Annotated in this window: 47 protein-coding genes and 1 tRNA gene (2 of these 48 cut by a window edge); 28 read left to right on the top strand and 20 right to left on the bottom strand. The window is 64.2% G+C overall.

What is annotated here, in order from left to right; genetic code table 11:
* The 5 genes from IGS58_RS17545 to IGS58_RS17525 form a co-directional block, all read right to left on the bottom strand.
* On the bottom strand, positions 1-218 hold the 5' portion of the coding sequence (locus tag IGS58_RS17545) for a TolC family protein (protein WP_230522171.1). Its footprint begins 1,006 nt before the window's first position; 218 of the gene's 1,224 nt are visible here — the first part of the coding sequence; the start codon lies at positions 216-218; its stop codon lies off the left edge, out of view.
* Positions 219-397: 179 nt separating this feature from the next.
* On the bottom strand, positions 398-7,462 hold the full coding sequence (locus tag IGS58_RS17540; RefSeq protein ID WP_230522170.1) for a hypothetical protein: 7,065 nt from the start codon (positions 7,460-7,462) through the stop codon (positions 398-400).
* A 758-nt stretch (positions 7,463-8,220) separates the two neighbouring features.
* Entirely contained in the window at positions 8,221-9,222 is a 1,002-nt protein-coding gene (locus tag IGS58_RS17535) for a hypothetical protein (RefSeq protein ID WP_230522169.1), read from the bottom strand.
* A complete protein-coding gene (locus tag IGS58_RS17530) occupies positions 9,219-10,091 on the bottom strand; it encodes an ABC transporter ATP-binding protein (RefSeq protein ID WP_070259262.1) in 873 nt (290 codons plus the stop codon). The genes IGS58_RS17535 and IGS58_RS17530 overlap by 4 nt, the downstream gene beginning before the upstream one ends.
* Positions 10,088-10,468: a GntR family transcriptional regulator gene (locus IGS58_RS17525; protein ID WP_034784016.1), complete on the bottom strand. Its 381-nt coding sequence runs from the start codon at positions 10,466-10,468 to the stop codon at positions 10,088-10,090. The genes IGS58_RS17530 and IGS58_RS17525 overlap by 4 nt, the downstream gene beginning before the upstream one ends.
* A gap of 213 nt (positions 10,469-10,681) precedes the next feature.
* On the opposite strand from IGS58_RS17525, the gene IGS58_RS17520 reads away from it, so the two are divergent.
* Positions 10,682-12,946: a hypothetical protein gene (locus IGS58_RS17520; protein ID WP_230522168.1), complete on the top strand. Its 2,265-nt coding sequence runs from the start codon at positions 10,682-10,684 to the stop codon at positions 12,944-12,946.
* On the opposite strand, the gene IGS58_RS17515 is transcribed toward IGS58_RS17520, so the two are convergent.
* The 4 genes from IGS58_RS17515 to IGS58_RS17500 all read right to left on the bottom strand — a co-directional run bounded on the left by IGS58_RS17515 (position 12,943) and on the right by IGS58_RS17500 (position 15,798).
* A complete protein-coding gene (locus IGS58_RS17515) occupies positions 12,943-13,692 on the bottom strand; it encodes a DUF72 domain-containing protein (protein WP_230522167.1) in 750 nt (249 codons plus the stop codon). The genes IGS58_RS17520 and IGS58_RS17515 overlap by 4 nt on opposite strands.
* A gap of 69 nt (positions 13,693-13,761) precedes the next feature.
* Positions 13,762-14,517: a UDP-2,3-diacylglucosamine diphosphatase gene (locus tag IGS58_RS17510; RefSeq protein ID WP_070259256.1), complete on the bottom strand. Its 756-nt coding sequence runs from the start codon at positions 14,515-14,517 to the stop codon at positions 13,762-13,764.
* An 86-nt stretch (positions 14,518-14,603) separates the two neighbouring features.
* Positions 14,604-15,095 (bottom strand): peptidylprolyl isomerase, encoded by a 492-nt coding sequence (locus IGS58_RS17505; protein WP_034756945.1) that lies wholly within the window; start codon positions 15,093-15,095, stop codon positions 14,604-14,606.
* A 73-nt stretch (positions 15,096-15,168) separates the two neighbouring features.
* On the bottom strand, positions 15,169-15,798 hold the full coding sequence (locus tag IGS58_RS17500; protein ID WP_174718096.1) for a peptidylprolyl isomerase: 630 nt from the start codon (positions 15,796-15,798) through the stop codon (positions 15,169-15,171).
* Between the two features lie 278 nt (positions 15,799-16,076).
* On the opposite strand from IGS58_RS17500, the gene cysS reads away from it, so the two are divergent.
* The 11 genes from cysS to IGS58_RS17445 all read left to right on the top strand — a co-directional run bounded on the left by cysS (position 16,077) and on the right by IGS58_RS17445 (position 30,364).
* Positions 16,077-17,474, top strand: a complete 1,398-nt coding sequence (cysS, locus tag IGS58_RS17495) for a cysteine--tRNA ligase (protein WP_070259255.1) — start codon at positions 16,077-16,079, stop codon at positions 17,472-17,474.
* Positions 17,474-18,193, top strand: coding sequence for a DNA-3-methyladenine glycosylase family protein (locus IGS58_RS17490; RefSeq protein WP_230522249.1), 720 nt, complete (start codon positions 17,474-17,476; stop codon positions 18,191-18,193). The genes cysS and IGS58_RS17490 overlap by 1 nt, the downstream gene beginning before the upstream one ends.
* Before the next feature lie 54 nt (positions 18,194-18,247).
* Positions 18,248-19,222, top strand: a complete 975-nt coding sequence (locus IGS58_RS17485; RefSeq protein ID WP_034756951.1) for an acetyl-CoA carboxylase carboxyltransferase subunit alpha — start codon at positions 18,248-18,250, stop codon at positions 19,220-19,222.
* A gap of 145 nt (positions 19,223-19,367) precedes the next feature.
* On the top strand, positions 19,368-20,786 hold the full coding sequence (tilS, locus tag IGS58_RS17480; RefSeq protein ID WP_230522166.1) for a tRNA lysidine(34) synthetase TilS: 1,419 nt from the start codon (positions 19,368-19,370) through the stop codon (positions 20,784-20,786).
* 196 nt (positions 20,787-20,982) lie between these two features.
* Positions 20,983-22,230 (top strand): aspartate kinase, encoded by a 1,248-nt coding sequence (locus IGS58_RS17475; protein ID WP_034784049.1) that lies wholly within the window; start codon positions 20,983-20,985, stop codon positions 22,228-22,230.
* 110 nt (positions 22,231-22,340) lie between these two features.
* Positions 22,341-22,433: transfer RNA gene (locus IGS58_RS17470), tRNA-Ser, on the top strand.
* 370 nt (positions 22,434-22,803) lie between these two features.
* Positions 22,804-24,855 (top strand): multicopper oxidase family protein, encoded by a 2,052-nt coding sequence (locus IGS58_RS17465; protein ID WP_230522165.1) that lies wholly within the window; start codon positions 22,804-22,806, stop codon positions 24,853-24,855.
* Between the two features lie 76 nt (positions 24,856-24,931).
* Positions 24,932-26,626 (top strand): tyrosinase family protein, encoded by a 1,695-nt coding sequence (locus tag IGS58_RS17460; RefSeq protein ID WP_230522164.1) that lies wholly within the window; start codon positions 24,932-24,934, stop codon positions 26,624-26,626.
* A complete protein-coding gene (locus tag IGS58_RS17455) occupies positions 26,623-26,982 on the top strand; it encodes a hypothetical protein (RefSeq protein ID WP_070259248.1) in 360 nt (119 codons plus the stop codon). Before IGS58_RS17460 ends, IGS58_RS17455 begins: the two co-directional genes overlap by 4 nt.
* A 47-nt stretch (positions 26,983-27,029) precedes the next feature.
* Positions 27,030-29,216, top strand: a complete 2,187-nt coding sequence (locus IGS58_RS17450) for a LodA/GoxA family CTQ-dependent oxidase (RefSeq protein WP_230522163.1) — start codon at positions 27,030-27,032, stop codon at positions 29,214-29,216.
* A complete protein-coding gene (locus tag IGS58_RS17445; RefSeq protein ID WP_230522162.1) occupies positions 29,216-30,364 on the top strand; it encodes an FAD-dependent oxidoreductase in 1,149 nt (382 codons plus the stop codon). Before IGS58_RS17450 ends, IGS58_RS17445 begins: the two co-directional genes overlap by 1 nt.
* A gap of 7 nt (positions 30,365-30,371) precedes the next feature.
* Here IGS58_RS17445 and IGS58_RS17440 read toward each other — a convergent pair whose 3' ends face one another.
* Both IGS58_RS17440 and IGS58_RS17435 read right to left on the bottom strand, forming a co-directional pair.
* The gene (locus IGS58_RS17440) at positions 30,372-30,683 is read right to left on the bottom strand and encodes a hypothetical protein (protein WP_230522161.1); all 312 of its coding nucleotides are present in this window, start codon (positions 30,681-30,683) and stop codon (positions 30,372-30,374) included.
* On the bottom strand, positions 30,680-31,510 hold the full coding sequence (locus IGS58_RS17435) for a PoNe immunity protein domain-containing protein (protein ID WP_230522160.1): 831 nt from the start codon (positions 31,508-31,510) through the stop codon (positions 30,680-30,682). The genes IGS58_RS17440 and IGS58_RS17435 overlap by 4 nt, the downstream gene beginning before the upstream one ends.
* A gap of 247 nt (positions 31,511-31,757) precedes the next feature.
* On the opposite strand from IGS58_RS17435, the gene IGS58_RS17430 reads away from it, so the two are divergent.
* The 7 genes from IGS58_RS17430 to IGS58_RS17400 all read left to right on the top strand — a co-directional run bounded on the left by IGS58_RS17430 (position 31,758) and on the right by IGS58_RS17400 (position 36,994).
* Positions 31,758-32,375, top strand: coding sequence for a hypothetical protein (locus IGS58_RS17430; protein ID WP_230522159.1), 618 nt, complete (start codon positions 31,758-31,760; stop codon positions 32,373-32,375).
* Positions 32,376-32,649: 274 nt separating this feature from the next.
* Entirely contained in the window at positions 32,650-33,189 is a 540-nt protein-coding gene (locus tag IGS58_RS17425; RefSeq protein WP_230522248.1) for a DUF2325 domain-containing protein, read from the top strand.
* Between the two features lie 58 nt (positions 33,190-33,247).
* A complete protein-coding gene (locus IGS58_RS17420; RefSeq protein ID WP_230522158.1) occupies positions 33,248-34,084 on the top strand; it encodes a TlpA disulfide reductase family protein in 837 nt (278 codons plus the stop codon).
* 123 nt (positions 34,085-34,207) lie between these two features.
* On the top strand, positions 34,208-34,483 hold the full coding sequence (locus tag IGS58_RS17415) for a metal/formaldehyde-sensitive transcriptional repressor (RefSeq protein WP_034784058.1): 276 nt from the start codon (positions 34,208-34,210) through the stop codon (positions 34,481-34,483).
* A 10-nt stretch (positions 34,484-34,493) separates the two neighbouring features.
* Positions 34,494-35,459, top strand: a complete 966-nt coding sequence (gene dmeF / locus IGS58_RS17410) for a CDF family Co(II)/Ni(II) efflux transporter DmeF (protein WP_070259236.1) — start codon at positions 34,494-34,496, stop codon at positions 35,457-35,459.
* A 91-nt stretch (positions 35,460-35,550) separates the two neighbouring features.
* Positions 35,551-35,892 carry a zinc ribbon domain-containing protein YjdM gene (locus IGS58_RS17405; protein WP_034784061.1) on the top strand — a complete coding sequence of 114 codons (342 nt, stop codon included), beginning with the start codon at positions 35,551-35,553 and terminating at the stop codon, positions 35,890-35,892.
* A 67-nt stretch (positions 35,893-35,959) separates the two neighbouring features.
* Complete coding sequence (locus IGS58_RS17400) at positions 35,960-36,994, top strand: RNA methyltransferase (protein ID WP_230522157.1); 1,035 nt, start codon at positions 35,960-35,962, stop codon at positions 36,992-36,994.
* A 39-nt stretch (positions 36,995-37,033) separates the two neighbouring features.
* Here the strand turns inward: IGS58_RS17400 and IGS58_RS17395 are convergent, their stop codons facing one another.
* The gene (locus IGS58_RS17395; RefSeq protein WP_230522247.1) at positions 37,034-37,438 is read right to left on the bottom strand and encodes a hypothetical protein; all 405 of its coding nucleotides are present in this window, start codon (positions 37,436-37,438) and stop codon (positions 37,034-37,036) included.
* A 286-nt stretch (positions 37,439-37,724) separates the two neighbouring features.
* On the opposite strand from IGS58_RS17395, the gene IGS58_RS17390 reads away from it, so the two are divergent.
* Positions 37,725-38,402 carry a phosphoribosylanthranilate isomerase gene (locus IGS58_RS17390; protein ID WP_230522156.1) on the top strand — a complete coding sequence of 226 codons (678 nt, stop codon included), beginning with the start codon at positions 37,725-37,727 and terminating at the stop codon, positions 38,400-38,402.
* Here the strand turns inward: IGS58_RS17390 and IGS58_RS17385 are convergent.
* The 7 genes from IGS58_RS17385 to IGS58_RS17360 form a co-directional block, all read right to left on the bottom strand.
* Positions 38,399-39,307 (bottom strand): LysR family transcriptional regulator, encoded by a 909-nt coding sequence (locus IGS58_RS17385; protein WP_070259230.1) that lies wholly within the window; start codon positions 39,305-39,307, stop codon positions 38,399-38,401. The genes IGS58_RS17390 and IGS58_RS17385 overlap by 4 nt on opposite strands.
* 198 nt (positions 39,308-39,505) lie before the next feature.
* Positions 39,506-40,021, bottom strand: a complete 516-nt coding sequence (locus IGS58_RS17380) for a 4'-phosphopantetheinyl transferase family protein (protein WP_230522155.1) — start codon at positions 40,019-40,021, stop codon at positions 39,506-39,508.
* Between the two features lie 11 nt (positions 40,022-40,032).
* Positions 40,033-44,088, bottom strand: a complete 4,056-nt coding sequence (locus tag IGS58_RS17375; protein WP_230522154.1) for a Pls/PosA family non-ribosomal peptide synthetase — start codon at positions 44,086-44,088, stop codon at positions 40,033-40,035.
* Positions 44,089-44,236: 148 nt separating this feature from the next.
* A complete protein-coding gene (locus tag IGS58_RS17370) occupies positions 44,237-44,944 on the bottom strand; it encodes an anaerobic ribonucleoside-triphosphate reductase activating protein (RefSeq protein ID WP_230522153.1) in 708 nt (235 codons plus the stop codon).
* Positions 44,934-45,134 carry an anaerobic ribonucleoside-triphosphate reductase gene (gene nrdD / locus IGS58_RS29085; protein ID WP_070259224.1) on the bottom strand — a complete coding sequence of 67 codons (201 nt, stop codon included), beginning with the start codon at positions 45,132-45,134 and terminating at the stop codon, positions 44,934-44,936. The genes IGS58_RS17370 and nrdD overlap by 11 nt, the downstream gene beginning before the upstream one ends.
* Complete coding sequence (locus IGS58_RS17365; protein ID WP_268989842.1) at positions 45,131-46,879, bottom strand: ribonucleoside triphosphate reductase; 1,749 nt, start codon at positions 46,877-46,879, stop codon at positions 45,131-45,133. Before IGS58_RS17365 ends, nrdD begins: the two co-directional genes overlap by 4 nt.
* A gap of 123 nt (positions 46,880-47,002) precedes the next feature.
* Positions 47,003-47,413 carry a hypothetical protein gene (locus IGS58_RS17360; protein WP_230522152.1) on the bottom strand — a complete coding sequence of 137 codons (411 nt, stop codon included), beginning with the start codon at positions 47,411-47,413 and terminating at the stop codon, positions 47,003-47,005.
* 162 nt (positions 47,414-47,575) lie between these two features.
* Here IGS58_RS17360 and ubiU point away from each other — a divergent pair, with 162 nt between their 5' ends.
* The 3 genes from ubiU to ubiT are packed head-to-tail and all read left to right on the top strand — an operon-like array spanning position 47,576 to position 50,067.
* On the top strand, positions 47,576-48,613 hold the full coding sequence (gene ubiU / locus IGS58_RS17355; RefSeq protein ID WP_412101868.1) for a ubiquinone anaerobic biosynthesis protein UbiU: 1,038 nt from the start codon (positions 47,576-47,578) through the stop codon (positions 48,611-48,613).
* A 9-nt stretch (positions 48,614-48,622) separates the two neighbouring features.
* Complete coding sequence (ubiV, locus tag IGS58_RS17350) at positions 48,623-49,519, top strand: ubiquinone anaerobic biosynthesis protein UbiV (RefSeq protein WP_070259303.1); 897 nt, start codon at positions 48,623-48,625, stop codon at positions 49,517-49,519.
* 20 nt (positions 49,520-49,539) lie between these two features.
* Positions 49,540-50,067 (top strand): ubiquinone anaerobic biosynthesis accessory factor UbiT, encoded by a 528-nt coding sequence (gene ubiT / locus IGS58_RS17345; RefSeq protein WP_081345836.1) that lies wholly within the window; start codon positions 49,540-49,542, stop codon positions 50,065-50,067.
* A 27-nt stretch (positions 50,068-50,094) separates the two neighbouring features.
* Here ubiT and IGS58_RS17340 read toward each other — a convergent pair whose 3' ends face one another.
* Positions 50,095-50,358: a heavy-metal-associated domain-containing protein gene (locus tag IGS58_RS17340; protein WP_070259219.1), complete on the bottom strand. Its 264-nt coding sequence runs from the start codon at positions 50,356-50,358 to the stop codon at positions 50,095-50,097.
* A gap of 248 nt (positions 50,359-50,606) precedes the next feature.
* On the opposite strand from IGS58_RS17340, the gene IGS58_RS17335 reads away from it, so the two are divergent.
* From IGS58_RS17335 to IGS58_RS17315, 5 genes are all read left to right on the top strand, one after another.
* Positions 50,607-51,473 carry a substrate-binding periplasmic protein gene (locus IGS58_RS17335; RefSeq protein ID WP_081345835.1) on the top strand — a complete coding sequence of 289 codons (867 nt, stop codon included), beginning with the start codon at positions 50,607-50,609 and terminating at the stop codon, positions 51,471-51,473.
* A gap of 261 nt (positions 51,474-51,734) precedes the next feature.
* Entirely contained in the window at positions 51,735-53,417 is a 1,683-nt protein-coding gene (gene aspT / locus IGS58_RS17330) for an aspartate-alanine antiporter (protein WP_230522151.1), read from the top strand.
* Between the two features lie 56 nt (positions 53,418-53,473).
* Positions 53,474-55,162, top strand: coding sequence for an aspartate-alanine antiporter (gene aspT / locus IGS58_RS17325; RefSeq protein ID WP_034783003.1), 1,689 nt, complete (start codon positions 53,474-53,476; stop codon positions 55,160-55,162).
* 56 nt (positions 55,163-55,218) lie between these two features.
* Positions 55,219-56,829: a bifunctional aspartate transaminase/aspartate 4-decarboxylase gene (locus IGS58_RS17320; RefSeq protein ID WP_230522150.1), complete on the top strand. Its 1,611-nt coding sequence runs from the start codon at positions 55,219-55,221 to the stop codon at positions 56,827-56,829.
* 177 nt (positions 56,830-57,006) lie between these two features.
* On the top strand, positions 57,007-57,185 hold the beginning of the coding sequence (locus IGS58_RS17315; protein WP_230522149.1) for a TolC family protein. The gene runs 1,231 nt beyond the window's last position; 179 of the gene's 1,410 nt are visible here — the first part of the coding sequence; the start codon lies at positions 57,007-57,009; its stop codon lies off the right edge, out of view.

Below are 57,185 nucleotides of genomic sequence, written 5' to 3'. Positions count from 1 at the left end.
CGCACCACGCCGCCCGTTTCCTGCGAACCAGTGGGCACTTCTGCCGACAGGCTGGGAAAGCGCTGCCACTGCGCGCCATCGAGTTCGGCGCGCGCGGCCGCCTGCGCCGAACGCTTGCCCTGCACGGCGGGATGGCTTTGCAGCGCCTGCTGCAAGACCTGGTCGAAGCTCCAGGCGGTGGCGCCCTGGGCGCTGGCGAGAGACGATACCGATGCCATGGCCACGGCCGCCAGCAAGGCCGCGATGCGTGGCAGTGAGGATAGTGCTGGGAAACCGCGTAATCTCATCCCGTATTTTTCCGGCCCGAGGCCTGACGCATTTCAAGGTGTGGCGGGAGCGCGCTGTCTTGCGCTCCCGCCGCCGTGCCAGGCGCGGCGCCTGGCGTGGGTGCCCTGCTTCAGACGACGAAGTTGGCCGCCGTCAGTTGCGTGATGTTCACCCCGCTCAGCAGCACAAGCGCCGTGTCGATGGCGTTGGCGTTGCTCAGATCACTCGAGTGATACACCGTCACGGCGCCGCTGTTTTGCGCATCGGCGATGACGATGTAGCCCTGGCCCGACAAGACGCTGTCGTCGGCTGCGATGGCGCTGGCCGCCGCGCCGATCGACACGGACGTGCCGTCGAAGATGAACAGGTTATTGTTGCTGAAGTCCGTGCCCACGTTGACGCCCACGGCCACCGACGCCGTCAGGTCGGCGATGGCCGACATGTCGATCACGTCGCCGCCGGCAGCCGGCAGGCCGGTGCTGAAGTCGGCAACCGTCAGCGGGTTGTGCAGGGCATTCTGGCTCAGCACGAACAGCTGGCTCGCGTCCGTCAGGTCGGCCTGGGCCTGGGCTGCCGCCGCTGCGGCGGCATCGGCATTCGCCGCCACCGTCAGCGAGCTGGCGTCCGTCAGGTCCGCCTGCGCCTGCGCCTGCAGGGCGGCTGCTGCTGCCGCATCGGCTGCCAGGTGCAGGGCATTGGCGTCCGTCAGGGCGGCTGTCTGCGCCGCTGCCAGCGCCGCTGCCGCTGCCGCATCGGCAGCCTGGGTGAGGGCCACGGCATCGGTCTGGTCGGCCAGCGCTTGCGCGGCGGCGGCGTTGGCGGCGTCCGCATTCGCCACGACGGCCAGGGCACTGGCGTCGGTCTGCGCGGCGATGGCGTTCGCCTGTGCCAGGGCCACGTCGGCAGCCTGCGCGTCGGCATTGGCCTGGGCCGCTGCCGCATCGTCCGCATACGCGGCACTCGCATTGGCGTGCGCTTGCGCCGCTGCTGCTGCCGCGCTGGCGGCGGCAGCATCGTCGGCTTGCGCCGCTTGCAGGGCAAGCAGGGAAGCGGCGGCCTGCGCCTGCGCCAGCGGCGCTGCCGCATCGGCCGCATGGGCGGCAAGTGCCGCTGCCGCCGCGTTGTTGGCGTTGACCGTGGCCGCTGCTGCCGCCGCATCGTCGGCCTGTGCCGCCTGGGTGAGCGCCAGCGAGATGGCGGCTTGGGCGGCGGCTGCGGCGGCCGCGTCGTCGGCGTTCTGCGCCGCCGTGGCTGCAGCCAGTGCACTGGCCGCCGTTGCTGCCGTGCTGACGGCCAGCGCATCGGCGGCGATGGCGGCCGTGTGCGCGGCGGCGGCGGCGGCGGCATTGGCCGCTGCCTGATTGGCTGCCGTGTCGTCGGCCTGCGCCGCCTGGGCGGCGAGCAGTGATGCTGCCGCTGCGGCGGCGCTGGCGCTGGCGGCAGCATCCGCGGCTGCCGCTGCCGTGGCAGCCGTTTGCGCCAGCGCTGCGGTGGCGGCGGCATCCGCAGCTGCCTGGTCGTCGGCGACGGCGGCGTCGTGCGCTGCCTGGGCGTTGGCGGCATTGGCCGCTGCCAGCGCGGCTGCCGCGTCGTCTGCCTGCGCCGCTTGCGTGGCTGCCAGGGTGATGGCAGCGGCAACGGCCGCAGCCGCTGCCGCAACATCGGCATCATGCGCGTTTTGCGCCGCCAGCTGGGCTGCCGCGGCCGCGGCGGCGGTGGCGGCGACGTTGGCGTCCGCTGCCAGGGCTGCGTCCAGGGCCAGTTGCGCATTGGCGGCGGCAGTGGCGGCCGCTGCCGCGGTGGCGTCATCCGCCTGGGCATTGAGGGTGGCGGCCAGGGAAATGGCCGCTTGCGCCGCTGCCGCTGCCGCAGCGGCATCGGCGTTTTGCGCCGCGACGGCCGCCGCATGCGCGGCAGTCGCATTGGCGGCAGCGGTGGCAGCCGCCGCATCGTCGGCCTGCGCCGCCGCCAGCGCCGCATGGGCGGCAGCCGCATTGGCATTGGCCTGGGCCGCGTCATCGGCCGCACTCTGGGCGGTGAGGAGGAGGTTCAGTTTCAGCGTCCTGTCATTGTCGGCATCCAGGGCGTTGGTATCGGCCGTTACCGCCGCGTTCAGGTTGGCGATTGCCGCATTGAGCGCGGCATGGGCATTCAGGGCTGCCGTATCGGCCAGCTGCGCCGCCAGGGTGGCGGCCGCCGAAAGGGCGGCCGTGTGCGCGGCATTGGCGGCGGCATCGTCGGCGGCCAGCGCTGCGCTGGCTGCTGCCAGTGCATTGTTGGCTGCCGTTGCGAGCGCGGCCAGCCCTGCATCGGCCAGCAGCGCGGCATCGGCAATGAGCTGGGCCGCTGCCGCTGCTGCCGCCGTGCTTGCCGCCGTGGCGTCGTCGGCCAGGGCGGCATTCGTGGCGGCGAGCGAGGCGCTGGCCGTCAATATCGCCGCGTTGAGTGTGGTCGTGGCGGTATTCAGGGCCGCTTGCGCGTTGGCCGCCGCCGTGGCTGCTGCCGCGGCGAGGCTGTCGTCGTTCAGGGCCTGGTTCAGCGCGGCCAGTGCGCTCGCAGCCGCTGCCGCGGTCGTGCCGACAGCCGCATCGGCGGCCTGCGCGGCCAGCGTGGCTGCCAGCGAGACGGATGCCGTGAGGGCGGCGGCGGCAGCGGCGATATCGTCCGCTTGCGCATGTTGCGTGGCGGCGGCCGAGATGGCTGCCACGGCGGCGGCCGCAGCGGCAGCCGTATCGGCGGCGGCAGCGGCAACGGCGGCGGCCGTTGCATTGGTGGAGTTCAGCACAGCCGCAGCGGCCGCGGCATCGTCGGCCAGGGCCGCATTCAGCGACGCCAGCGCGTTGGCGGCGATGGTGGCGGCGCTGGCGGCGGCATTGTCGGCCAGCTGCGCCGCTTGCACGGCCGCTTGCGAGACGTTGGCGACAGTGGCGGCCGTCGCAGCGGCCAGATCGTCGGCGACGGCGGCGGCGGTGGCCGCACTCGCCGTGATGGCGGCGGCGGCCGTGGCGGCCGCATTTGCATCCGCCTGCAGGGCCGCATTCAAGGCGGCCAGGGCGTTGGCCGCCGTCGCTGCCGTCGCGGCGGCGGCTGCATCGGCTGCCTGCGCCGCCTGTGCCGCTGCCAGCGAGGTGGCGGCCACGCCGGCGGCGGTGGCCGCCAGCGTGTCGTCCAGCGCCGCCGCGGTGGCTGCCGCCTGGGACGTCAGGGCGAGGGTGGCGGCGGCGGTGGCGGCACTGTCGGCCGCGAGCGCATTGTTCAGGGCTGTCAGGGACGCTGCGGCCGTTGCTGCGGTCGAGGCGGCGGCCGCATCATCGGCTTGCGCCGCCAGCGCGGCGGTGTTCGACAAGCCGGCCGTGGTGGCGGCGACGGTGGCCGCCAGCGCTGCCACCAGGTCGAACGGATGGGCGGCCGAATAGGCAGCCAGGGCGGCTGCATTCGCGGCATCGTTGTTGGCGACGGTGGTCAGGGCGGCGGCATCCGTCAAGGCGGCCTTGGTGGCCGCCACGGTGGCGGCCGTGACGTCGAGCGTGTGGGCGGTACCCAGCAGGACGGCGTCGGTGAGGCCAGCGACGGCGGCGGCGGCCGTGGAGGCGGTGGCATTGACGGTCGCTACCAGGCCCAGGGCGACGGCATCCGTCAGGTTGGCTGTTGTTTGTGCGGCGGTGGCGGCCGCCGCGTCGACGGTGGCCGTCAAGCCCAGTGCGACGGCGTCGGTCAGGGCGGCCGTGGCAGCCGCCGTATTGGCTGCGGCCGTGGCGGCCGTCGAGACGGTGCCCAGTGCCACGGCATCGGTCAGATTGGCAACGGCGGCAGCGGTGCTGGCGGCCGTGTTGGCGACCGTCGACACGAGGCCCAATGCCACGGCGTCGGTGAGGTTGGCCGTCGTTTGCAGGGCGGAAGCGGCCGCCGCGTCGGCCGTGGCGACCAGGCCCAAGGCCGTGGCGTCGGTCAGCGCGGCGGTGGCGGCTGCCGTATTGGCGGCGGTGGTGGCCGCTGTCGAGAGCGTACCCAGGGCCACCGCATCGGTCAGGTTGGCAACATTCGTCGCCGTATTGGCGGCGGCGGCAGCGGCCGTGGCGAGCAGGCCCAGGCCGGCGGCATCCGTCAGATTGGCCGTCGCCTGCAGGGTGGCGGCCAGGGTGGCGTCGGCGGTCGAGATCACGCCCAGCGCCGTGGCATCCGTCAGCGCGGCCAGGTTGGCGGCGGAGGTAGCGACCAGCGCATCGGCGTTCGAGATGAGGCTCAGCGCGATGGCGTCGGTCTGGCCGGCAGTCGTGACGGCCAGGGCTGCGGCCGCATCGGCTGCGGAAGAGGCCAGGCCCAGGGCCACGGCGTCGGTCTGATTGGCAACAAATTGTGCCGTGGTCAGCGCGTTTTGCGCCAGCGTATTGGCGGCCGTCAAGGTGGTGACGGCAGTCTGGGCGGCAAGTTCAGCGGCAGCGTCGGCAGTGGAGGCAATGCCCAGCGTGCCGGCATCGGTCAGCAAGGCCGTGGTGGCGGCAGCCGCGGCGGCGGCCTGTGCCGCGGCAGCTGCGCTGACGGCCGAGATATCGATCCCGCCCAGCAGGGCGGCCGTTTCCGCCGCCGAGACGGCAGCGGCCGCCGTGGCGATGAGCGCATCGGCATTGGTCAGGTCGGCGATGGTTTGCAGGCCGGCTGCCGCCAGCGCATCGGCGGTGGAGATGCCGGCAAGGATGGTGGCATCGAACAGGGCGGCAGAGATATCGGCATTATCGGCACCGATCTGCAAGGTATTGACCGTGGCCGTCAGATCGAGCACGCTGGTCTGGCCAGCCGTGACATTGGCGGCCAGGGCGGCGAGGTTGGCCAGATTGAACGCATTCAGGGCGACGTTGACGTCCAGCAGGCTGGCTTGCGAATTGGCGGCAGCCGCATCGGCGTCCGCCTGGTCGGCTGCTTGCTGCAAGGCGACGACATCGGTCTGGTCGGCCACTGTTTGCGCATTGGCGGCATCGCTGGCGGCGGCCGCGTCGGCAGCGGCCAGGGCGGCCGCATCCGTCTGGTTGGCCGTCGTTTGCGCGGCCAGCGCGGCGGCGGCATCGGCGTCGGAAATCACTTGCAGGGCGGCCGCGTCCGTCAATGCCGCTTGCGTGGCGGCGCCGGCGGCCGTGCTGGCTGTCGCATCGGCCGTGATTTGCAGGGCGGCCGCGTCGCTCAGGCTGGCCGTGACGACGGCATTCGCCGCCACGGTAGCGGCAAGGGCTGCGGCAGCGTCAAGCGCGGCGGCATCGGTACTGGCGGCAAGGGCTGCTGCGGCGGCTGCGGCAGCGTCGGCATCGGAAATCAGGGCCAGTGCGGCCGCATCCGTCAAGCCGGCCTGGAGCTGTGCTGCGTCCGACGCCGCGGTGGCGGCGTCGGCGATCAGGCCCAGGGTGGGCGCGTCCGTCATGTTCGCTTGCGTCTGTGCATTGGCGGCGTTCGTGGCGGCGGCATTGGCGGCAGCCTGCAGGGCGACGGCGTCGGTGGCGTTGGCGATGGCAGCGTCCTGGGCGGCAACGCCGGCGGCGGCGTCCGCTGCCATGCTCAAGGCGACGGCATCGGTCAGGCCCGCTTGCGTACTGGCCGCGGTGGCCGCATTCGCGGCGGCGGTGGCAGCGATACCGAGTGCCGCGGCATCGCTGGCATTGGCAGCTGCCGCCGCATTCGCTGCCGCGGCGGCGGCTGCGTTCGAGGCGGCAGCCAGGGCGGCGGCATCGGTGGCGGCGGCTGCGGTGGCGGCAGCGGCGGCGGTGGCGGCATCCGCATCGGAGATCAATGCAAGGGCGGCTGCATCCGTCAGGCTGGCCTGGATGCCTGCGGCGACGGCGGCATTGGCGGCGGCGGTGGCCGCCAGGTCCAGCGCGGCGGCGTCCGTGGCATTGGCCAGCGCCGTGGCGGCGGCGGCAGCGGCGGCATCATTGGCGGAGATGACGCCAAGCGCTGCCGCGTCGGTCAGCGCTGCCTGGGTGTTGGCTGCGGCGGCGACCACGTCGGCTGCATCGGCGATGGCTTGCAATGCCGGGGCGTTGGTCTGGTCCGCCTGGATTTGCGCCGCATCGGCCGCGGCGTGTGCGGCGGCGGCGTTGGCGGCGGCCGTGGCGGCAGCCGCATCAGCATTTTGCGCCGACGTGGCGGCGGCCTGGGAGGTGGCAGCGGCAGCGGCAGCGGTGGCTGCCGCGCTGTCGTCATTCGTGGCGGCGGTAGCGGCCGCTTGCGCGCCGGGGACGACGGCTGCCGTGCTGGCTGCCAGCGTATCGTCGCTGGTGGCGGTATTGGCAGCGAGCAAGGCTGCTGCCGCTGCGGCGGCAGCCTGTGCCGCCAGTTGATCGGCCAGGATGGCGGCATTCGCCGCTGCCAGCGAAGCTGCTGCCGTGGCTGCTGCCGCGGCGGCGCTGGCGTCATCGGCCAGGGCGTTGCTGGCGGCAGCCGCCGCGGCGGCGGCGGCCAGCACGGCCGCGTCGGTCACGACGGTGGTGGTGGATTGATTTCCCGTGCCGCCCTGGCCGCCGGTCGAGCCGCCCGTTCCTCCGGTGCCGCCCGTGCCGCCAGTTCCCGTGCCACCCGTGCCCGTGCCACCGGTGCCCGTACCGCCCGTACCCGTACCGCCAGTGCCGGTACCTCCTGTCCCCGTGCCACCCGTACCGGAGCCGCCAGCTGCGGCGCCGCCTCCGCCGCCACCGCCTGCCGCGGCGGCAACCAGGCCAAGGCCGCCGAGCGCGCCCAGCACGCCAAGTCCACCCAATCCGCCTGCCGCGCCGGCACCCGCGCCCGCGCCAGCCGATGCCCCGGCGACATCCACGACACTGCCGCTGGGGATCCCGGCGGCGCCAGCACCCGCGCCTGCCGCGCCGCCATTGTTGTCGCTTTGCGGCGTGCCGAGATCGGCGCTGCCGTTGCCGGCCTGGCCTGCTGCGGCGCCGCTGCCACCGCCACCGGCTGCCGCGGCGGCTGCCGCTACAGCGGCGGCCGCGCCCAGGGCGCCGGCATTGCCCGTATCGGCGCTTCCCGTGACTTCGACGACATTTTCAGGCGGCATGCTTTGGCTGGCATCGGCCCCTTGCACCAGTTCATCTTCGTCATACTGCTTGCGGTCGCCGTTTTTCGGGTTGGCGACTTTTTTTGCGGGCGTCGCGACCTTGGCGCCAAGGCCTTCGGCATTGACGGGAACTTGTGCTGGATTTTGGATGGTGGCCATTTTAAAGTCTCCGGAAGAGGTTGGATATTCGTTCAATTTTTTAAGATATTAAAAAATCAATAATGTATTTCGTTTCCTTGGTTACTCCGGCGTGGCTTGGGCCGTGGTCGAACTCTGATGTTGCCGATGTTGATAGTGGCAAGTAAAACATAATTGGAAAAAAATCGCTGGCGTAAAAGAGCGCTTGATCCTTGATATTAAAAATACTAATTTTGCATTTGTTTTGCATGGCGCTTATTTCTCGTATTTTGCTTCGCCCGTAACTGGCTTGCTTTACGATACACACTGGCAGGATGGCATATTTACAGGATGTCCGCGCCTGCCCTCACTCTGATGGTAATTTCAATTTTGAAACTTTCAATTTCATTTTGATCATTTTCCATGACTCTATTCTGTCAAGCTTTGCGCAAGTGAATAATCACGTATTGTCACGAAACAGGGCTTTCCGGATGAATCTGCTGCCATGCGCCAGCATTTCTGCGCCTTTCATCTCAAAAATCGTCTCGCTATCGATTTGCTAGTTGTTGCTTTTTTGTCCGGTGATTATCAAATTTGATTGGTAATAAAATACGATAGGAATAATTATTTGTAATTTTTATATCTAATTAATACTATCGAATGAATAGTCTTTATTTGGCGAGGGAATTTATTACTGATTACTAGCAGTACGATAGTGATTGTTTTCGGCGGCGTAACAGGAGGAAATGAAAACGCCCCGGCGGGCGGGGCGTTTTTTACGGGGATGCGATGGTGCGCTGTCAGCCTTCCTCGCGCCAGCTTCGCAGGCGGATGGCGGCGTAAATCAGGGCCGCGCCTGCCGCTGCGCCCAGCCAGACGGCTGGCAAGGCCAGGCTGGACCAGGAATTGCTGAACACATCGATGCGCGTCATGTGCGATCCTCCCTCTGCCAGGGCGTGCATGCGTGGCAGCAGTTCCGGTTCGAACAGATACCAGCTGCCGGGAAGAGTGCCCAGCAGGGCGCGTCCGATAACATTCATCTGTATCCAGCTGACATCGCTTTCCGTCTGCGTCAGCTTGCCGGCCCAGACTGTCAGGATGAGCAGCAGCAGCGGCACGCCGACGGCCCACAGGAAGACTTTCGACTTGGCCCAACTCGATACCATCAGCAGCCAGCCCACCGTCGGCAAGGCCCACAGGCAATACACGGGCAGCAAGCCGAACACGCGCAGCGGTCCCAGATACAGGCCGGAAGAGCCGAGCAGTTCGGCAAACACGTGGATGCCGTTGACCGCCAGCACGCCGCTGAGGATCAGGATCAGGGCCAGCGACGTCAGGCTGGCGGCAGCGGCCACGATCAGAGGCGCGACCAGCAGGGCGATGGCCGCTTTCGACAGCACCGTCTGCGCATCCGAGACGGGCAGCGATTTCCAGAACAGCACGCTGCGGTCGCGGCGGTCGTCATGCAGGGCGCTCAGGCAATAGAAGAACACCAGGAAACCCAGTGCCAGGAACAGCGGCGCGGCCGCATACGTATAGTTATTGGCGACGGCGTCGATGATTTCCGTGCGGCGCGGGCCGAAGGTGCGCGTATTGAAAACGGTGCTCCAGGAAATTTCCTCGCCATTGACGATGAGCGCCGTGTGCATTTTGGTCTTTGCGACGGTCGCGGCCGCCATCAGGGCGCCCAACACCGTCATGACGACACCGATCAGGGCAGGCGTCCACAGCAGCATGCCCTTGTGTTCCCACAACTCGCGCCGGATCAGCCATTGCATCTTGTTTACAGGGGAAATACTCATTGGTACGATCCTTTCATGGTCGCGACAAACAGGTCAGCCAGGCTGGGCGTGCGTATTTCGCCGAGTGCGGCCAGCTGGGTGCGGGCGACGCCGTCGAACAGCATCACCGACTTGCCGAACACGCTGCGTTCGCTGATCGGCTGCAGGGCACGCGCTGGATTGACGTGCTGCGGGCCCACCATCACCTCGATGTAGCGCTCGCCCACTTCTTCCATGCTGGACGCCAGTACGATCTTGCCGTCACGAATGAACATCAGGTCGCTGAGGATGTGTTCCACTTCCTCGATCTGGTGCGTGGTGATGACGATGGTCTTGTTTTCATCGAAATAGTCTTCCAGCAAGTTCTGGTAAAACTGCTTGCGGTACAGGATGTCCAGGCCCAGGGTCGGCTCGTCGAGCACCAGCAGTTTGGCATCGATGGCCATCACGAGCGCCAGGTGCAGCTGCACCACCATGCCCTTCGACATGGCCTTGACCTTCATCTTCGGCGACAGCTTGGTGTGGGCCAGGTAGCGTTCGGCCTTGCTGCGGTCGAAACGTGGATGCACGCCAGCAACGAAATCGATGGCGTCGGCCACGCGCAGCCAGCTTGGCAGGATGGCCACGTCGGCGATGAAGCACACGTCTTCCATCAGCGCATCGCGCTGCACGCGGGGATCGCGCCCCAGCACCGACAAGTCGCCATCGAAGCCCGTCAGGCCCAGGATGGCTTTCAGGGTGGTGGTCTTGCCGGAACCGTTAGGGCCGATCAAGCCGACGATGCGCCCCGGCGCGATATCGAAGCTGATGCCATCGATGGCCACCTGCTTGCCATACTGCTTGCGCAGGCCGCGCGCGCTGATGACGCTGTCCTTGTTCAATGCATTCATGCGTTCTCTCCGTGTGCGCCGGCATCGCGGCTCGCTTGCAGCAGTTGATCGAGGTCCAGGCCCAGGCGGGTGATGTGTTCCAGCAAGGCTGGCCATTCTTCGCGCAGGAAGCGCTCGCGTTCACTGGCCAGCAATTTGTCGCGGGCGCCTTCCAAGACATACATACCGAGTCCTCTGCGTTTTTCCACCAGGGCATCGTCGACCAGTTCCTGGTAGGCGCGCGAAACCGTGATGGGATTCAATTGATAGTCGGCCGCCACCTGGCGCACCGAGGGCAAGGCGTCGCCGGACTGCAGCACGCCATCGAGCATCATGCCCACCACCCTGGCCTTGAGCTGCCGGTAGATGGGGCTATTGTCGTTCCATTCCGCGCTCATGGGATGCGCTCCCACAAGGGCGGGACGGCGCGGCGCATAAAAAGTGCTGTAGGCATCGAAGCTCCGTGATGTATTGAGTTGGTGTTGTAGTTAACTATAACAGTGAAAATTCAAATGTCAAGATACTCATGTTTTTCTATCCATAAGGAAACTATAATGTTGCGTGTTTAAAAATCTTACTTGATAACTTTTGGCGCGCATGTCGCCACAACCATGAAAGCAGAAATGATAAATTGCTTTGGAGAAGTACAGAACTTGTTCAGGCGTGCCGGCTGCGGCGCCGCCCTGTTGGCGCTGTTGAGCGCCTGTGGCGGCGGTTCCGGCGGCGGCACGTCCACGCCGCCTCCGACACCCGTGGCGCCGGCCGAAACGCCGCGCTATCTGCTGGGCGGCACGGTCAGCGGCCTGCTGCCTGGCGCCAGCGTCGTGCTGGCGAACGGCATGGAAAAGCTGACCGTCACGGCCAACGGTCCCTTCAGCTTTGCCGGCAAGCTGGCGGCGGGCGCGGCGTATCAAGGCAAGGTCGACAGCGCCTCCGCTGGCCTGGGCTGCAGCATCGCGCAAGGCGCGGCGACCATGGGCAGCGCGGATGTCAGCACCCTGGCCGTGCGTTGCCTGCCCATCTTGCTGGCGGGCGTGCAGGAACAGATCCAGCGTGTCGATGGCATGGTGCGGGATGGCGCGGGCAATTATTACATCGCCGATGCGTCCGCACACGTGATCCACAAGCTCGCCCCTGACGGTCGTCTCAGTATCCATGCTGGCATACCCGGCAAGTCTGGTGCCGCTGACGGGCCTGCCGCCAGCGCGACTTTTTACTTGGGGGGCAGTCTCGCGCTGCTGGCGATCGATGGCAAGGGGAACTTGTATGTGGCCGATAACTGCAATGGACTGGTGCGAAAAATTACGCCCGACGGGGTGGTCAGTACCTTGGCTGGGCAGCGACGCGCCAATTGCAGCGCGACACAGGCCGGGCCGGACGGCGTACCCGGGTATGTTGATGGGACGGGGGGGCAAGCCCAGTTTGGATTGATCACCAGCATGGCAATGGACCGAAATGGAGATTTGCTGCTCGTCGATGACGGGCCGGCTCAGATTCGCCGAGTGACGCCAGACGGCGTGGTCAGTTCCATCAATAAAATGATTGGCGAGTCGGTGGGCCATATGGCAGTTGATGCCAACGGTGTCATTTACTTGAGTAATGGTAGAGGCAACAAGGTCTATCGCCTTGCCAATGGCGTGGCGACCTCGGTCGCGGGAAGTCCAATAACGTCAGGCTATGACGGCAAGGGTACTGATGCCAGTTTCACGCGCGTGCGGGGCATGGTGTTCGAGCGCAGCGGCAATTTGTTGCTGGCCGACCGCGAATCTATCCGCCGCATGACGCCCGATGGTGAAGTGACGACAGTGGTAGGGCGGCACGTGCCTGACGCGACGGGAAAATATGTCGAGTGGAAAAACTTAACGCACATATTGCTCGAAGATTCAGGCAGTATGCTGGTCTATGATTTCACCCTGCAGCGCTTGAGCCGGGTAGATGCCGCGAACAGGATTTCGACTGTGCCTGCCATGCCGGGTGATGCCGGGCAGGTGGACGGCGTGGGCGCTGTGGCCCGCGTGGGTACTCTTAAGGCATCGGCCATGTGCAGCGACCCCAGCGGGAATACTTATCTGCTCGATGCAGCCAACAAGGTGCTGCGCCGGCTGGCGCCAACTGGCAAGCTCGAGGTCTATGCGGGGATTGCCGGTCGCGCCGGCAGCGATGACGGCCCGCGGCTCAGCGCGACCATGCAGAACCCTGCGGCGATCGCTTGCGGCGCGGATGGGGCCGTGTATTTTGCGGACAGGGCGCCGAATTCCTATGCGCTTAATTTGCGCAAGATCACTGGTGATGGGATCATGTCCACCATCGAGCAATTGCCGCATACCAGCGTCAGCGTTCAGCAGTATGCCTTGGCGGTTGACAAGGATGGCTATGTCACGTGGACGGTATCTGGCGGCAATGGGATTCATCGTCGTCCGCCCGGTGGCGTATTTTCCTTGTTTGTGTCCTTTGAGGCGCTCTTGAGTGACATTGCTGATAGTAATCCCGGCTTGCCAAGCATTTTTCCTTACAGCATGGTATTTGATAGCAAGGGGGATATGTATTTTGATGACTACTATCATCAAGTAATATTCAAGGTAAATCGTTCCGGCGCCGTGAGCGTGTTTGCCGGCACCTTGTACTCGACTAAAAATGCCGATGGTGCGCCTGGCGTGGGCAGCCTGTCATTTTCCGGCTTTCCCAGTTTGATCATTGATCAGGCCGACAACCTGTACGTGAGCGGCCAGGATGGGGTACGCAAGATCGATACGGCCGGGGTCATTTCCTCACCGCAAATGGCATGGGGAAATCCCATCGTGGAGGTCCTGGCTTTTGGCAACGGAACCTTGTATGGTTATACCGCCCGCGCCATCATCCAGATGCCGTTGCCTTAAATGGAGCGATGCGCAGACGTGGCTGGCGCATCCGTCAGCCGCGCCTGCAAATCCAGCGCATTGAACAGGGCGGCCCCGGCCGCCGTGTTGTCGAAGATGCACCAGCTGTCCACATGCGCTGGTGTGTGCAATTCAGCGGCCAGCGCCGTGAGGTAGTCGGCCCGGTAGTCGGAATAATATATTTTCGGGCTGCCGTGCAGGCGCAGGTAGGCCACGCTGGTCGTCGGTACGTGCGGCCCCGGCTGTCCCGCAGGCGGATCGGCGCGCACGCGCGTGATGCGCTGCATCGTTAACAGCTCGGTTGCGCCTGCCTCGAACCAGCTGGGATGGCGCGCTTCGCACGCGAGCATGCCGTCGAAGCGCTGGCGCAGCGCAAGGAAAAATGCGGCGGCCACGTCCGCCTCGAAACGCAGGCTGGGCGGCAGCTGCACCAGCACGCAGCCTAGTTTATTCCCCAGTTGCATGACTTCTCCCGCAAAGCGTTCCAGTTCGGCTGCACAGTCGCGCAAGCGCCGCTCGTGCGTGATGCTGCGTGGTAATTTCACGCTGAAGCGGAAATGGGCGGGCACGCTGTCGGCCCAGCGCGCGTAAGTGGCGCTCTGGTGCGGGCGGTAGAACGAGCTGTTGATTTCCACGCAGGGCAAGACCTGGGCATAGCGCTGCAGATGGCTGCCATCGAGGGGGAAGTGGCTGGCGGCGGCGCTGGACAGGCTCCAGCCGGCCGTGCCGATGTAAACAGTGTGCATGGCGCCATTACAGCAGGGCCAGTCGGGCGCGGCTATCGGACAAACGCCCGTGCGGCAGTCGGTGCAAGCCTAGTCGATGATGTCGCCGTTCAAGTCGTGGCGCGTGATGTTGCCGCGCGCATCGATGGCGATCCAGCCGCCGCGCGGCTGTTGCGGCGGCGTCACGTCGCATTCCCAGTCGGGCAAGACATAGCGCAAGGTATTGTCGACCTGGTGCAGGGCAGGGCGGTGCGTGTGGCCGTGGATCATGACGGTGCTCGCGTGTTCGGCAAATACTTGCGCGACAGCATCGGGCGTGACATCCATGATGTCCATGGATTTTTCGCCATTATGCTGGCGGCTGCTCTGACGCAATCCGTCGATGATGGCCTTGCGCTGCGTCAGCGGCATGGAGAGGAACTGTTTTTGCCAGGCGGGCTGGCGTACCATGGCGCGAAACTCCATGTAGCTGACGTCTTTCGTGCATTCGGCGTCGCCATGCAGCAAGACGATGCGCTGGCCGGCAATCGTGGCCACGTGCGGTTCGCTGAGCAGGGTGGCGCCGGCGGCGGCGGCAAAGCCGGAGCCGACGAGAAAGTCGCGGTTGCCGGCGATCCAGTAGACGTGCACGCCCGCATCGCTGACGGCGCGGATGGCGGCCGTCATGCGCGCATTGAACGGGTCTTCCAGGTCATCGTCGCCGGCCCAGTATTCGAACAGGTCGCCTAATAGATACAGCGCTTGCGCATATTGCGCATGGTGTTCCAGGAAAGAAAGAAACGCCGCGCTGGTGCGCGGATGCGAGCTCTGCAGATGCAGGTCGGAAATAAAGAGTGCGGCAGGCATTGTCATCGTTCAACGCTCCCAAAAAGTGAAGTGCATGGAGAGGCGAAAACGCTGCAATGCCTGTTATTCATGATGCCAGAGCCTGATTAAGCGGCTTCGACCTTTTCGATGATCACGTCCGTCACTGGCACATCGGCGAACATGCCGGCGCGCGAGGTTTTTACGGCGCGGATGGCGTCGACGACTTCCTTGCCTTCGGTGACTTTACCGAATACGGCGTAGCCCCAGCCGTCCTGGCCTGGATAGTCGAGGAAGCTGTTGTTCTTGATGTTGATGAAAAACTGGGCCGATGCCGAATGCGGATCCGACGTGCGGGCCATGGCCAGCGTGTAGGTATCGTTTTTCAGGCCGTTCTTGGCTTCGTTTTCCACGGTGGTGTCGGCAGGCTTCTGTTTCATGCCTGGCTCGAAACCGCCGCCCTGGATCATGAAGCCGTCGATGACGCGGTGGAAAATCGTGTTGTCGTAGTGACCGGCTTTCATGTAGGCCAGAAAGTTGGCAACCGTTTTCGGCGCTTTCTCGGCGTCCAGTTCAGCGGTGATCTTGCCCAGATTGGTGGTGATGATGACGGAGGTCATGATAATCCTTAATAAATTGGATGAATAATTGATTCAGTGGCGCCAACCAGGCCGGCGCCGCAAAAACGCTATTTTACAGTTTTGCGGGCGCGGACTTGAGTAAAGTCGCCGATTCGATCACCACGGGGGTGACCGGCACGTTCTGGTGCGGGCCCTTGTCGGCTACCGGCACGGCCTTGATCTTGTCGACCACGTCCATACCGCTGACGACTTTGCCGAACACCGTGTAGCCGAAGCCGTCGCGGCCCGGGTAGTCGAGCGCGCCATTGTCGTTGACGTTGATGAAGAATTGCGCGGTGGCCGAATGCGGGTCGCCCGTGCGCGCCATGGCGATGCTGTAGGTGACGTTTTGCAAGCCGTTTTGCGCTTCATTCTTGATCGGCGCCTTGGTGGCTTTCTGTTTCATGTTCTTGTCGAAGCCGCCGCCCTGTATCATGAAGCCGTCGATGACGCGGTGAAACACGGTGCCCTTGTAATAACCGCTGTTGACGTACTGCAGGAAGTTGGCCACGCTTTTCGGCGCTTTTTCCTGGTCCAGTTCCAGCACGATCTCGCCCATGCTGGTTTTCAGGGCCACGTGCGGCGTTGGGTCGAGAGCGGTCGCCGGAGCGGCTGCCACGACGGCGCTGCCCAGGGTCAGGCCGGCAAACAGGGTGCAAAAGCGGGCCAGGAAAGACAGGCGTTTCGATTTGATTTCTTGCATGAAGGCGTCCTTGATCGTTATTTTTCTTTAAACTTGCGTTGTTGCCAAAAGAAGTGAGTTTCGGTTGAACATCGTAAAAACCTGATTCATATCGGGCCAGTATGGTTTTTATCAATGTTATACTTGACCGCTAACGCCCTAATTCTAACAAACAAGAACAACAATATAGCGGGTCGTATAGTCTCGGCGCACACGGCAGTTCAGTGGCGCGGCACCCCTGGTGTCCGCGCCTGTCTGTCGTTTTGCCAGGCTGGCGGCCGCTCCACTTGCAAAGCACGATGAGCAATCTAAAGATTTACAACACCCTGGCTCGCGAAAAGCAGGTATTCGTCCCGATGGAAGCAGGCAAGGTACGCATGTACGTTTGCGGCATGACCATCTACGATTATTGCCATATCGGCCATGCGCGCATGATGATGGCGTTCGATGTCATCTACCGGTGGCTGAAGGCGTCCGGTTTCGATGTCACCTATGTGCGCAACATTACGGACATCGACGACAAGATCATCCGCCGCGCCGTGGAAAACGGCGAGACGATTTCCCAGCTGACGACGCGTTTCACCCAGTACATGGATGAAGACACGGCCGCGCTGGGCATCCTGACGCCCGACCACACGCCGCGCGCCACTGAATACGTGCCGCAAATGCTGCGCCTGATCGAACAGCTGGAAGCCAAGGATCTGGCCTACCAGGGCGCGGATGGCGACGTGAACTATGCCGTGCGCAACTTCCCCCACTACGGCAAGCTGTCGGGCAAGTCGCTCGACGATCTGCGCGCGGGCGAGCGCGTCGACGTGAACACGGGCAAGCGCGATCCGCTCGACTTCGTGCTGTGGAAGTCGTCGAAGGAATCGGAGCCGGAAGAAGTGAAATGGGATTCGAAGTGGGGCAAGGGCCGTCCGGGCTGGCATATCGAGTGCTCGGCCATGTCTTGCGCCTTGCTCGGTGAACAGTTCGATATCCATGGCGGCGGCGCGGATTTGCAATTCCCGCACCACGAAAACGAGATCGCCCAATCCGAAGGCGCATTCGGCCATACCAGCGTGAATTACTGGATACATAACGGTTTCGTGCGCCTGGACAATGAAAAAATGTCCAAGTCGCTCGGCAACTTCTTCACCATCCGCGAAGTGCTGCAAAAGTTCGATGCCGAGGTGATCCGCTTCTTCATCCTGCGCGCGCACTACCGCAGCCCCCTGAATTACTCGGACGTGCACCTCGATGACGCGCGCCTGTCCCTGACCCGCTTGTACACGGCGCTGGCCGACGTGGCGGTGGAAGAGGGCGCCATCGACTGGAGCGAAGCGCATGCCGTGCGCGTGCGCGAAGCCATGGACGACGACTTCAACACGCCGCTGGCCGTGGCGGCCCTGTTCGACCTGGCAACGGAAGTCAACAAGCACAAAACCCCAGCCCTGGCGCGTCAACTGAAGGGCCTGGCAGGCGTATTCGGCTTGCTCGAACGCACGCCGCAGCAATTCCTGCAAGCGACCGTCGGCGCTGCCGCCGGTGGACAGGACGAGGCGGCCGGCATCGAAGCGGCCATCGCGGCGCGCAGCGCGGCGAAGAAGGCGCGCGACTTTGCCCAGTCCGACAAGATCCGTGCCGAGCTGCTGGCGGCGGGCATCATTCTTGAAGACAAGCCTGACGGCTCGACCAACTGGCGCCGCGCATGATGCCAACGTCCAGGGAAAACGGGGAAGCGCCCAAGGTGACGGAATTGGCGCAAGTGATCCAGGTGCCGCACTACTGGGAAGAGGCGAAGATCGAGCTGATGAAGCGCGACCGCATCATGAAAAAGCTTATCCCGCAATTTGGCGACCTGCACCTGGTCGGCCATAGCGACCCGTTTACCACCCTGGCCCGTTCGCTGGTGGGGCAGCAGATCACGCCCAAGGCGGCGGATGCCGCCTGGAAAAAGCTGTTGCTGGCTTGCCCGAAATGCACGCCCTCGCAAGTGTTGAAGGCGGGCGCCGAGCAGCTGTCCGCCTGTGGCTTGTCCAAACGCAAGACCGAATACATCCTCGACCTGGCTGACCATTTCAAGGCCAAACGCGTGCACGCGAGCCAGTGGGACCAGATGGATGACGAAGCCGTCATCGCCGAACTGGTGCAGATCCGCGGCATCGGCCGCTGGACAGCCGAGATGTTTCTGATATTTAATCTGCTCCGGCCGAATGTCTTGCCGCTCGACGACCCCGGTTTGATCCAGGGCATCAGCGTCAATTATTTCTCCGGCGAACCAGTTTCCCGCAGCGATGCGCGCGAGGTTTCCGCCAATTGGGAACCGTGGCGCACCGTGGCGACGTGGTATTTGTGGCGCAGTCTCGACCCTGCAGCCGCCCCTGCCGCACCCGATGCAGCCCCCGGCGCACCAGCCGGTACGGTAAAATAAACATAGATGACGCCGCGCGCCCTGGCGCCGTGGCCGGTAAAACCTGGAGGTACAATGACTAAAACGACTTTCCTCAATTTTGAACAGCCGATCGCGGAACTCGATTCCAAGATCGAAGAGTTGCGCTTCGTGCAAGACGATTCGGCCGTCGACATCTCGGAAGAGATCGACCGCCTGGCCAAGAAGAGCCAGCAACTGACCAAAGATATCTACGCCAAGCTGACGCCTTGGCAAGTGGCGCAGATCGCGCGCCACCCGCAGCGCCCCTACACCATGGATTACGTGAATGAAATCTTTACTGATTTCCACGAATTGCATGGCGACCGCAGCTACGCGGACGATCTGTCCGTCGTCGGCGGCCTGGCCCGCTTCAACGGCCAGCCGTGCATGGTCATCGGCCACCAGAAGGGCCGTGACACGAAAGAGCGCGCGATGCGCAATTTCGGCATGCCGAAACCGGAAGGCTACCGCAAGGCCATGCGCCTGATGAAAGTGGCTGAAAAATTCAACTTGCCCATCTTCACTTTCGTCGACACGCCGGGCGCCTTCCCCGGCATCGATGCGGAAGAGCGCGGCCAGTCGGAAGCCATCGGCCACAACCTGTACGTGATGGCCGAACTCAAAGTGCCGCTGATCGCCACCATCATCGGTGAAGGCGGTTCCGGCGGTGCGCTGGCGATCGCCGTGGGCGATGCCGTGCTGATGCTGCAATACTCGACGTATGCCGTGATTTCGCCGGAAGGCTGTGCCTCGATCCTGTGGAAGAGCGCCGAGCGCGCCTCCGACGCGGCCGAAGCGCTGGGCCTGACGGCGCACCGCCTGAAAGCCATGGGCCTGATCGACAAGATCATCAACGAACCGCTGGGCGGCGCCCACCGCGATCCGAAACAGATGGCCACCTTGCTGAAACGCGCACTGGCCGACACCCTGCGCCAGTTCCACGGCATGAAAACCAAGGACTTGCTGGCCGCGCGCCATGAAAAACTGCTGAGCTACGGCAAGTTCAAGGAAACCACGCCGAGCGAGTAAGTCATCGCCGGTCGGCGTAGGTCGGCTTAGCGCAGCGTAAGCCGACAAGACGTAAGCCGACAAGATAGTAAAACACCAGGGACAGTCCGCTAAACGACACCATCCGTTTAGCCGCCTGTCCCTCTTTGCATTCCCGGAGTCCACATTGAAAAAGCAACAAACCGCCACCGTCGCCGATATCTTTGCCAGCGCGCTGGAAACCTGCGGACCGCAAGCCGGCGAGACGGTCGGCATCGCCCTGAGCGGCGGCCTCGATTCCTCGGCCCTGCTGCACCTGGCGCATGCCTGGGCGCAAGAGCATGGCGTGGCCTTGCACGCGTTTCACGTACACCACGGTCTGAGCCCGAATGCGGATGCCTGGCTGGCCCATTGCGAGCAATTGTGCGCCGGCATGGGCATCGCTTTCGAAGCGCGCAAGGTCACCTTGGAAAAGAATGCGAAGACGGGCACGGAAGAGGCGGCCCGCAAGCGCCGTTATGCGGCATTGGGCGAACTGTGCGCCACGCATGGCGTGCGCCTGCTGCTGACGGCCCACCACCAGGATGACCAGGCTGAAACGGTGCTGCTGCAATTGCTGCGCGGCTCCGGCACGGCGGGCCTGTCCGGCATGGATGGCGCCAACAGCGCGCCCGAGCTGCTGGGCAACCCGGACCTGGTGATGGCGCGCCCGCTGTTGCCCGTGTCGCGCAGGCAACTCGAGGCCTATGTGGCGAAGCATGCGATCGCGCACATCCACGATGAATCGAACGACGACCCCCGTTTTGCCCGCAATGCCTTGCGGCACCAGGTGATGCCTGTGCTGGCGCAGGCCTTTCCCGGCTTCCAGGAACGTTTTGCGCGCAGCGCCCAGCACGCGCAATCGGCGCAGCGCCTGTTGACGGAACTGGCGACCCAGGATTTGGCAGCGTGCCTCGATGGCGATTGCATCGAACTGGCGAAATTGCGCGGGCTGAGCGCGGACCGCTGCTACAACCTGCTGCGCCACTGGTTCGGCACGCGCGGCCTGCGCATGCCGTCGACGGCGTGGCTGGCGGAAATGCTGGCGCAGCTGCTGGAGGCGCGGCCCGATGCGCAATTGCTGGTCACGCATCCCGAATGCCACGTGCGGCGCCACCGCGACCGGCTGTACCTGACGCCCAAGCTGAATGACCTTGCCGGCATGCGCGAGCGTGACGATGCGGGCATTCCCGGCCTGGAAAAAGCCAGCCAGGAGTTTGCATGGAAAGGCGAGGCCAGCCTGGCCTTTCCCGCGTATGGCGGCGTACTGCATTTCGATGCGGTGGAAGAAGGCGGCCAGGGTATCGATATTGCCTGGTTGCAAGCTCAAACCTTGACCATCGACTTCCGCCAGGGCGGTGAGCGTCTGAAACTGGCCCTGAACCGTCCCACCAAGAGCTTGAAATACCATTACCAGGCGTTCGACGTGCCCGCCTGGGAGCGCGAACGCCTGCCCCTTGTCTGTGCGGCGCAACAATTGCTGTACGCGGCTGGTATTGGCCTCGATTGCCATTGCCTAAGCCTGCTGGACCGTCCCCGCGTCGCCTTGCGCTGGCTCTCCTGCTGAGCGTAAGGACAGCCGCCACGGCCCCTCCCGGGGTGGCCGGCAAGCGGCTGTTCAAGCCAGCTGGACTGCATGGATTGGTTATTTCCATATGCGCAATCGGTATGAGCTAATGCGCTTTTTAGCTTGTTATTTTGCATTGCGGCATGTAGAGTAAAGCCCTCCTTTTTTATTCTTCTTGAGCGGAAACTTCACTCTTATGGCTTTAATCGTCCACAAATATGGCGGTACGTCGATGGGCTCGACTGACCGTATCAAGAATGTCGCCAAGCGCGTTGCCAAGTGGCACGACGCTGGGCATCAAATCGTGGTGGTGCCATCCGCCATGTCGGGCGAAACCAACCGCCTGATTGGACTGGCCAAGGAAATCATGGATCAACCCGATCCCCGTGAACTTGACATGATCGCCTCGACAGGCGAACAAGTGTCCGTCGGCCTATTGTCGATGGCACTGCTGGCGATCGGCAAACAAGCCGTATCCTATGCTGGCTGGCAAGTCGCGATCAAGACCGATTCCGCCTTTACCAAGGCACGCATCCAGTCGATCGATGACGAAAAAGTCAAACGCGACCTCGATGCGGGCAAGATTGTCATCATTACCGGTTTCCAGGGCGTCGACGAACACGACAACATCGCGACCCTGGGCCGCGGCGGTTCCGACACTTCGGCCGTGGCGATCGCCGCCGCCATGAAGGCGGCCGAATGCCTGATCTTCACGGACGTCGACGGCGTCTACACGACCGACCCGCGCGTGGTCTCCGAGGCGCGCCGCCTGAAGACCATCACCTTTGAAGAAATGCTGGAACTGGCTTCGCTGGGTTCCAAGGTGCTGCAAACGCGTTCGGTGGAATTTGCCGGCAACTACCGCGTTCCCACGCGCGTGCTGTCGTCGCTGACCGACCCGATGTTGCCGCTGGAAATAGAAGCCAATTCAGGCACCCTGATTTCGTTTGAGGAAGATACAAACATGGAACAAGCAGTCATCTCCGGCATCGCCTTCAACCGCGATGAAGCCAAAATCACCGTGCTCGGCGTGCCCGACCGCCCAGGCGTGGCGTACCACATCCTGGGACCGGTGGCGGACGCGAACATCGAAGTCGACATGATCATACAGAATCAGTCGGTCGACGGTAAAACGGACTTCACCTTTACCGTCTCGCGCGGCGAATACGCGCGCGCGCTGGCCGTGCTGGAAGCGAACCGCGAATCGCTGGGCGCGGCCAGCATCACGGGCGACGCGAAAGTGTCGAAACTGTCCGTCGTCGGCGTGGGCATGCGCAGCCATGTTGGCGTCGCATCGCAAATGTTCCGCACCTTGTCGGAAGAGGGCATCAACATCATGATGATCTCCACTTCCGAGATCAAGATCTCCGTGCTGATCGATGAAAAGTACATGGAACTGGCCGTGCGCGCGCTGCATAAAGCGTTCGAGCTGGAAAAAGCTTAAATATCCAAAAATATTGCCCCACGCCCTTGACCAAAGGGGGGGCAATCGATATTATGACGTTCGTCGCTGCAGCGCAGTTAGCTACAGAGACATAGTTGAGTAATCAGCTAGGAGACGTGGCCGAGTGGCCGAAGGCACATCCCTGCTAAGGATGCATACGGCTTATACCTGTATCGTGGGTTCGAATCCCACCGTCTCCGCCAGAATCAAATAAAAAAGCCTCCCCTGCGGGAGGCTTTTTTATTTGTCTGGACGGAACGGTGGGATTCGAAGGGCTGGGCCATGCCGGCCCAGCCCTCTCCGAATCGCCCAACCACCGCGCTCCGCGCGGCACGTTGGCCGCGCAGCGGCCAACGCCGTCCCCTCACCTCAGGCTCTGGCGGCAAGCGCCCCCTCTGCATCAGCCCCCATCAGTACCCTCATTCCTACCCCCATCCCCGCTCAGCAATAAAAACAACAAGTGACTTAGTGTGAGTATTGACTCTTTGTCATTATGGATAATAGCAATGTTGCTAATAAAAAATACGCATGCCCAGCCATGCTTCCATTGCCGAGTCCAATCAAGGAGTTGTCATGTCCAATCGCCTTCCCCGCAGCTGCCTGTCGCTGTGCCTGGCCGCCATGCCGTTCGCCTGCGGTGCCGCCTTCGCCGCGGAAACCACGGTGAATATGAATCTCGACCTGAACCTGAAGTCCGTGCCCAAACTCGAGCTGCGCCTGCTGCAGGAGCCGCCGAAACTGAAGGCGCGCGCCAGGCCCGCCAATCGCGCGGCGAGCAAGCGCGACGAGTACGAGAAAGCGTACGACCTGTACATCCGCTACGCCAACGGCAGCATCTATAACCCGACCACGGCCAAGCATGACAAGGTGCGCCTGCGCTCCTACCAGCAGACGAGCGGCCTGGCGCTCGATGGACGCGACGAGAATGCGGCCACCTTCATGGCGCCCACCGTCGTGATGGCGCCGGGGCAAACCGTGCGCTTCAGGTTGTACAACCAGTTGCCGGTGCTGCCGGCCGAGCAGTGCGCGACGGACGATATCAATGCGCCGCGTCCGCCTGGCTGCTTCAACGACACCAATCTGCACTCGCATGGCCTGTGGGTCTCGCCTTCGGGTAATAGCGACAATGTGCTGATATCGATCAAGCCTGAGGTGGATTTCGAGTACGAATACAATATTCCCATCGACCATCCGGCCGGCACGTTCTGGTATCACCCGCACCAGCATGGCGCGACGGCGATGCAGGTCGCCAGCGGCATGGCCGGCGCGCTGGTGGTCGAAGGCGACCGCTATCCGACCGACAAGGCAAATGGCGACCTCGACGTCGTGCTGAAGCAATTCCAGCCCGACGATGGCAGCGGCAGCGCCGGCGAAGTGATGCTGCTGCAGCAAATTCCCTATGACTGCCCCAGCAACAGCCTGACGCCGCTGAAGTCGTGCGACAAGGAGGCGGTGGGCATGCTCGAGGATTTCAAGCAGGTCAAGGATCCCGATGCCTGGCTGATGTCGGGCCGCTATACCTCCGTCAACGGCAAGGTGCAGCCGGTGATGAAGATGGATACGCAGCGCCTGTACCGCTGGCGCCTGATCGACACGGGCTTCCAGGCTTCCGTGGTGCTGCGCATCCGGCGTGCCAACGATCCGCAAAAGCTGTTGCAGGCGCTCGGCGTGGCCAACCAGGACAAGGACGTGATGGAATTGTGCGATGGCGAGGACGTCACGCAATTCGAAGTGGCCAGCGACGGCCTGACGCACGACAGGATCATCCCCAAGACCCTCAATTACCTGCAGCCGGGATACCGCAGCGACATCCTGTTTTCGCTGCCGAAGGCCGGCGCGTATTGCGTGTATGCGGAAACGAACCTCAATAACATGACGACGATGCATGATGTGAACAACACGCGCCTGATCAGCGTGATCACGGCCAAGACCAGCGCCAAGGCTGCCGCGCGTGCCAGGGCGGGCGAGTCGCCGCGCGATTTCCTGCTGGCCGAGTTGCGCAATGCCGTCAAGCGTCTGCCCGTTGCGCAGTTGCCCGACAGCGTCAAGGGCACCATCCTCGGCGATCTGGAGAATGGTCTCAAGCTTGCCAAGTTCGTCCCGCATGCGGGCTTCAGCGCAGAAGCAAAGGACGCGATGCGCGGCAAGAAGAAGGAGTATGCGACCTTCAATATTGCCAAGTTGGATGGCAAGACCCGCTTCATGGTGGAAGGCAAGCCGGAAGACTCGCCGGTACCCGAGCTGAAGTATGTCTATGATCCGCACCGCGTCGACCACACGCTGGTGCTGGGCACCGAGCAGATCTGGGAGCTGGCGTCGAAGAATGGCAGCCACCCCTTCCATATCCACGTCAACCCCTTCCAGATCATCGGCATCACCCGCACCGACGGCGGCGCGGTCGATGCGCAATACAGGGATCTGCTCGGCACGTGGAAAGACACCTTGCTGGTGATCCCCAACCACAAGATCGAGATCGCCACGCGTTACCAGCGCTACATCGGCGAGTACGTGCTGCATTGCCACATCCTCGAGCATGAAGACCAGGGCATGATGCAGAACGTCAAGGTGGTACTGCCGGATGGCAAGGGTGGCGGCGAGATGGGCGGACATGGACACGGACACTGACCGTTCCTGGCGGGAGCGCGCCCGGCGCGCTTCCGCCCCTCCCAACCTGCTTCTGGAGCAACTGCCCATGTTACGCATGAAAACTTCACTCCTTCCCCTCCTGGCCGGCCTGCTCTGTGCAGGCGTCTGTAGCGGGGCGCAAGCGCAGGCGGCCGTATCTTGCCGCCCGGAACTGCTGGCCCAGGCGGAGCCGGGCGGCGCGCGCGTCGTGCGCTACCGCAAGAATATCGATGAACTGACCCCGGCCGAGCTTGACGCCTTCAAGCATGCGGTGAGCGAAATGAAACGCAAGAGCCAGGAAAACGTGTACGACCGGCGCGGCTTCCTGTGGCAAGCGTGGGTGCATAACTGCACTTCCGTCGACGTCTTCAATGACCGCCAGGCGGCCTTGCCAGGCGACAGGCTGAAGCAGTTGCTGGGTGATCCCACGCGCAACAGCTGCGACATTGCCTATTTTCTCGACAAGGTGGCGACCGAGGACAATGCCCACGAGGAATTCCCCGGCGAGTGCGAACACCAGAAAAACACCTTCCTGCAATGGCACCGGGCGCAACTGTATTTCTATGAGCAAGCCTTGCAGGCGGCCGACCCGAACGGCGAGCGGGGACCCAGCACGCGCAATGTCGCGCTGCCGTACTGGAACTTCACCCGCAAGCCTTCCGGCGTGCGCTACCCGAAAGCCTTCGAGGACGTCGATTCACCGCTGTACGACGCCACGCGCAAGAGGGAGGGGCTCGACAGCTCGCTGGCCACGGCTTCGCCCAACTTGCTGGCCTACCAGATCTACTACATGGATTGGGCCGATTTCGGCGGCGACGAATACGGCAGCCTGGGCGGCGGCAACCTGGAAACAAAAATCCATAATCACATGCACGCGACCTATATGGGCGGCAACATGGGCGATAACGTCACGGCCGGCCTCGATCCGCTGTTTTATGCCTTCCATAATTTCCTCGACTACAGTTTCGAGAAGTGGCTCGACGAGCATGGCGATGCAGGCATACGCGGCAGCGGGCGCACGGCGTTCATGCGCAGCGAGCAGGACGCCAGCCTGTCCCGGCCCGTCGGCTGGAGCGCAGGCAGCGGCGATGCCCAGCGCGGTGATTCGGGCGACTACACGGCCAACATGGGGCAGGCGAACCTGTACTTCGACACGATCCGGCAGGGCTATGGCTTCCAGCCGCGCTATGGCGGCGAGTTTGCCCGCAAGAAGGATATCCAGGCCCTGATCGACCGGCACCAGCAGGCGGGGTTTGTATTCGGCGACAACCAGAAAAGCCTGTTCGCCGCCTTGCTCAGCGACGATGCGGCCGATGGCGCGGTTGCCAGGCCAGACCTGACCGTCACGGGGGCCTACAAGATCCCGGCGCGGCGGGTCGCCAGCGACAAGCGGGCCAACATGGTGCTGGACCGCGCCCATGCGGACGAAGACTACAGTTTTCAGGCCGATATCTACCTGTATCCGGCCAACGTGGCCGCGCGCATCGGCGACAAGTCGTTCCGCGACCGCTACCTGGTGACCAGCACCAGCCACTGGGCCTTGTCCGGCCATCACCAGCATGACAAGTATGTCATCGAAACGGATATCACCGGCATCGTCGACAGCCTGGTTCCCAAAAAGCGCAGGCAGGCCTGGCGCATTACGGCGGCCATCACCACGAATGACAAGGGCCGCGGCCTGATACGGCAAGGCGATTTTTCCACGCCCGTGATCCAGCTTGTCGACCGGCGCAAACCTGCCGAACCCACGTATGAGGAGAGCAAGCCATGAGCGAACTAACCAGCTTCAAGCGCGATGTGCAGGGCCTGTTTTCCCGCTATGTGGCCGACATGAACAAGGTCAAACTGTCGAATCCCGATTCGACGGGCGTGCAGCGGCTGTATCTGAACGACTATGCAAGCGTGAAGGCGTTTGCGTGGCAGATTCAGGTGGCCATCCACGGTTACGACTATGACAGCCGCAAGGAAAAATGGCTGGTGGAGGCCGGGCACCGCCTGCGCGCGCCGGGAGGGCGGGAAGGCGAGTATGTCAAGTCCGCGCCGCACCCGATGCCGCCCGACGGCCCGATGCCGCAGGAAGGCATCGATATCTTCGACCAGTGGGTCAGGGACGGCATGCAGCCGTGATGCGTTGGCCAACCGGCACAGACACCCTTGATGATCAGGAGTTCAGCATGGCATACACAGGTTTGAGAATTCACCCGGCCATCGGCATCGCCCGCGTCGGCAACAGCGAAGAATACTATCTGGGCCCGGAAAGCCCGGCCGGCATGCCGCTCGATGGCCAGGATGGCACGGGCGGCTTGCCGATCCGGCCCGGCACGGAAGACACGGCAATCGCCAGCACCGAATTGCGCGACGCGAGCGGAAAGCTCAAGCGGCAGGCGGCCCGCTTCCGCATTTACCAGTATGCGTTCGACGCGGCGGACGGCGTGGAAGCCTATCCGCTGGGCCGGCGGGGCGCGGCGGCCGAAGTGACCATCGGCAGCATGGTCGACGGCAAGATCGTCAAGGACATCATCTGGACCGTGCACCTGGCCAACAAGAAAGCCAATAGCTGGGAGGGCGGGGACGGCATGGCGCCGTTTGAAAACCAGCGCGCGCCGGCCCTGCGCAATCCGCACTTTGGCGAGCCGGGCTCGCCGCACTTCGGCACGCCGGCCGACCCGCTGCGCCTGAAGCTGCTGGTCATCGACCCCGGACCGCGCAGCGTGCAAGCCACGCGCCAGTCGGTGCAGCGATTTGACGCCGCCACGCCGCCGTCGTGCGCGGAGGCGGCCAGCGGCGCCGTGCGCAACCTGCCCGACTACCCTGTGTCGTTCCCGCGCGGCGGCCAGCCTGGCGCGCCGGCGCAGGGCCCTGGCGCCATCATCGCGTCGCTGGGCGCCATCACGACGGAAAAGCATGGCAGATTGCTGGTGCTGGGCGGCTATGGCAAGGCATGCGGCTTCGACGCGCAAGGCAATTACTCGGCCGCCGCCGTCCTGCACGACAATGTCAACAACGACAACTGGTTCGATGACGTGGCCGATGGCCCCGTCACGGCCATGCTGCTCTTCGCCGACGGCACGGCGCGCAGCGTCGAGGGCAGCGCCTGGGTGATATCGAGCGACCCGTCGTATGCGCCGCAAACGGCGAACGTCGTGTCGCTGTGGGACGACCTGTATTGCACCTGGCTGGAAAAAATGGCGCTGCGGCCCGCCGTGTATGCGGATGGCAGCTACCAGACGGGCTACCGGAGCAACTTCAGCACCGACGTCCAGCCCATCCTGCGCGCGGCCTCGCTGCAGCGCTGGACGACCAGCTTGCCGCCCAGGGCGATCAAGGAGCACGACTTGCTGGGCAAGATGAAGGCGGCAGGCCTGACCTACCCGATCATGAATTTCATCCGCCATCCCGACCAGACGGGCGCGCCGTCGCTGAAGCCGCAAATGCCGCTGTCGCTGGGCGATGCGGGCAGCAGCCTGCTGACCCTGACCCGTGCCCAGTATTTTTTCATGGATCAATGGGCGCATGGCCAGTATGTGGCCGACGGCGGCGATTTCCTGCTGGGCGCGGGCGAAGCGCTCGACCGTACCGTCCTGTTCAACTGCCTGGGCGGCCGCTACAGCCCCGGCATCGAGATGGGTTTTATCGTGCGCGACCCCGGCCTGTACCGGCAGGCGTGGCGGCGCCATGATGGCGGCGGCCCGTTCCGCATCAATGCACAGCATCTCGATTACCCGGCCGCCGTCAGGGACCGGCCTTTCCTCGGCGCCGGCTATATGCCGCTGCGCGGCGGCGAAGTGCAGCCCGGCGACGTGTCGAAGTTCATGGCCTTGCCGTGGCATACCGATTACAACTCGTGCGCCACGCATCTGCCGGACCCGAATCCCGGCGGCACGGTGCGCAATAACCAGCAGGCGATCGATGCCGCCACGGCGATCAAGGGCAATGGCTACAATACCTTGCTGTATTCCTCCTGGCCGGCGCAGCGGCCCGTGGCCGTGTACACGTACGACGACGTCGTCGCCAACGGCGGCGAATTGGCGACGCCGCGCTACTCCGTGCGCGGCAAGGGCACGCGGGCCGATGGGGTGCCGTCGACCACCCCGGAGAATGCGGAAATCGACCGGCCCGCCATGCATGTGGGCCGTTACCAGGACCGCGCGCAGTTCCTGCTGAACTGGCACCGCATCGGCGTGGTTGTGCAAAGCACGGCGATTGCGCGCAAGGCGGGCGAGAAGGCCATCTGCAAGGATTACTACCTGGAAGTCGAGAGCCTGTTCGACAGCGATGAAAGCAACCTGGTCGAGTATTGGCGCAACACGGCCATCGACAAGGTGTACCGGCCGAAGCCGCAGTCGAAACCGAAGCCCTGATGGCGGCGGTAACAGACAGTCCCGGCGCGGTAGCGCCATCGCGGCAGCGCTACCGGGTCGCCATCATCGGCGGCGGCCCGGCCGGCTGCGCCTGCGCGCTGGCGCTGGCGCAGCATGGCGTGCACGACGTGCTCGTGATCGAGGCGGGCGACTACGCGCAATTTCGCATCGGCGAGAGCATTCCGCCCGAAGCCAACCGCCTGTTCCAGGCGCTGGGCATTGCGCAGGAATTTTTCGCCGAAGCGCACGCGCCTTGCCATGGCAGCTGTTCCTGGTGGGGCAGCGCCAAGCGCGGCTACAACGACGCGCTGCTGCATCCGCTGGGCCACGGCTGGCACCTGGAGCGGTCCCGCTTCGATGGCTTCCTGGCGCGCCAGGCGCGCCTGCGCGGGGCGGAAGTGCTGCTGCGCGCCAGCCTTGCCGCGTCGACCCCGGCGCAAGGCGGCGGCTTTGCCCTGGAATTGATGCTGGGCGATCCGGCGCACCTGCGCCCGGCCAGCATCCATGCCGACCTGGTGGTCGACGCCAGCGGCACGCGCGCCGTCTTCGCGCGCCAGCGCGGCAGCCGCAAGGTGGAAACGCTGCCGCTGGTCTGCCTGGCCATGCGCTTCACGGCGCCCGATGGTCCCCGTTCCGGCCTGACGCACCTGGAAGCCGTCGAACATGGCTGGTGGTATGGCGCCCACCTGCCCGACGCCACCTTGCTGCTGGCGTTCTACAGCGATGCGGCCACCGTCAAGGCGCGGCGCCTGCAGCTTGCCGGACACTGGCTGGCATGGCTGGCGGCCGCGCCCAATACGGCCGCGCTGGCCCGCGGCGCGGCGCCGCTGGCAGGCGGCGTGCAGAGTTTTCCCGCGCCGTCCTACTGCCTCGACCAATTGCATGGCGACGGCTGGCTGGCCATCGGCGACGCCGCTTCGGCCTACGATCCCGTCACCTCGCAAGGCATCGTCAAGGCGCTGGCCAACGGCATGGCGGCCGCTGGCGCCATCGCCGGCCACACCACCCTGGGCGCGGTGGCGTACACGGTAGCGCAGCGCCATGCGCAGTACCTGGCGCAGCGCCAGCAGTATTACGGCTGGGAGCAACGCTGGCCCGCTGCGCCGTTCTGGCGCCGCTTGCATGCCGGCGCGCAACTGCCGGCCTGAACAACCATCATGGCGCGCGGGCCGCTGCAGCGGCTTGCCGGTCGCACGCCGCCAGGGTGCCGCTGCATGCGGAAAACGTTTCCAGATAGGTGATGGTTTTTTCGTACTCGTCAATCAGGTAGCGCAGTTGATATGCCCCGTCGGCAGATTCCCCGGCGGTCTCGTCCTGCAGCCTGTACATATCTTTCAAAAAGCGTTTTTGCCGCGCCAGTTCCCCAGTCAGGCGCGCCTTGCGCTCGGCGGCACGCGACAGCGCGGGCAGGGCGAAGTAGAGTCCTGCAACCACGGTGACGGCGGCAATGGCGGCGACGGCTTTCATGCGCAGGGGCCGATCCCTTGTATCCGGCAGAATGCCGCCAGGTCGGCCGGATAGAAGGACGCGTCGCGATAGCTGCTGTCGTCGATGCCGAGCACGCTGGTGATGGCGGCCGCTTCCCACGACCAGTAGCCCCAGAACGACGTATCGCGCCGGTGGCTGCCGTAATAGGGCTCGCGGCGGCTGGCGTCATACCATTGCCGCAGGTAATCCTGCATCAGCGCGGGACGCGCATCTTTTTCTGCCGCGAATATCTTGAGTGTGTTGATGTAGGGCAGGTGGCGCGTGCATGCGGGCCAGTCGCTATCCCTGCCGGCGACGAAGCAGGCCAGCAGCCGTTCCAGCAAGCCATCCTTTTCATGGTTGTTGAAATCGATGACCGGCGCCAGCTTGGGCAGCAAACTGCCCCAGCCGAGCAGAATGCCGAGGCAGACCATGCGGTTGACTTGTTCATACGCGTCGCCGGGCAGGGCGAAGTGGGGAAATCCCTGTTCGGCTTCACTGGCCTGAGCGTCAAATATCATGTCATACCGGGCAAACGCCAGCCAGTAGCCGAGTATCGTGGGATACGACGCGCGCAACTCGTCGAGCGGGTGGCCGGCGCTGTAGGCGAGGGCGAGCTGGTCGATCCCATCCCAGGCCCGCTGGCGCGTAGCCGTCATGAAGTTTTCTGGTGGAATATTTCGCAGCACTTCTTCCGGCTGTTGCAAGCCGGCTTCCACCATGTCGTAGCCCTCGTCCTGGCTTTCCTTGCTTTCAAGATAGATGGCATATGACAGCCGCGGTTCCCTGCGCCTGGCCAGAAAATCCTGTTCGTCCAGCGTTTGCATTCTTGTTCCTTGTTCCAGGCCGGGCATGCGCATCTGGAGCGCATCCGGATACAAATGGTATGGTGACGGTACGGTAGCTCAATGATTTGTTTGCAAGATTGCACCTTAGAAAGAGTGATCGAACAAGCGTGATTCAATTGAATCGTGTGCCAGAAAGAAATATACAAAATAGCTACTATGAGCGACAAGATGGCGCGCCCTGGGTATTTGTCGACTGCCATCGTCTTCCACATGAACCGGAGCAAGCATGAGTATGATGAAATGCGCGATGCAATGCGCGGCCGCCGCGGCCCTGTGTTCCACCCTGTCGCCCGCCATGGCGGCATCCACGCCGGCCGCACCCCCGTTTCTTGACGTGCTTGTCTATCAGTACGCCAATTGCGTCAAACCCTCCTACCATCAGACTGACCTGCTGGTGCAGGACGGGACGGGGCGCTACCAGATCGACGTCAAGGGCGAGGCCTACACGGTCGAGCTGCAGCAACGCATGGGTTTTTCGCTGCAGGCGGGCATTGACGGTCCCGTGGCGGCCGTCGTCAAGCTGGACCGGCCTCCAGAGGGGCAGTTCGAGGAGCAGGCGCGCTGGCGCGAACGCTGGCTGCGCGATGTGGCCGAGCGCAGCGGCGTGGCGCTGGACGAGCGGACGCTTGCGGGCGGCGCGCGCCTGCTGACCGTCAACAAGGGCGAGATCAGGGGTCATTATGTAGGGCAGTCCCTGCTGATCGATCCGGCACGGTTGTTGTTCATCGATATGGCGTGGCCGAACACGCTGGGAATCTATCGTGGCCCTGACGGCCTGCGGCAGGTGCGGCAGGTGCAGGACGACGTATGGCAGCGCCTGCTGTCTTGTTCACCGGCTGCGTGACGCTGGCGGCCACCCGATACCCCTACTGCGCGCACGCGCATAGACAAATAATAATGATTCTCATTTATAATGCGGCTCAATGGGGTGGCGATGGGCCGGCGCCATGGCGCCATGCATGGTGAGGGAGGGCATGATGGGCAGTATGTACGGCAATGAGGATTTGATCGCGCATGAGCATCGCGTGCTGATGGGCGAGTATGGGAGGGCGCAGGCCCGCTGCAGTGCGCAGCTGGCCGCGCAGGCAGCGCGCATCGCGCAGCTGGAATCGGAATTGATGCGCGCGCGGGCGCAGGTGGTGATCCGCGATACGAAGCTGGCGCTGGCGCGCGACGAACTGGCGGACCTGGCGGCCGCGGCACCGGGCCTGCCCACGCGGGCACGGCTGGCGCGCAAGGTCGAGTGGCTCAGCGAGCGGGTGCAGGACCTGATGCGCGAGTTGCTGCGCCTGCAGTGGGTGCCGTCGCCCGCCTTGCAGGCCGACGTGCGCGAAAAAGCCGTGCTGTATGTGGGGAGCTATCTGGAGCAGAATGCGGGCCTGCAGGCCGCCGGCGCCAATGTGGCGCAGCAGGCCATCGAGCAGGCCGGCGGGCGCTTCCTGCATCACGCGGGCGGCGACGATGGCGCCGACGATGCGGCGGCGCTGGAAGCGGGCCTGGTGGCGGCCGACCTGGTGATTTGCCAGACGGGCTGCGTCAGCCACGACGCCTACTGGCGCGTGCATGACCACTGCAAGCGCACGGGCAAGCAGTGCGTGCTGGTCGACCAGCCGCAAGCCATGCATTTCGTGCGCAAGGAAGCGCTGGCCGCTTCTTAACGCCCGCTTAATCCGCATGGGCCACAATGGCCGTCCCTCGACGCTCCTGAAAGCGCCCATGCTGTCCCTGCAAATCGGTCCCCTGGCCCTGCCCACGGGCCTCGTCCTGCTGTTCGTTTTCCTGTGCGTCGCCTACGGCGTGGCGGGCTGGCTGCGGCGCTATCGCCAGCTGCCGGATGCCGGTCCCCTCGTTTCCGACATGCTGATTGCAGGCATGCTGGCGGCGCGGCTGGCATTCGTCTTGCGCTGGCATGAGCAGTATTTCAGCTCCCCCTCGGCAGCGCCCTGGTCCATCATCAATATCCGCGATGGCGGTTTCATGGCGCCGGCCGGCATCGCGGCTGCCCTGGCCATCGCCGCGTGGCGCTGCCGGCGTCCCGCCATGGCGACCATGCGCCGTCCGCTGGCCATCAGCGTCGCGTCCGGCGCGCTGGCCTGGGGCGTGCTGAGTGCAGGGCTCTCGCTGGCCTACGACAAGCCGGTAGCCTTGCCTGCCGTGGCGCTGCGGGCTATCGGTGGCGCGCCGGTGACCCTGGCGGCGCTGGCCGGCGGCAAGCCCATGGTGGTCAATCTGTGGGCCAGCTGGTGTCCGCCATGCCGGCGCGAGATGCCCGTGCTGGCTGCCGCGCAGCAGGCGCGCGCCGATATCGTCTTCGTGTATGCGAACCAGCGCGAGGATGCGGCGGCGGCCAGCGCTTTCCTGGACAGGAGCGGTGTAACCCTGCGCAATGTGGTGCTCGACAGCGAGGCGGCGCTGGGCAAGGCGGCCGGCTCCTCGGCCCTGCCCACCACCCTGTTTTATGATGCGCAGGGGCGACTGGTCGATACGCACCTGGGCGAATTATCCGATGCCTCGCTGGCCAGCAAGCTGCAGAAGATCGCCCCCGCGCCCTGACGCGGAGACGCCTTGTTGACGGAGCCGCCATCGTTCGCGCGATGCGCGGCTTTTTTGCGCCTGGCCGTGGCCGTAGCGGTTTCTGATAGTATACCCCCCTATAGTATTTATTGAGGTGAAATCATGGGACACACGGCGCACAACAAGACCAAGTTGCTTAATCGCGTCAAGCGCATCCGCGGCCAGGTGGAGGGCCTGGAGCGGGGCCTGGAAGAGGGGCGCGACTGCGGCGAAGTGCTGCAGCTGATCGCCGCCGTGCGCGGCGCCGTGAACGGCCTGATGGCCGAAGTGATCGAAGAGCACTTGCGCGAGCATGTGGCCAGTCCCGATATCTCCGGCGACGAACGGGCCAGGGGCGCCGACGACATCGCGGGCATCCTGCGCACCTACCTCAAATAAGGAAAATGCCATGAAAGCGCAATCCCTCGGCGAAGACCTCTCCGCCTGGCAGCACGAACACGTTTTTGACAGCAGCAATGGCAGGGCCGAACGCCGTGCGCGCATCGTCATGTGGATCACCCTGGCCACCATGGCGCTGGAAATCCTCGCCGGCTGGTGGTACAACTCCATGGCCTTGCTGGCCGATGGCTGGCATATGAGTTCGCACGCGCTGGCCATCGGCCTGGCCGCGTTTGCGTATGCGGCCGCGCGCCGCTATGCGCGCGACCCGCGCTTTGCCTTCGGCACGTGGAAGATCGAGGTGCTGGCCGGTTACACCAGCGCCATCCTGCTGCTGGGCGTGGCCGTGCTGATGGTGGCCGCTTCCGTCGAACGCCTGTTCTCGCCGCAGCCCATCCACTATCCGCAGGCGATGGCCGTGGCGGCCTTCGGCCTGGTGGTCAACCTCGTGTGCGCGCTGATCCTCGGCGGGCACCATGACCATGACCATCACCATGGTCACGGCCACGACGAGCATGACCATCACGGCCACCACCATGGCGAAGACCTGAACATGAAGGCCGCCTACATCCACGTGCTGGCCGATGCCGCCACGTCCGTGCTGGCCATCCTTGCGCTGGGCGGCGCGTGGGCTTACGGCTGGCGCTGGCTCGATCCCGTGATGGGCATCGCGGGCGCCGTGCTGGTGGCGCTGTGGGCGAAAAAACTGATGCAGGAGACGGGCAAGGTCTTGCTGGACCGCGAAATGGACCATCCGGTGGTGGATGAAATCCGCGAGGCGGTGGAAGTGGAAAGCGCCGGCGACACGCCACGCATCGTCGACCTGCACGTGTGGCGGGTCGGAAAGCAGCTGTATTCGTGCGCCTTGTCCGTCGTCAGCCGCGATCCCGCGCTGACAGGCGCCGAGCTGCGCGCGCGCATCGGCATCCACGAGGAAATTGTCCACAGCACCATCGAGATTATTCGCCGTCCTTGACAATGATGGCGAAAAAAGCGCGCTGATGCGGGGCGTAGGCACTATACTGTCGGCTTTTACAGCACGCGCTGTTCACCAGACAGAGAATAAAATGAGCACATTACCACCATGCCCGCAATGCAAGTCCGAATTCACGTACGAAGATGGCAGCCAGTTGATCTGCCCTGAATGCGCGCATGAATGGTCGGCCACGGCTGGCGAAGCGGCGGAAGAGGGCGCTCGCGTGTACCGCGATGCGGCCGGCAATATCCTGCAGGACGGCGACACGGTCAGCGTCATCAAGGACTTGAAACTGAAGGGCGGCGGCGGTGTCGTCAAGATGGGCACCAAGGTCAAGAACATCCGCCTGGTTGACAGCGACCACGATATCGACTGCAAGATCGACGGCTTCGGTTCCATGAGCCTGAAAACCGAGTTCGTGAAAAAAGTCTAAGCTCCTCCTTGCCATCCGCGGCGCGCCTCGCATTCCTGCCGGCGCGCCGTTTTTTATTTCAGACGCCATGCAAATCGACCATCTCCGCCAGCGCCTGCGCGCCCTGGGCGCCAAGCCCCTGCATGAACAGCGCGTGCTGCGCGACTGGATACAGGGCCAGCCGCACGACCAGGGCCGGCGCCGCGCCGAGGATTTTTTGCCGCTGCCCGTGCGCGAGGCCTTGCCTGCGCTCGATCTCGAGCTGCAGGGCATGCTGAAATTGCTCAGCACCCATCCGGGCGCTGACGGTTCGGCGCGCCTGCTGGTGGGACTGCACGATGGCCAGACGGTGGAAAGCGTACTGCTGCCGCGCGATGGCCTGTGCGTGTCCAGCCAGGTCGGTTGCGCCGTCGGCTGCCAGTTCTGCATGACGGGCCGCGATGGCTTGATACGGCAAGTGAGCAGCGGAGAAATTGTCGCGCAGGTGGTGCTGGCGCGCACCCTGCGCCCCGTGAAAAAAGTCGTCTTCATGGGCATGGGCGAGCCGGCGCATAACCTGAACAATGTGATGGAAGCGATCGAGCTGCTGGGCACCGAGGGCAATATCGGCCACAAGAACCTCGTGTTTTCCACCGTGGGCGACCCGCGCGCCTTCGAGCGCCTGCCGCAAGGGCGCGTCAAGCCGGCGCTGGCCCTGTCGCTGCACACCACCAAGCCGGAGCTGCGCGAACAGTTGCTGCCGCGCGCGCCCAGGCTGTCGCCGCAGGAACTGGTGGACTTCGGCGAGTCGTATGCGCGCCTGACCGGCTACCCGGTGCAGTACCAGTGGACCCTGATGGAAGGGGTCAACGATGGCCAGGATGAGATGGATGGCATCGTCGCGCTCTTGCAGGGGAAATATGCGGTGCTGAACATGATCCCGTATAACACCATCGACGACTTGCCGTTCAAGCGCCCCAGCTGGGAAAAGGCGCGCGCCATTGCCGCCGGCCTGCACGCGCGCGGCGTGCTGACCAAATTGCGCGATTCGGCCGGGCAGGACGTGGAGGGCGGCTGCGGACAGTTAAGGGCGCGTGAAGCGAAGGGCAAGGTCATTCCCATCCGCGCCAGCGTGACGGCGTAGGTCGGATTAGCGGAGCGTAATCCGACATTCGCACTCGGCTCACACCCCACCCAGCAAATCGTTTTCATTCAAGATCGCAAACGCGATCTCGGGATGTGCGGCCAGGCAGCGGCGCACGGCGGCCGGAATGGCGGCGCGCGTCTTGCGGCACAGGCCGGGCCGCTCCAGCAGGCGGATCTGGAAGCCGCGCACGGTGCGCACTTCGCCGCTGCCCGGTGCAATCTGCAATTCCACGCCCAGGTTGCTTTTCAGCAGCAGTTGCAGCTTCTGCAACTGTGCATGGGTGGCGATGCCCTCGATGTGCGCCAGCAGGCGCTTTTCTTCCGTCAGGTTCAGGCGCAGGATGGCAAGGTCCGCCTGCGCATCGTCGAGCAGCCGCTCGCGTTCGCAATCGCACAACTGCGGCGGGCACTCCTTGCGGATTTCAAAATCGACGATGCGCATGCTGGTGTTCCAGTGACGTTCCAATGGCGATTCCGGATAAAGCAAGTATCGTCCGCCGCCTGGCGCATGTCAATCAGCGCGGGCTGACGATCAGGCGCCAGCGTATCGGCCCCTGCTCGCTGCTGCGCTGATGGTGGTTTTGCGGCGGCATGACGTGGCCTTCCGTCGAGATGAGGTGGGCGCGCCCCATTCCGGCACACAATCGTGCGCGGCCTTGACCGCGTGCCTTGGCGTGCGCGCCGCCCTGTGTTGTAATGTTGATCATCCGGACTGAACACGCAAGGCCATGAGAACCCGCATCAAGATCTGCTGCATCGCTTCCATCGACGAAGCGCAACTGGCCATTGCCGCCGGCGCCGACGCGCTGGGCCTGGTGGCGGCCATGCCATCCGGCCCCGGCCCGATTCCCGACGCGCGCATCGCGCAGATCGCCGCCTGGACGCCGCCGCCCGTGGCCACGTTCCTGCTGACGTCCGAGACGACGGCGCAAGCCATCGCCGAACACGTGCGCGCCACGCAGCCGTCCACTGTACAGATCGTCGGCCATATCGACCCCGGCGAAGTGGCGCAGCTGGCGCGCTTGCTGCCGCACGTGCGGCGCGTGCAGGTGATCCACGTGGAAGGGCCGCAGGCGTTGGAGCTGATACCCGCCTATGCGCCCCATGTGCATGCTTTTTTGCTCGATTCGGGCCGCCCCGGCGCGCAGGTCCCGGAACTGGGCGGCACGGGCCGCACGCATGACTGGTCCGTCAGCGCGCGCTTCGTGCGCGCCAGTTCCCGTCCCGTTTTCCTGGCAGGCGGGCTGGACGACACCAACGTAGCCGATGCGCTGCGCCAGGTGCGCCCCTACGGCATCGACCTGTGCTCGCGCGTGCGCACGGATGGCAAGCTCGATGTCATGAAACTGGCCTTGCTGATGGCGGCCGTGCGCGACGTGGATGCGGCGCTGTATGCGGAGGGTTAATCCGCCGCCGCCAGCGCATTCATCTCGCGCACGAACGCCTCCGTAAACGCGGCCACCATGCCGCTGGCCGCGCGCGGCGAGATCAGGCCGACGACGGAATGCGACTCTTCGTCCGGCAGCGCAATAAAACGCACGCCGGGCGGCGCCACCAGGCGCATGCTGTCAGGGACGATGGCGATGCCCATATTGGCTTCGATCAGGTTCAGCTGCGATGTCTTGCGCGACAGGGCGCGCGCCGCCTTGGGGAAAAAGCCCTGCGCCAGGCACAGGCCCGCCACCAGGTAGCTCAGGCCTCCGCGGTCCTTGTGCGGGATCGAGACGAAGGCTTCGTCGCGCAATGCCGCGATGGTCGTGCGCTCCAGCGCGGCCAGGGGCGACGTCGCTGACACGGCCACCACCAGCTTTTCTGTAAACAGCTCGCGCACGACGATGTTGGCATGCTTGCGCAGGGTGGGCAGGCGCACCAGGCCCAGGTCGGCGCGGCCTTCCTCGATGTCGGCGGCCTGGTTTTCCGACGACCCTTTTGATACATCGAGCGAAACGCCGGGGAACTGCGCCAGCAGGCGGTTCAGCACCGCGCCGATGGCGGGCGTGAGGGTGACGGAGCTCGAATGCAGCAGGCGGATGATGCCTTGCGCCCCTTGTCCCACGTGGCGCGTCTGGCGCACGGTTTCGTCGATGTCTTCGAGGATGCGCTTGGCCCGCTCATAAAAGACCTGTCCCGCGGGCGTCAGTTCGATATGGCGCGCGTCGCGCGTGAGCAGCAGAGCCTGTACTTCACCTTCCAGCTCCTTGATTTGCCGGCTCAGGGCCGACTGCGCGATATATAATTTTTCCGCCGCGCGCGAGTAGCTGCCCGCATCGACGACTTCGACAAAATAGCGGAACTGTCTGATGGAAATCAATCGTATACCTTTTCGAGATCGGAGACTGCCTGATTTGATATTAGCCTGGCCCCGGTGTTCGCGTTACAGTGGGCTGGTCTGCTGTCACTGCAAAGGAAAGACCATGCTGGAATTGATCGGGGTGCTGGGATTGCTCGTCAGTATTATCGTAAAACTGATTTTCGTCCAGATCGGCGGAGCTGGCAAAGGGAAGGAAGACTAATATGCCAGGGTCGCCACATGCGGCGCCGGCAACGCAAAGTCGTGCAAGCGGCAAGCCGGTGCTACCCCGTTCCACTCCGTCAGTGGCAAGCCCGCACGCTTGAGCGCCGCCTCGCGCGTCGTCCACGCCTGCGCCAGGGTCAACGGGCGCTGATCGGCGGAGCAGGCGCTCAGTTCAGCAGCCACCTGCGGCCCCAGATAGTCGCGCGCCAGCTCAAACCAGTCGGGAATCTCCTGCACCCGCATCACGTCGATGCCGACAGGGCCATGCAGGCCGATGGCGGCCAGCGAGATTCCCTCGTCATGGCTGAACGACAGGCTGGCCGTGCTTCCAGCCAGCAGCAAGCGGGGAGGGGTGCCCGGCGTTGATGCCACCGAAATCGCCCCGATACTGACATCCAGCCAGCGGGCCGCCGCCTCGCGCACGGCGGCGCGGATGCGCCACCGGGCTTCGGCGCGCGGCAGCACGGCGGCGATGCCGATCACCAGCACGCCGTCTCTTGAGAAGAGCACCTTATCATCCATCAGTTGCGCAGCGGCGCCGCCGGGCAACCGGCCCAGTTGCTGCCGGCGGGGATGTGTTCCCCCTTCATCACCAGGGTCAAGGGGCCCAGGCGCGCGTTGTCGCCGACCTTGGCGCTGTACAGCACGGAGCTGCGCGGGCCCATGTAGACGCGCTGGCCGATCTCCACATGGTCGATCTTCATCACGCGGTCTTCGAACAAATGCGTTTGCGGGCAGGTCAGCGCGTTCAATTCGCTGTAATCGCCGATGTGCACGCAGTCGAATTCCGTGATATCGGTCGTATCCATGTAGACGCCGCGGCCGATCTTGCAGCCGAACAGGCGGAAGGCCAGCGGCAGCCACGGCGTGCCGCGCAGGTAGCGCATGAAGTTGGGTACGGCGATGCCTTCGTACAGGTTGGTCACGCCTTCCGAAATCCACACGAACGGCGTCCACATGGGCGCCGCATGCTTGCGGTAGCGTCCCAGCAGCAGCCACTTGAACAGCACGACCACCAGAAAATTGCCGATGCCGTAGGCCAGGCCGGCAATCGCCAGGTCGCTCACCACTTCGCCCCAGCGTCCCGCCCCCGCGATCGGCATCACGTCCAGCACCAGGGTGTAGCCGACGGCGATCACCACCGCGTGCGGCGCGACGATGCGGAACGCTTCGATCAGGCTGCGGCCCAGGCGGCGCAGCAAGGACGGCTTGAAGGTCAGGTGCTCGGCAAAGCCGCTGACCTGCTCGCGCGCGGGCAAATGCATGGGCGGGGAGCCCAGCCACGTGTCGCCGCTGTGCATCTGCTCATTGCGCGGCGCATGCGTGTGCACGCCGATCAGCACGTGTTCGGGCAGCGTGGTGCCGTCCGGGATGTAGCTGCCATTGCCGACGAAGCTGCGGTGCGAGATGACGGTGGGGCGCATGGTCATCCAGCCGCCGTCGATCTGCTCGTCGCCCAGCATGACGGCGTCGGCGATGAAGGTGTCGTCGCCCAGGGTCAGCATGTCGGGCACCACGCCCAGCGCCGTGGAAATCTCGGCGCCCTTGCCCACCTTGGCGCCCAGCAGGCGGTACCAGTATGGCGCGTACACGGTGGCGTAGATGCCGTGCAGGACGTTCAGGCTCGATTCCTGGATATGGCTGACCAGCCACTTGGCGCAATAGATATTGCTGTGCACGGGCGAGCTGCCCGGCTTCAAGCGGGGCAGCGCACCCCAGCGGATGGCGGCCGACAGCAGGGCCGTGAGCACGATCAGCACGGCGCTGGCGGGGAAGGCCAGCAGGAAGTAGCGGGCCAGCTGGGTCGTCACGTCGCGGCCCTGCAACCACGGCATCATTTCGCGCTCGTCGAACCAGTCGATCAGCACGAAGCTGGGGAAGACGGGCATGAAGAACAGCACCGCGATCAAGACCATGCCGAAGCAGAAGAACACGGTTTCGCCCGTCAGGCGCAGGCGCGAGACGGCGGGGCGCGGCGGCTGGCTGGCCACGTCAAACGCGCCAATGTCGCGCGCGGGCGAGCCCGTCCAGACGCGACCGGCGGGTACCGCCGCGCCATCGGCCAGCGCCGACTGGCCCTCCAGGTGGCCGAACGCGCCCACTGTGGTATTGCCTTCCATGATCGCGTAAGAGCTGATGCAGGCGTCGTCGCCGATGCTGATGCGGCCCAGCAGCAGACGGCCCCGCTCGACCCTGGCGTTTTCAAAGTTGACGGCATTGCCCACGCTGACGTTGTCGCCGATGACCAGCAGGTCGGGCGCGCGCAGGGTCATCGAGCCGATGACCACTTCCTTGCCCACCTTCGCGCCGAGCGCGCGCAGCCACCAGCTATTCAGGGACGAGCCGCTGAGCAGGTAGGCGGGCGCCGATTCGACCAGGCGGTCGGCCAGCCACCAGCGGTAATACGTGACGCCCCACAGCGGATAGCTGCCCGGTTTCAAACGCCCGGCGATCAGCCACTTGCCGGCAATTGCAATGGCAAATTCGGCCAGGGTCGCCAGCAGGAACACGCCGATCGAGGCGGCGATGGCGCGCGGCACGGTATCTCCAGTGTCGCCCGTGAAGAAGTGGTAAGTGAAGAAGGGCGCCATCCACTGCGCCATGCGCAGGGTGACGAGGCCAGGCACGGCTGCCGCCTGCGCGGCGCCGCACAGCCAGCGCTTCATGGTGGACGGCGGCGTCCACTCCGCCTCCGGCGTGGCCAGCGCGGGCGCCTCGCTCAAGACGGCGGCGATCTTGCCGATCTGCCGGTTCTGGTAAATGTCGCGCACCGTCATGTGGGCGTAGGCCGGATCCGTTCGCAGGGCGGAGGCCAGGCGCGCGGCCAGGAAGGAGTGGCCGCCGAGGTCGCTGAAGAAGTCCAGCTGGCGCAAAATCGCCTGGCCCGGGAACAGCTTGGCCAGGGCCGCGAACAGGGCCGCTTCGGCCGGCGTTTCCGGCACGTCCGAGATCCCCGCCTCGCCTGCCGGCGGGGCGGACAGGGGCATGGCTTTCAAGGCCTTCCTGTCGATTTTTCCCGAGGTCAGGCGCGGCATCAGCGGCAGCAGTTCAAAACGGCCCGGCACCATGTAGGGCGGCAAATGCAGGTTCAGGGCCGCGCGCAGGGTCTTTGCCGCCAGGGCGTCCTCGGGCGCCTCCTCGCTGCCGACGATGTAGGCCACCAGCTGGTCGATGCCGTCATCCTTGCGCAGCAACACGGCCACCGTGCCCACGCCCGCCTGCTGCGCCAGCACGGCTTCGATCTCGCCCAGCTCCACGCGGAAGCCGCGAATTTTCACCTGGTCGTCGGCGCGGCCCAGGCACAGCACCTGGCCGTCCGCATCGATGCGGGCCAGGTCGCCCGTGCGGTACAGGCGCGCGTCATCCTCGCTGGTCGCCCACGGGTTGGGCAGGAATTTTTCCACCGTCAGATCGGGCCGGCCCAGGTAGCCCTCGGCCAGGCCGGGGCCGATGATGCACAGCTCCCCTGTCTCGCCGCGCGGCAGCAGGGCCAGGGAACGGTTTTCTCCCGGCTCGGCCACCTGCAACACCAGCAAGCCGTAGTTGGGCAGCGGCGTGCCGATGGTGACGGGTTCTCCGGGCCGCAGCCGCGCCAGGCTGCACGAGACGGTCGCCTCCGTGGGGCCATAGGTGTTGAACATGGCGCGGCCCGGGCGCGACCAGCGCTCGACCAGGGACTCCGGGCACATCTCGCCGCCCAGGTTGATCAGGCGCAAACTGGGGACTTCCTCGGCGAACAGGGCCAGCAGGGTCGGCACGGCGTGCAGCACGGTGACCTTGTTCTCGGCCAGCGCGCGCGGCAAGGCTTCCGGGTCGCCCGAGATATCCTTGGGACCCAGCCACAGGGTGGCGCCCACCAGGTAGGCGATCCAGATTTCCTCGAACGACATGTCGAAGGCGACGGAAAATCCCTGGTAGACGGTGTCGCTTTGCGCCACTTCCAGCACGGCGTTTTCGCTGCGCAGGAAGTGGCAGATGCTGCGTTGATTGATCAGGATGCCCTTCGGTTTGCCCGTGGAGCCGGAGGTGTAGATCACATAGGCCGGGTGTTCGGGCAGCACGGCGCCGCGCGCGGGCAGCACTTCGCCCGGCGCGGCGGGGGCCAGCAGGCTTTCCGCCGTCCACACGGGACGCTTGACGCCGGCGTCCAACAGGCGTGGCGCGAATTGCGCGCAGCTGACGACGCCTGCGCCATTGGCGTCATCGAGGCACACTTGCAGGCGCTCGACGGGCGTGTCTTCATCGACGGGCAGCCAGGCGGCACCCGCCTTGGCGATGGCCGCCTGCATCAGCAGCAGATGGGCGCCGCGCGGCAGCCACAGGCCCACGATGTCGCCGGGCTTGACGCCGGCCGCCACCAGGCGCGACGCGGCCCATCCCGCCTGCGCGTCGAGCTCCGCATACGTGATGCGGCGTTCGCCGTCGATCAGGGCGATCTGTTGCGGATAGCGGCGTGCCGTCGCTTCCAGCAGGTCGGCCAGTACTTCCTCGCGCAGCAGATCCGGTCGCGGCGGGCCGTACAGGATGTCGGCGTGGGTGGAAGGAGTGCCTGGGCTGACTGCGGTGAAATCGTTCATGGATGACGCTTATCTGTAATGCGGAGTGAAGAATCTGATGGGCTGCGCATGGCGCGCGGCACAGTTGATACATTACAGCACGCAAGACATTTCAGCGTTGCAGAACGGGGAATTTTGTAGAGCTTTCAGCAATTATGTGGCGGCAGGATCAATCGCCATGATTACGGAATGTAAATCGCGGAAACATGGCGCCGATTTGCGCCAAAGTATGCGCCGCCGGATAGCCGTGCAGAGGGCGGCCGGACAGCACCGCGTCCGCGCAGCCTTCGGCGCGGAATTGCTGCAGCACGTAGTTGTCGACGCCTTTCGCGGCCAGGGTGGTGGCCAGGGACAGCAACTGTTCGTCCGGCAGCAGGTCCGGGTGGGTGGTGGTGCGGCATTCGTAGGCGACGCCGCTGGCCAGGATGGCGTCCAGGCAGGCGCGCGCCGGGTCGCCGCTGCCGGCCACGCGGGTCACATGACGATAGTCGGCAAACGGCGCTTTGATGTCGAAGCCGACCCAGTCGACCAGGGGCAGCACTTCCTGCAGGCGCTGCGGATAGATGCAGGCCGTGTGCAGGCCGATGCCGAACCCCAGTTCCCTGACGTCTTGCATGGCCCGCCCCAGCGCCGGGTCCATGCACGCTTCGCCGCCGCTGAAGACGACGGCGTCGACCAGGCCTGCGCGCCGGCGCAGCCAGGTCAACACGTCGTGCCAGGGCATGGCGCCTTCCGGCGTGCGCGCCTGCAGGTGAGGATTGTGGCAATAGCCGCAACGCCAGGGGCAGCCCTGCACGAACACCACGGCCGCCAGCTTGCCAGGGTAGTCGGTGGCGGAAAAGGGCGTCAGGCCGCCCACTTTCAAATCAGCCGCCATGGCAGGCGGACAGGCCAACCCGGGCGCTCGCTTCCGTAAAGTACTGGCGCTCGTGGAATTCGCCCTGCTTGCCGATGTTGAACGAGGCGACGGGGCGATGATAGCCCATCACGCGGGTCCAGATTTCGCAGCGCTGGCGTTCGGTGTCGAGCAGAGTGATGGCGGGAGTGAAGTCGGGACGTGCGTTCATGGCGTTTCCTTGAGTGGGTGAGCGAGATCGGACTGCTTGCGCGCGATCAGTTCCGCGTCGCAGGTGGGACAGAATTCATGTTTGCCGGCCAGGTAGCCGTGGCGCGGGCAGATGGAAAACGTGGGCGTGACCGTGATGTAGGGCAGCGAGAAGCGGCTCAGGGCGCGTTTCACCAGCTCGCGGCAGGCATTCGCGTCCGACAGCGCTTCCGTCATGTACAGGTGCAGTACCGTGCCGCCCGTGTACTTGCGCTGCAGCGCGTCCTGCAATTCCAGCGCCTCGAACGGGTCGTCCGTATGGCCGACGGGCAGCTGCGACGAATTCGTGTAGTACGGGTTGTCGACCGTGCCCGCCTGCAGGATGGCGGGGAAGCGCTTGCGGTCTTCGCGGGCGAAGCGGTAGGTCGTGCCTTCGGCCGGCGTCGCTTCCAGGTTGTACATATGGCCCGTCTCTTCCTGGAATTGCACCATGCGGGCGCGCACGTGGTCGAGCAGGCGCACGGCCAGCGCATGGCCTGCTGGCGCCGTGATGTCGTAGGCGTCGCCGCTGAAATTGCGGATCATTTCGTTGATGCCGTTCACGCCCAGGGTGGAGAAGTGGTTGCGCAGGGTGCCAAGGTAGCGCTTCGTGTACGGGAACAGGCCTTGCTGCATCAGTTCCTCGATGGTGCGGCGCTTGATTTCCAGGCTCGTCTTGCCCAGTTCCAGCAGGCGGTCCAGGTCCGCCATCAGGGCTGGCTCGTCGCCGCGCCATCGGTGGCCCAGGCGCGCGCAGTTGATCGTCACCACGCCCAGGGAACCCGTCTGCTCGGCGGAACCGAACAGGCCGTTGCCCCGTTTCAGCAGTTCGCGCAAGTCCAGCTGCAAGCGGCAGCACATGGAGCGGATCATGTTCGGCTTGAGTTCCGAATTGATGAAGTTCTGGAAGTAGGGCAGGCCGTAGCGGGCCGTCATTTCGAACAGACGCTCCGCGTTTTCGCTATGCCAGTCGAAATCCTCGGTGATGTTATAGGTGGGGATGGGGAAGGTGAAGACCCTGCCCTTGGCGTCGCCCGCCATCATGATCTCGATGTAGGCGCGGTTGATCATGTCCATTTCCGCCTGCAGCTCGCCATAGCTGAAGTCCATCTCCTGGCCGGCGATGACGGGAATCTGCTCGCGCAGGTCGTCCGGGCAGACCCAGTCGAAGGTGAGGTTGGTGAACGGCGTCTGCGTGCCCCAGCGCGACGGCACGTTGAGGTTGAAGATCAGCTCCTGCATGTACTGGCGCACGTCTTCGTAGCGCAGGCTGTCCTTGCGGATGTAGGGTGCCATGTAGGTGTCGAAGGAGCTGAACGCCTGCGCGCCGGCCCACTCGTTTTGCAGGGTGCCGAGAAAATTGACGATCTGGCCGATGGCGCTCGACATGTGCTTGGGCGGACCGGATTCGATCTTGCCCGGCACGCCGTTCAAGCCTTCGTGCAGCAGGGTGCGCAGCGACCAGCCGGCGCAATAGCCGGCCAGCATGTCGAGGTCGTGGATGTGCAGCGCCGCTTCGCGGTGCGCCGCGCCCACTTCCGGCGGATATACCTGGTCCAGCCAGTAGTTGGCGATGACCTTGCCCGATACATTGAGTATCAGGCCGCCCAGCGAGTAGCCCTGGTTGGCGTTGGCGTTGACACGCCAGTCGCGCCGCTCCAGGTATTCATTGATGGACGCGGCGACATCGACCTGGCCGCGTGTGGGGGAAACTGCATTTGTCGTCATGAAACCTCCAGTAAACACAACATGCGGTGTTTTTATGGAGATTAATCACTAAATATAGTGACGTCAAAGGGCGCGTGCTGTTGCGTGACGAATCCTTGATGCAGGTGAAAAAAGCGCCCCCGTTTACTTTTTCGCGCGGCCCTGGCGCAGGATGACGCGGCTCAGGCCAAAGTACGCGGCGGCGCAGACGGCGATGCTGATAGTGGAGGCGGGCAGCACGTGCGCCCAGATTTCCAGCGGCGAGAAGGTGCTCCAGCTGGCGACGCGGATATCGAAGGTGACGTAGTTCGCCAGCAGCCAGTAGACGGCCAGCAGGCCCGTGCTGATGGCGATCTGGCGCGGCACCGGCATGGCGCGGCGCGCGAAGACGGCTTGCAGGAACAGCAGCAGCACGCCCGGATACGCGCCCAGTATCTCGGGCGACAGGATGGAGAGCTTTTCTTCGACATAGCCGTCGGCGGGCGCGGCCCACTGTACTTGCAGCACGGTGAGGAACAGGGTGAGCAGGAAGATCAGCAGCGGTTTGCGGGGCATGGCGGGCAATCGAAGAGGGAGAAAAGTGGGGCATTTTACAGCCAGGTCAAGCAAGTTGAACGCGCGCCAGCCATGCATGCATTCCTTCACCTGCGTCAAGGACTGGCCAGCATGGGCGGGGCTATAGTCTGCACCCTGAGCCGATACAGGACTGTGAATATCATGATGCTTGAATCAACCACCGCCACCCGCGTGGCCGGACCGCTGGAACTGGTCTGCCCCGCCGGCAGCCTGCCCGCCTTGAAAGCAGCCGTCGACAATGGCGCCGACACCGTTTACCTGGGCTTTCGCGACGCCACCAATGCGCGCAATTTCGCCGGCCTCAATTTCGACGAGAAGGCCATCGCCGAGGGCGTGCGCTATGCCCACCAATATGGGCGCAAGGTGCTGCTGGCGCTGAATACCTATCCGCAGCCGCACAACTGGGCCGTGTGGCGCAGCGCCATCGACCGCGCCGCGCAGGCCGGCATCGACGCCATGATCGTGGCCGATCCTGGCCTGATGGCCTACGCAAGTGAGCATCACCCGCAGCTGCGCCTGCACCTTTCCGTGCAGGGCTCGGCCACCAACTACGAAGCCATCAATTTTTACCATGAGCACTTCGGCATCGCCCGCGCCGTGCTGCCGCGCGTGCTGTCGATGGCGCAGGTGGAGCAACTGATCGCCAAGACGGAAGTCGAGATCGAGGTCTTCGGTTTCGGCTCCCTGTGCGTGATGGTCGAAGGACGTTGCGCGCTGTCGTCGTATGCGACGGGCGAGGCGCCGAATACCCATGGCGTGTGCTCGCCGGCGAAATCCGTGCGTTGGCTGGAAACGCCGAACGGCCTCGAATCGCGCCTGAACGGCGTGCTGATCGACCGCTATGCGCCCGGCGAAAACGCCAGCTATCCGACCCTGTGCAAGGGCCGTTTCGAAGTCAATGACGAAGAGTATTACGCCATCGAGGAGCCGGCCAGCCTGAATACCCTGGCGCTGCTGCCGCAACTGATCGCCATGGGCGTGCGGGCCGTGAAGATCGAAGGGCGCCAGCGCAGCCCCGCCTACGTGGCGCAGGTGACGCGCGTGTGGCGCGAGGCGATCGACGCCTGCCGCGAAGGCAATGCGCGCTACGCCGTCAAGCCGGGCTGGATGGCGGCCATGGACAAGCTGGCCGAAGGCCAGCAGCACACATTAGGTGCTTACCACAGATCTTGGAAATAGAGGATGAACATGCTGAAGCTCTCACTGGGCCCCTTGCTGTACTACTGGCCGCGTGCCACCGTCTTCGAGTTTTACCAGCAGATCGCCGGCACCGCCGTCGATATCGTGTACCTGGGCGAAACCGTCTGCTCGCGCCGGCATGAGGTGCGCCTGGCCGACTGGCTCGATATCGCCGACATGCTGGCCGCCGCCGGCAAGGAAGTGGTGCTGTCGACGCAGGCGCTGATCGAGGCGGGCGCCGAACTGGCGACCCTGCGCCGCATCACGGGCAATGGCCGCTATGGCGTCGAGGCCAACGACATGGGCGCCGTGCACTGCATGGAAAAGGGTACGTCCTTCGTCGCCGGTCCCCATTTGAACCTGTTCAATGGCCCCAGCCTGCAATTGCTGGCGCGCCTGGGTGCACGGCGCTGGGTGATGCCGCTGGAAATGGGGCAGACGGCGCTGGCCGAGATGCAGCGCCAGAAGCCGGAAGGGCTGGAGACGGAAGTCTTCGCCTACGGCCGCATGCCGCTGGCGTTTTCCGCGCGCTGCTTCACGGCGCGCAACCGCAACCTGCCGAAGGACGATTGCGGCTACAGCTGCCTGGAAGAGCCGGACGGCCTGCTGCTGCGCACGCGCGACGAAGTGCCATTCCTGGTACTGAATGGCACGCAGACGCAGTCGGCGCTGGTCTACAACCTGGTGCGAGAACTCGACGCCATGCGCGACATGGGCGTGGTGGTGGCGCGCATCAGCCCGCAAGCCATGCATACGGAACAAGTCATCGCCATCTTTGACCGCGCCCGCCGTGGCCAGGTCAGCGGCATCGGCGCCCAGGCCCAGCTGGCGGCCTGCCAGCCGGCCGGCGCCTGCGACGGCTACTGGCACGGCCAGCCCGGCATGGAACAGCACGCCCCACATTGAACGCATCGAAAGGAAGCACCATGCAAGATCAACTGGAAAGATTGCCGATCCCGGCCAAGCCTCCCATGAGCAAGCCCGGCGTGTCGTACCGCTTGCCGGAACCGCTGGCCGAATTGCTGTCCAAGCTGCCCCCGTATCCCGCCTCCTGGCTGTTCGTGCAAGGCTTGAACCGCCTGCTGGCGCCGCAATTGCCCGACGACGTGCGGCGCAGCCTGGAAGGGCGCAGCTTGCGCTTGCGGCTGCTGGACGCGGGCATCGCCTTCGATTTCGAGTGGCAGGGCACGGTGTTTGTGGCCGAGCGCTATGTCGACGTGCCGGACCTGTGCATCGCGGCCAGCGTGCATGATTTGATGCTGCTGGCGCGGCGCCACGAAGATCCGGACACCCTGTTCTTCAGCCGTCGTTTGAGCCTGGAAGGCGATACGGAACTGGGCTTGCTGTTCAAGAATACGCTCGACGCCATCGAGTTGCCGCCGTTCGACCTGCAGGCGCTGGGACCGCGCCGCGTGCTGGCGCATCTGCGCGACCGGGGCGCGCGGGAAGGCTGAGCGGCGAAGGGAAGAGGGGGCAGGCGCTCAGTGGCGGCAGTGGCCGCAAGCGCCGCTGCACGATGCCAGCTGTTCTTCATCCGTCGCTTCGCCCATGAAGCCGGCGTCGTTGACGGCGGCCAGCAGGCGTTCCTGCGTGGCCAGACGTTCGTCGAACTGCACCGTGGCGCCGTGCCGCGCCAGCGAGACGCACACGGTGCTCACGCCCGTGACGGCTTCGAGCGCGCCCGTCAGCCTGTCGGCGCAGCCTTCGTGATCCATCCCGATAATATTCAAGCGCGCTGTCTGCATGTGTTCCTCTTGTTTTTCAAATAAAAAAACAGCGTAGGCGAGGGGCGCGCATGCCGTCCAGAGCAGCACGCAAGATTTATTTCCTATTTGCGGTTTTGTTGATCTGGATTAACTCCAGCCACTCTGCTGCAGTCTGAAACTGCTGTTGTTTTGTACACAGTTGCCGTATTCCAGTCGACAAGCGTGCTCTGCTGCGCGATACTGTCATTCTGATAAGAACGCTATGAATGCGCTGGAAAGGAGGGGCCATGCGGCGCCGCCCCCTGCTCAAGCTTGCCGCCCTGTGGCCGTTGGGCGCGGCCATCGGCGCGGTGCCGCCGCTGCCGCTCGTGTATCCGCGCCATCAGGCGCTCGATGATCCGCAGCAAGGCTATGTGACGGCCTTGCTGCAACAGGCGCTGGCCCGTTCGGGCCAGGCCTATGCCTTGCGCCGCTCCGCACTGCGCATGGTGCAGACGCGCGCGATGCAGGAAATCGCCATGGCATCGGGCAGCGTCGATGTCGTCTGGGCGATGACGAGCCGCGCGCGCGAAACGCAATTGTTGCCAGTGCGCATCCCCATCGACCGCGGCCTCATCGGCTGGAGAGTGGCATTGATCCAGGCGCGCCAGCCGCAACTGCTGCGCGATGTGCGCAGCATTGCCGCCCTGGCGCGGCTGTCTGCCGGGCAGATGCGCGACTGGCCCGACTCCGCCATCCTGCAGGCGAATGGCTTGCGCCTCGATACGTCGAGCACCTATGAGGGCCTGTTCCAGCAACTGGCGGCAGGGCGCATCGATTACTTTCCCCGTTCCGTGATCGAGGCGCAAAGCGAGCTGGCCAGCCACGCGCAATTGCCGCTGGCGCTGGACACTCACCTGGTCATCCGCTACCCGGCCGCGCTGTACTTTTTTGTCGGCAAGCACCGGCCGGAACTGGCGCGCCACATTGAAACGGGACTGGAAACCATGCTTGCCGACGGCAGTTTCGCGCAGCTGTTCCAGCGCCATTTTGGCCGCCTCGCGCAGGGCCTGAATCTGTCCCGGCGCCACGTGCTGGAGCTGGCCAATCCCGACTTGCCGGAAGAGACACCGCTGGCGCGCAAGGCACTTTGGTATCGTCCGAGACATTACTAATAGTTTTGTTGATCGATGTCAAACAAGTGCTTCAATCGTGCGCAGGATGTTTGATGAAAAGCAAAGCAAGTTCAACAGAACACCTGTTGACACTTGTAAAATTTTCACCGAACATAATTCCTCGTAACAACATTTCTCCGGCGCAAGCGTTTATCGCAAGTGCCGTGCAGGATCCGTGCGCCCGTTCAACAGCCAGCTGCCGTCAGCCGCCGAACGCTCTGTTCTCTTGTAACCATCCGTTATCTTTTCGAAGGTTTGTCCATGCTCGATTCGATCACGTCCATATTGCACCAGGTGCCGGAACTGGCCCTGTTCCTGGCGCTGGGGCTAGGCTACGCGGTAGGGCAGATACGCTTCGGCCCGATCCAGCTGGGCGGCGTGTGCGGCACCCTGATCGCCGCGCTGCTGATCGGCCAGCTGGGCATCACCCTGGACGCCAGCGTCAAGAATGTCTTCTTCATGCTGTTCATCTTTGCCCTCGGCTATGCGGGCGGTCCCCAGTTCTTTGCCAACCTGAATGCCAAGGGTTTGCGATTAGGGCTGCTGTGCCTGATCGAAGTGGTGGTGGTGCTGGCGCTGGTGCTGCTGGCCACGCGTTTCCTGGGCCTGGACCAGGGTACGGCGGCCGGCATGATGGCGGGCGCGGCCACGGAATCGGCCGTCGTCGGCACGGCCACGGACGCCATCTCGAAACTGGCGCTGCCGGCGGCCCGCATCGCCGAGCTGCAGGCCAACGTCGTCACCGCGTATTCCATCACGTATATCTTCGGCCTGATCGCCATCGTCATCGTCACCAGCCAGATCTTTCCGCTGTTGTTGCGCGTCAACCTGCGCGAGGAAGCCGATAAATTGTGGGAAAAGATGGGCGGCGCGCAGACCGATGGCGACGGCGTGCAGGCGACGCCGGAGATGGTGGGGCGCGCCTACCGCATCAGCCGTGGCGCGGGACGCCGTATAGATGCCTTGCAGCATATTTTTGCGGGCCGCGCCAGCATCACGCGCGTGCGCCGGCACGGCAAGGTATTGCCTTTGGAACCGGAACTGCGCTTGCGCAACAACGACGAAGTGCTGGTGATCGGCCACCGTCCCGCGCTGGTGGCGGCCGAAGCCATCCTGGGCGAGGAATTTGCCGACACGACGGGCTTGAACATGGCTGTCTCCGCCGTCGAAGTGGTGCTGCAGCAAGCATCGCTGGTGGGCCAGCCCTTGCGCCAGCTGGCCTTGCCTTCCGGCGTTCACGTGGCGGCCGTCGTTCGTGGCGAACACAGCATGCCGCCGCTGCCTGATCTTTCCTTGCAGCGCGACGACGTGCTGCGCCTGTACGGCACGACGGAAGGACGCGAGCTGAACACGGCGCTGGCCGCCATCGGCAAGCGCGTGCCCACGGGCGACCGCAGCAATATTGTCTACGCCAGCATCGGCATCGTGCTGGGCGTGTATATCGGCGGCTTTTCCGCCAAGCTGGGCGGCATTCCGTTTTCGCTGGGCACGGGCGGCGGCGCCTTGCTGACGGGCCTCGTGTTCGGCTGGTACCAGGCGCGCAAGCCGGGCATGCAGGGCATCCCGCCCAGCGCGCTCGACATGATGAAGGATATCGGCCTGGCCACCTTCATCGCCTGCGTGGGCCTGGCGTCGGGGCCGCAGGCGATCGATCTGATCCGCCAGTACGGGCTGTCGTTGCCGCTGATGGGCGTATTGATCGCCGTCATCCCCGCCTCGCTGTCGCTGCTGGTGGGGCACTTTTTCCTCAAGCTGGAAGCGCCCGTGCTGCTGGGCGCCATCGCCGGCCAGCAGTGCAGTACGCCGGCTTTGTCCGCCGTGCAGAACGCGGCCGGTAATTCCACGCCCTTGCTGGGCTACACGATTACGTATGCCATCTCGAACGTGGTGCTGCCCCTGCTGGGGCCGCTCATCGTGGCCCTGGCCGGCTCCGTCCACGCATGAGCAGCCGGCAAGGGCACACGCAGTAAAGAATTCCTTCAACACGAAAGGCGGTCCGCATGGAATGGTTGCATGAGTTATTCAAGAAGTCGCCCGAAATTGCCTTGTTTCTCTCCCTGGCAGCGGGTTACTACATCGGCAAGATCAAGTTCGGCTCGTTCCAGCTGGGCGGGGTAGCCGGTTCACTGCTGGTGGCGGTACTCGTCAGCCAGGTGGGCGTCGCCATCGATCCCGGCGTCAAGTCGGTGCTGTTTGCCCTGTTCATTTACGCCGTTGGCTATGAAAGCGGCCCGCAATTTTTCAATTCGCTGGGGCGCCAGTCCGTGCGTGAAATCATCCTGGCCGTCGTGCTGGCCGTGACGGCGCTGCTGACGGTGGTCATCCTGGCCAAGGTGTTTGGCCTGGACAAGGGCCTGGCAGCGGGCGTGGCGGCGGGCGGCTTGACGCAGTCGGCCATCATCGGCACGGCCGGCGACGCGATCACCAAGCTGGGCCTGGCGGCCGACGAGGTGGCGCGCCTGCAGGGCAACGTGGCCGTCGGCTATGCCGTGACCTATGTTTTCGGCTCGTTTGGCGCCATCATTGTCTGCGTCAACATCTTGCCAAAGCTCATGGGCCGCACCATCCGCGAAGATGCGATCAAGGCGGAAACGGCGCTGCAAGCGGGTGTGCAAGTGCTGGGGCCGGGCCAGACGCCGGCCGCGCCTGACTTGATCGGCCGCATCTACGACGTGGGCCCCGGTGCCGGCCGCTCCGTGGCGGACATCGAAAGCGCCAATCCGAACACGGCCATCACCATCGAGCGCGTGAAACGCAATGGCCAGATCATCGACGTCAGCCCGGACCTGGTGCTGGCGGCCGACGATATCGTGCTGCTGGTGGGCCGCCGCGAAGCCATGCTCAGCGTCTCTTCCCAGCTGGGCAAGGAATTGCTGGCCGTCGAAGGCATGGAACTGGTGATGCAGCGCCGCGACATGGTGCTGACCAACAAGGCTTACCACAACAAGACCGTGGGCGAAATCCGCAGCGCCACGGCGCCGGGCGTGCGCCACGGCATCTTTGTCGTGCAGCTGAGCCGCATGGGCAAGATCCTCCCCATGCAGGCGGAAACCGTGGTGCAGACGGGCGACGTGGTGACCATCTATGGTGCCGAGCAGGACGTCAAGCGCGTGGCGGCCGAAGTGGGTTACATGATCGTGCCGAGCGCCAAGACGGACTTTGTCTACATGGGCGCCGGCCTCGTCGTCGGCCTGCTGGTGGGCTTGCTGGTGGCGCGCATCGGTTCGATTCCGCTGACCTTGGGCAGCGGTGGCGGCGTGCTGCTGTCGGGCCTGGTATTCGGCTGGTTCCGCGCCAAGCGCCAGACGTTTGGCTACATGCCCAGCGGCGCCGTGCAAATCCTGAAAGACCTGGGACTGGCCGGCTTCGTTGCCGTCGTCGGCCTCACGTCCGGCCTGCAAGCCGTGCAAACCGTGCGCGAACACGGCCTGACCCTGTTTGGCGTGGGTGTGGTGGTGACCATCCTGCCGATGATCTTGACCATGCTGATCGGCCGCTACATCTTGCGTTATGACAACGTGGCCGTATTCGCGGGCGCCTTGTCCGGCTCGCGCAGCGCCAATCCCGCGTTCGGCGAAGTGCTGAATGCGGCGCAAAACTCGATTCCCACCGTACCGTTTGCCATCACATATGCCTTGGCCAACGTTTTCCTGACCCTGCTGGGGCCGCTGATTGTGGCCTTCGTCTGAGTCTGCAAGTATGTGCAAGAACCCTGAACATTGTCAGTCTATAAGGAGTAGCAAAAATGGATTTCAGTAACCCAAGCAAACTCGCCCTGTTGAGCCCATTTGAATTGAAGGATGCGCTGATCCAGACGGCCAAGCAAAGCAACCGCCTGATGCTCAATGCGGGCCGCGGCAACCCGAATTTCCTGGCGACTACGCCACGCCATGGCTTCTTCCAGTTCGGCCAATTCGCCATGACGGAAGCGGAGCGTTCCTATGTGTACATGGACGACGTGGGTGGTTTCCCCACGCGCGACGGCATCGAGGCGCGCTTTGAAATCTTCGTGCGCCAGCATGCTGAGACGCCGGGCGTGCACTTCATCAAGGCAGCCGTGTCGTATGTGCGCGACCAGCTGGGCTTGAGCGCGGGCGACTTCATCTACGAGATGTGCGAAGCCATCCTCGGCTGCAACTATCCCGTGCCGGACCGCATGCTGCGCCTGTCCGAGAAAATCGTCGGCCAATATATTCACCGCGAAATGATCGGAGACCATCCATTCGTCGGCAACTTCGACATGTACGCCGTCGAAGGCGGCACGGCCGCCATGACGTATCTGTTTGCCAGCCTGAAATCGAACCACATCATCCAGGAAGGCGACACGATCGCCCTGGGCATGCCGATCTTCACGCCCTACATCGAAATTCCCCAGCTGAACGATTACAAGCTGAACACCGTGCATATCGATGCGCCGCAATCGAACAACTGGCAATTCACCAAGAAGGAGCTGGACAAGCTGCTGGATCCGAAGGTGAAGGCTTTCTTCCTCGTCAATCCGAGCAATCCGCCATCCGTCAAGATCGATGACGAGACCCTGGAATACATCGCCAAGATCATCAAGAAGCGCCCGGACCTGATCATTTTGACCGATGACGTGTACGGCACCTTTGCCGATAATTTCGTCTCGCTGTTCGCCATTTGCCCGTTCAACACCATCCTCGTGTATTCGTTCTCGAAATACTTCGGCGCGACGGGCTGGCGCATGGGCGTGGTGGCCACGCATGAAAACAATGTGCTCGACGCCAAGATTGCCAAGTTGCCGGAAACCATCAAGAAGCAGCTCGATGCCCGCTATCACTCCATCACGACGGAGCCGCGCGAGCTGAAATTCATCGACCGCCTGGTGGCCGACAGCCGCACGGTGGCGCTGAACCACACGGCCGGCCTGTCCACGCCCGTGCAGGCGCAGATGACCTTGTTCTCCCTGTTCTCGCTGATGGATGAAGAGCAAAAGTACAAACAGTCGATGAAACGCATCGTGCTGCGCCGCAAGGAAGCGCTGTACCGCGAGCTGGGCTTGCCGATGGTGCACGACGCCAATTCCGTGCGCTACTACCACCTGCTGGACATGGAGTCGCTGGCCGCGCAGATGCATGGCGTGGAGTTTTCGCAGTGGCTGCTGAAAAAGCTCAAACCGAACGAAGCCCTGTTCCGCCTGGCCGAGGAAACGGGCGTCATCCTGTTGCCTGGCCGCGGCTTCGGCACCACGCATCCGTCCGGCCGCGTGTCGCTGGCCAACCTGAACGAATACGACTACGCCAACATCGGCCGCGCCATCCGCAACATGGCGTCCGAGTTCTTTGCCGTATTTGAAAAGGAAAAGGAGAAGGGTAGCAAGAAGGCGAAGAAGTAATTCGCCGGGTAGCTGCTTGAGCTCAACGGGCGCCCCGCAAGAGGCGCCCGTTTTTATGTGTCGGCTCCGGTAACCAATAGTGCAGGCTGGAATAGACATCCGTAGATATAATTGCTATTGTGAAAGTATAAACATGGCAACCCCGTGCTTTCCCCTCATTCATTGACTGGACGCTACATGGGCAGATTGCAAGGACACTTATCATTATTGCTGGCGGGCGCGCTGGGCGCGACCCTGCCCGCGCTGGCGGAACCGCTGACATTCAACGAAGCGCTGCAGCAAGCGGCCAAGGCTTCGGGCGCCGTGCAGGGCGCCGCGCTCGACGTGCGCGCGAAAACACTGAAGGCGGAAGCGCT

It is taken from the genome of Janthinobacterium sp. EB271-G4-7A (assembly GCF_020858075.1).
Lineage (GTDB): Bacteria > Pseudomonadota > Gammaproteobacteria > Burkholderiales > Burkholderiaceae_D > Janthinobacterium > Janthinobacterium lividum.
This window is presented reverse-complemented; position numbering and strand designations above follow the sequence as displayed.

What these genes read in the sequence shown, in the direction of transcription:
- IGS58_RS17540 (WP_230522170.1), bottom strand. Translation starts at nt 7,462, where the DNA reads ATGGCCACCATCCAAAATCCAGCACAAGTTCCCGTCAATGCCGAAGGC.
- IGS58_RS17535 (WP_230522169.1), bottom strand. Translation starts at nt 9,222, where the DNA reads ATGAGTATTTCCCCTGTAAACAAGATGCAATGGCTGATCCGGCGCGAG.
- IGS58_RS17530 (WP_070259262.1), bottom strand. Translation starts at nt 10,091, where the DNA reads ATGAATGCATTGAACAAGGACAGCGTCATCAGCGCGCGCGGCCTGCGC.
- IGS58_RS17525 (WP_034784016.1), bottom strand. Translation starts at nt 10,468, where the DNA reads ATGAGCGCGGAATGGAACGACAATAGCCCCATCTACCGGCAGCTCAAG.
- IGS58_RS17520 (WP_230522168.1), top strand. Translation starts at nt 10,682, where the DNA reads ATGAAAGCAGAAATGATAAATTGCTTTGGAGAAGTACAGAACTTGTTC.
- IGS58_RS17515 (WP_230522167.1), bottom strand. Translation starts at nt 13,692, where the DNA reads ATGCACACTGTTTACATCGGCACGGCCGGCTGGAGCCTGTCCAGCGCC.
- IGS58_RS17510 (WP_070259256.1), bottom strand. Translation starts at nt 14,517, where the DNA reads ATGCCTGCCGCACTCTTTATTTCCGACCTGCATCTGCAGAGCTCGCAT.
- IGS58_RS17505 (WP_034756945.1), bottom strand. Translation starts at nt 15,095, where the DNA reads ATGACCTCCGTCATCATCACCACCAATCTGGGCAAGATCACCGCTGAA.
- IGS58_RS17500 (WP_174718096.1), bottom strand. Translation starts at nt 15,798, where the DNA reads ATGCAAGAAATCAAATCGAAACGCCTGTCTTTCCTGGCCCGCTTTTGC.
- cysS (WP_070259255.1), top strand. Translation starts at nt 16,077, where the DNA reads ATGAGCAATCTAAAGATTTACAACACCCTGGCTCGCGAAAAGCAGGTA.
- IGS58_RS17490 (WP_230522249.1), top strand. Translation starts at nt 17,474, where the DNA reads ATGCCAACGTCCAGGGAAAACGGGGAAGCGCCCAAGGTGACGGAATTG.
- IGS58_RS17485 (WP_034756951.1), top strand. Translation starts at nt 18,248, where the DNA reads ATGACTAAAACGACTTTCCTCAATTTTGAACAGCCGATCGCGGAACTC.
- IGS58_RS17475 (WP_034784049.1), top strand. Translation starts at nt 20,983, where the DNA reads ATGGCTTTAATCGTCCACAAATATGGCGGTACGTCGATGGGCTCGACT.
- IGS58_RS17465 (WP_230522165.1), top strand. Translation starts at nt 22,804, where the DNA reads ATGTCCAATCGCCTTCCCCGCAGCTGCCTGTCGCTGTGCCTGGCCGCC.
- IGS58_RS17460 (WP_230522164.1), top strand. Translation starts at nt 24,932, where the DNA reads ATGAAAACTTCACTCCTTCCCCTCCTGGCCGGCCTGCTCTGTGCAGGC.
- IGS58_RS17455 (WP_070259248.1), top strand. Translation starts at nt 26,623, where the DNA reads ATGAGCGAACTAACCAGCTTCAAGCGCGATGTGCAGGGCCTGTTTTCC.
- IGS58_RS17450 (WP_230522163.1), top strand. Translation starts at nt 27,030, where the DNA reads ATGGCATACACAGGTTTGAGAATTCACCCGGCCATCGGCATCGCCCGC.
- IGS58_RS17445 (WP_230522162.1), top strand. Translation starts at nt 29,216, where the DNA reads ATGGCGGCGGTAACAGACAGTCCCGGCGCGGTAGCGCCATCGCGGCAG.
- IGS58_RS17440 (WP_230522161.1), bottom strand. Translation starts at nt 30,683, where the DNA reads ATGAAAGCCGTCGCCGCCATTGCCGCCGTCACCGTGGTTGCAGGACTC.
- IGS58_RS17435 (WP_230522160.1), bottom strand. Translation starts at nt 31,510, where the DNA reads ATGCAAACGCTGGACGAACAGGATTTTCTGGCCAGGCGCAGGGAACCG.
- IGS58_RS17430 (WP_230522159.1), top strand. Translation starts at nt 31,758, where the DNA reads ATGAGTATGATGAAATGCGCGATGCAATGCGCGGCCGCCGCGGCCCTG.
- IGS58_RS17425 (WP_230522248.1), top strand. Translation starts at nt 32,650, where the DNA reads ATGCGCGCGCGGGCGCAGGTGGTGATCCGCGATACGAAGCTGGCGCTG.
- IGS58_RS17420 (WP_230522158.1), top strand. Translation starts at nt 33,248, where the DNA reads ATGCTGTCCCTGCAAATCGGTCCCCTGGCCCTGCCCACGGGCCTCGTC.
- IGS58_RS17415 (WP_034784058.1), top strand. Translation starts at nt 34,208, where the DNA reads ATGGGACACACGGCGCACAACAAGACCAAGTTGCTTAATCGCGTCAAG.
- dmeF (WP_070259236.1), top strand. Translation starts at nt 34,494, where the DNA reads ATGAAAGCGCAATCCCTCGGCGAAGACCTCTCCGCCTGGCAGCACGAA.
- IGS58_RS17405 (WP_034784061.1), top strand. Translation starts at nt 35,551, where the DNA reads ATGAGCACATTACCACCATGCCCGCAATGCAAGTCCGAATTCACGTAC.
- IGS58_RS17400 (WP_230522157.1), top strand. Translation starts at nt 35,960, where the DNA reads ATGCAAATCGACCATCTCCGCCAGCGCCTGCGCGCCCTGGGCGCCAAG.
- IGS58_RS17395 (WP_230522247.1), bottom strand. Translation starts at nt 37,438, where the DNA reads ATGCGCATCGTCGATTTTGAAATCCGCAAGGAGTGCCCGCCGCAGTTG.
- IGS58_RS17390 (WP_230522156.1), top strand. Translation starts at nt 37,725, where the DNA reads ATGAGAACCCGCATCAAGATCTGCTGCATCGCTTCCATCGACGAAGCG.
- IGS58_RS17375 (WP_230522154.1), bottom strand. Translation starts at nt 44,088, where the DNA reads ATGAACGATTTCACCGCAGTCAGCCCAGGCACTCCTTCCACCCACGCC.
- IGS58_RS17370 (WP_230522153.1), bottom strand. Translation starts at nt 44,944, where the DNA reads ATGGCGGCTGATTTGAAAGTGGGCGGCCTGACGCCCTTTTCCGCCACC.
- nrdD (WP_070259224.1), bottom strand. Translation starts at nt 45,134, where the DNA reads ATGAACGCACGTCCCGACTTCACTCCCGCCATCACTCTGCTCGACACC.
- IGS58_RS17365 (WP_268989842.1), bottom strand. Translation starts at nt 46,879, where the DNA reads ATGACGACAAATGCAGTTTCCCCCACACGCGGCCAGGTCGATGTCGCC.
- IGS58_RS17360 (WP_230522152.1), bottom strand. Translation starts at nt 47,413, where the DNA reads ATGCCCCGCAAACCGCTGCTGATCTTCCTGCTCACCCTGTTCCTCACC.
- ubiU (WP_412101868.1), top strand. Translation starts at nt 47,576, where the DNA reads ATGATGCTTGAATCAACCACCGCCACCCGCGTGGCCGGACCGCTGGAA.
- ubiV (WP_070259303.1), top strand. Translation starts at nt 48,623, where the DNA reads ATGCTGAAGCTCTCACTGGGCCCCTTGCTGTACTACTGGCCGCGTGCC.
- ubiT (WP_081345836.1), top strand. Translation starts at nt 49,540, where the DNA reads ATGCAAGATCAACTGGAAAGATTGCCGATCCCGGCCAAGCCTCCCATG.
- IGS58_RS17340 (WP_070259219.1), bottom strand. Translation starts at nt 50,358, where the DNA reads ATGCAGACAGCGCGCTTGAATATTATCGGGATGGATCACGAAGGCTGC.
- IGS58_RS17335 (WP_081345835.1), top strand. Translation starts at nt 50,607, where the DNA reads ATGCGGCGCCGCCCCCTGCTCAAGCTTGCCGCCCTGTGGCCGTTGGGC.
- aspT (WP_230522151.1), top strand. Translation starts at nt 51,735, where the DNA reads ATGCTCGATTCGATCACGTCCATATTGCACCAGGTGCCGGAACTGGCC.
- aspT (WP_034783003.1), top strand. Translation starts at nt 53,474, where the DNA reads ATGGAATGGTTGCATGAGTTATTCAAGAAGTCGCCCGAAATTGCCTTG.
- IGS58_RS17320 (WP_230522150.1), top strand. Translation starts at nt 55,219, where the DNA reads ATGGATTTCAGTAACCCAAGCAAACTCGCCCTGTTGAGCCCATTTGAA.